Genomic DNA, 47,934 nt, shown 5'->3' with positions numbered 1-47,934 from the left:
GCCCCCGCCGCGGCGCCCGCCGCAGCCCCGGCGGCCGCGCCCGCGGCGGCCACGTCCGAGGCGCCCTCGTCGATCGCCTGGTCGGTCTGCTGGGCGGCCTGCTCGGCCGTCATCTCGCCCTGCTGGCCGGCGTTGTAGTCGGGGGCGTTCTCAAGCTGGTCGCGGGTGGCGTTGATGACGAGGAAGTAGTCGTCCGCGTTGTCCGCCGTCTCCGAGTCCGACAGGAACTGGAGCGCGTCCATCGACACCGCCACCGTGCGCTCGCCGATGCCGAGGAAGCCCCCGATGTCCACGAGAACGGCCTGCACCTGGCCGTCACGGTTGAAGACGACGTCGTTCACCTCGCCCACGTCGTTCCAGCCTTCCTGGACGCCCTGGAATTCCTGGCCCTCGGGGGCGGTCTCGGTGGCGTAGAGGCGCATTCCCATGAAGTCGGAGGCGCGGATGTCCAGGGCCTCGGGGGCTTCGCGGAAGATGGACTGGTCCTGCGCCAGGGCCGGGACGGCCATGGCTCCCATGAGGGCAGTGGACAGCAGCAGCTTTTTCACGAGCGTTCTCCCAATGTGGCAATGATGATCCGGCTCGGAGAGCCTGGGCGCGCTAGTCGCGCTCGGCCCCCCAACGCCGAAGCGCACCGCCGGTTCCGCCGGCCTTCGGGGCCCGCGCCCGGGCGCCATTCGGCGCCCCTTCAGCTCGCCACCGGCATCCCGCCGTTGACGTGGATCGTCTGTCCCGTGACGTAGGTTGCGTCGTCCGAGGCGAGGAACAGGTAGGCGGGGGCCAGCTCATGGGCCTGCGCGGGCCGGCCCAGCGGCACGTCCTTCCCGAAGCTCCTGATCTTCTCCTCGTCCATGGTCTCCTTGATGAAGGGCGTCCAGACCGGCCCCGGCGCCACCGCGTTCACCCGGATCCCCTTGGGCGCGAGCTGCGCGGCCAGCGAGCGCAGCAGCGCGAGCTCCGCCCCCTTTCCCATGGCATAATCCACGAGCTGCTCGTTCCCCTTGTAGGCCACCACGGACACGGTGCCGACGATGCAGCTCCCCGCCCGCATGGAGGGCAGCGCCGCCTGGATGGTCCAGAGATAGCCCAGCGCGTTCACGAGGAGCGTGTCCCGCGCCTGCTCGGGCGAGACGTCCAGAACGTCCTCCTGCACGATCTGCATGGAGGCGTTGCAGACCAGGATGTCGAGGCTCCCGCCCAGCCTCTCGATGGCCTCGCGGGTGGCGCGGGTGTTCTCCCCGTGGACGCCGGCGTCCATGCCGACCGACACGCCCTCGACCCCGAACTCGCGCATCCGGCGCAGCGTCTCCTCGGCATCCTGGGGGTCCGAGTAGTAGGAGATCGCGACCCGCGCGCCCTCTCGCGCGAAGAGCAGGGCCGTCGCGCGCCCGATCCCCGAGGAGGCGCCGGTCACGAAGGCGGTCTTGCCCCTGAGCTTGCCGCATCCGGGGCCTCGGGGGGCTTCGTCGAAGGGATCGTCGGGGTCGGGCATGGGCACGCTCTCCGTGTGGGGACTGGCCGGGCTCGGAGGAACGATGCGCCCCTGCCACCGGGTCCCGGAACTTCGCCGCGCGGATGTTGTTCCAAGAGGGCGAACGGTTCGGGGGAACCGTCCGGGAGGCGGCAACCGCTTCCATCGAAAGGAGAGGGACATGCTCGACGCTGGGACCGCCAACGCGCGGCGGATGACGGCCGCTCGGCCCTATGCGCTCCACCACCCCAAGGCCTGGGGCGCCGAGCCGCTGGGGCAGGGGCGCTGGCGCTTCGCCCTCTGGGCGCCGCAGGCCGGGACCGTGGATCTCGACCTGGGCGGCGCGAGGCAGCCGATGGCGAGGGACGCGGAGGGCTTCTGGCGCGCGACGGCCGAGGCCCGGGCCGATGCGCCCTACGCCTTCGTGGTGGACGGGCAGGCCACGCCCGACCCCCTCGCGCGGGCGCAGATGGGCACGGACGTCATGGGGCCCTCGCGTCTCCTCGACCCGCGCCGCCACGCCTGGACCTCCGAATGGCGCGGCCGCCCCTGGGAGGAGGCGGTGCTCTACGAGCTCCACGTCGGGACCTTCACCCCCGAGGGCACCTGGGAGGCCGCCACCCGCCGTCTCCCCGGCCTCGCCGCGCTCGGGATCACCGCGCTCGAGCTCATGCCCGTCCCGCACGGGCCGGGGATGCGCGGCTGGGGCTACGACGGCGCGCTCCTCCTCGCGCCGCATCCGGCCTACGGCAGCCCGGAGGACATGAAGCGCTTCGTGGAGGAGGCGCAGCGGCATGGGATCATGGTTCTCCTCGACCTCGTCATGAACCACTTCGCGCCGCAGGATTCGGACATGCACCGCATCGCGCCCGGCTTCTTCGATCCCGAGCAATCGAGCCCCTGGGGCGCCGCCATCGACTTCGGCCAGCCCGCCGTGCGGCGGTTCTTCCTCGACCTCTGCCTCGGCTGGATCACCGAGTACCGCCTCGACGGCCTCCGCTTCGACGCCGTCCACGAGATCCGGGACCCCGACTCGCCGGTGCACTTCATGGAGGAACTGGGACACGAGGTTCGCGCCCGCGACTTCGGCCGCCCGATCCACCTCGTCAACGAGGACGCCCGCAACGCGCCGACGCTGATCCGGGACGGCGCCTCGACCGCGCAGTGGGCCGACGACTTCCACCATTCCATGCACCCCCTCCTGACCGGCGAGGGCGGCGGCTACATGGCCGAATACGCCGAGAACCCCGTTGAGAAGCTCCGCCATGTCCTGGGCGAGGGCTTCGCCAAGCCTGGGGACGAGGCGCCCGAGCCCGAGGAGGGCCTGCCGGTCTTCGGCCTGCCCTGGACGGCCTTCGTCTGCCACAACCAGAACCACGACCAGATCGGCAACCGCCCGGACGGCGCGCGCCTCATCAACCTCGTCAGGGACGAGAGGGGCCTGGAGGTCGCCCATGCGCTCCTCCTGACCTCGCCCTTCGTCCCGATGCTCTGGATGGGCGAGGAGGAGGGCGAGCGCGGCCCGTTCCACTACTTCTGCGACGTGGACGAGGAACTGGCCGAGGCCATCCGCGAGGGCCGCAAGGAGCAGTTCGGCAAGATGTTCGGCTCCGACGACTTCCCCGACCCGAACGACCGCCGGACCATGGAGGAGTCGCGCCCCTTCACCGACTCGGGCAGCGAGCACGCCCGCCACTGGCGCGACCTCACCCGGCGGCTCCTGGCGCTCCGGCACGAAAGGATCGTCCCGCTCCTCAAGTCCGGCCGCGCCGGGCCCGCGCGGATCGAGCGACGTGGCCCCGCCGCGCTCTCGGCCACCTGGCCCTTCCACGACGGCTTCGTCGTCGCCCACGCCAACCTGGGCACGCCGCCCGACGAGCCGCCGACCAGGACCGAGCCCCACGACATCGCGCTTGGCGACATCGCCCGCGATCCCTACGCCTTCGCCCTGCTCGTGAGCCGCCCATGACCCTTCCCCGCGCCACCTACCGCCTGCAGCTCCGCGAGGGGATGACCTTCGCCAAGGCCCGGGAGCGCCTGGGCCCCCTCAAGGCGCTGGGGATCACCCATCTCTACCTCTCCCCGATCTTCACCGCCGCCACCGGATCGAGCCACGGCTACGACGTGACCGACCCCACCGAGGTCGAGCCTTGCCTCGGCGGCCGCGAGGGCTTCGAGGCGCTGTCCCGGGCCGCGCAGGACCATGGGCTCGGCATCGTCATCGACATCGTCCCGAACCACACGGCCTTCTCGCTCGACAACCCCTGGCTCCGCGACGTGCTCCGCCACGGCGAGCGAAGCCGCTGGGCGCGCCACTTCGACATCGACTGGGGCGCGGGGCGGCTGGTGCTCCCCTTCCTTCCCGAGCCCTTCGAGGCCATGCTGGAGGCGGGCCGCATCGAGGCCAGAGAGGGCGAGGACGGCCCGATCCTCTGCGCCGGCGACCTCGAGATCCCGCTCACCCCGCACCCGCTCACCGACGAGGAGCGGGCGGGCGAGCCCGGGGCGCTGAGGGACCTCCATGCGCGCCAGGCTTGGCGGCTCGCCCATTGGGAGCTGGAGCGCGACGGCGTCACCCACCGGCGCTTCTTCAACGTGACCGGCCTGATCGGGATGCGGGTCGAGGACGAGCAGGTCTTCGAGGACACCCACGCCCTGATCCTCGACCTCGTGCGCGGGGGTTGGATCCAGGGCCTGCGGGTGGATCATGTGGACGGCCTGGCGGACCCGGCGAATATCTGGGGCGGCTCCGCGCGGCGGTGGGCGACCTCCCCATCTGGGTCGAGAAGATCCTCGTGGGCGAGGAGCGCCTGCCGACATGGCCGGTCGAGGGCACCACCGGCTACGAGGCCTGCGCGGCCATCGCCCGCGTCCTGACCGACCCGGAGGGCCTTCGGCGCATCGACGCCCTGTGGCGCGAGGAGACCGGCGAGGAGCGCGACTGGCCCGAGGTGCTGGCCGAGGCCAAGGCCCAGGTGATCCGCCAGGACCTCGCGGCCGAGCTGGCGCAGCTCAAGAACCTCGCGCTGGCCGCCGTGCAGGCCTCGGGCGAGATCGAGGCCGGCGAGGAGGCCATCCGCGAGGCGGTGCTCGCGCTCCTCGTCGAGATCCCGCGCTATCGCACCTACCTCGAATCCGACGACCCCGAACGCCGGGCGGAGGACGCCCGCCTCCTCGACGAGGCCGCCGACCGCGCGGCCGAGGGGCTCGTCAGCGACATGGCGCTCCGCTTCGTCGCCCGCGCCATCCGCGACGGCGACACAGAGGAGGCGCGGCGTCTGCGCACCCGCTTCCAGCAGGTCACCGGCGCGCTCATGGCCAAGTCGCAGGAGGACACGGCCTTCTACCGCTTCACCCGCTGCCTCGCCCATTGCGAGGTGGGCGGCGAGCCCGGCGACCCCGTTTGGACGCCCGCCCGCTTCGGCGAGTGGCTCTCCGAGCGGACGGGGCGCGACCTGACGCTGACCTCCTCCCACGACACCAAGCGGGCCGAGGACGCGCGGATGCGGCTCGTCGCCATGACGCATCTCCCCGACGCCTTCGCCCATGTCTGGCAGGCGTCGAAGGCGGTGGACGGCGCCCCGAAGGTGGACCCTCGCATCCGCTGGTACGCCGTCCAGAGCCTCCTCGCCCTCTGGGAGGACGGCCGCCAGGATCTGGAGGACCGCCTCGCCGGCCACCTAGAGAAGGCGCTGCGCGAGGCGCGCGAGGTCACCAACTGGACCCACCCGCGCGAGGAGGCCGAGGCGCGGCCCGAGGACTTCGCCCGCGCGCTCGCGCGAGAATGGGGCAGGGGCCTCCCCGACGGCGCCCCGAGATGATCGCCCGCGCGGACGAGCTGTCCCTTGCGCAGCTCGCCCTCAAGGGCCTGATGCCGGGCATCCCCGACTTCTACCAGGGCGCCGAGGGGCCGCTCCACCACCTGACCGACCCCGACAACCGTCTCGCGGTGGACTGGGACCGGCTCGGCTGCCCGGAATCGTCTCCCGGGCCCGGCGGCTTCGCGCGACGCAAGGACGCGCTCACCCGCCGCCTCCTCGCGCTGCGGGCCGAGCACCCGGACCTCTTCGCGGCGGGGTCGCTAGCCGTCGAGGGCGCCGACGGCTCCTGGCGGCTCCTGCGGGAGGGTCCCGAGGGGCGGCTGTCCCTGACGCTGGCCTGGGGCCTGGGCGAGCCGGTCGCGCTCGAGTGGTCGCCGGCGGGAGCGGCGCAGGCGGCGGAGTGAGTCGCCCGCCCCGAGGCCCGCGCGCCACGACGTGACGGGTCCCGCGCGGAACCGGTGGAACCCGCCGTCCCCGGCGATGTTGACCCCGGTCTCCCCTGCCTCCTCGGAGCTTCCGCTTGGCCCGACCCGACGTGCCCAACCTGTCGCGAACCCTGGCCGTCCTCCTGGCCGGCGGAGAGGGCACGCGCCTCCACGAGCTCGGCGCCCTGGAGGCGAAGCCCGCGCTGCCCTTCGCCGGGCGTCGCCTCGTGGACTTCGCCGTCGCCTCCGCCGTGGCGGCGGGCGTCACGCGGATGGCCGTGGCGCTCCAGCATCGCCCCGCGACCCTGGATCGCCACCTGCCCGGGCAATGGGGCCGGGACATCGAGCTCCTCCTGCGCGACGGGCCCCGGCTGGGCGGCTTCGCCGGCACGGCCGAGGCGCTGGCCCGCTGCCTGGAGACCTGCGGCGGCCCACCCCCGCGCGAGGTGCTGGTCCTGCCGGCCGACCAGGCGCAGGCCCTCGACCTCCGGGCGCTGATCGCCGCCCACCGCGAGTCCGGCGCCCCCGTCACCCTGGCCGAGCCGCCCTTCACGGGCTCCAGCGAGATTCTGGGGCCCTGCGTCTTCGAGGCCGGCTTCCTGGCCGAGGCGCTCCGCCGCGACGCCGAGGACGAGGCCTCCACGCGCGACCTCTGGAACGACCTCCTGCCCCTCGCGGCCGGACGGGGCGACATCGCGACCTGGCAGGTGCCCGAGGGGACCTACTGGCGCGACATCGACACGCTGGACGCCTTCCGCGACGCCTCGCTCGACTTCACGAGAGGGGCGCCGCCCTGCCCCCTGCCCCCGGCCGAGAGAGCGGGCCCGATCGACGAGGACCGCCAGGCCATCGCTATCGCCGCCGGGGGCCTGACCTTGACGGCGCCGCGCTTCGGCGCGAGGACCCCCGGGCGCTGGACTCTTCTGGAGGACACCATCATCATGCCCGGCGCCCGCGTGGCGTCCGGCGCCCGCCTGTCGCGCGCCATCGTGGCGCCCGGCGCGATCGTCCCCGCCGGCCTCGTGGTCGGCGACGACCCCGCCGAGGACGCCCGCTGGTTCCGCGTGACCTCCGGCGGCACCACGCTCATCACCGCGCCCATGCTGGCCGCCCGCGCGGCGGAACGGATGCGCGCCCAATTCGGAGGCCGGCTCGCCGGACTCGCCACACCAGGACACCAATAGATGCTGAAACGACCCTCGCCCGATCTCTCCTTCGACCGGGAGTCGGCGCATGCCGACGCATTGGGCGCCGAGTTCGACGGGCAAGGCACGAACTTCGCCCTTTTCTCCGAGAACGCCACCCGCGTGGAACTCTGCCTCTTCGACGACGCGGGCAGGACCGAGACGCACCGGCTCGACCTTCCCGCCATGGAGGGCGGCATCTGGCACGGCTTCCTCCCCGGCATCGGCCCGGGCCAGGTCTACGGCTACCGCGTCCACGGCCCCTACGACCCCGCGAACGGGCACCGCTTCAACCCGAACAAGCTGCTCCTCGACCCCTATGCCCGCGAGCTCCGGGGCGAGATCGCCTGGGACAACGCGCTCCATGGCTACGTGGTCGAGACCGGCGACGACGACACGCCCGACCCCCGCGACTCGGCGCCCTTCATGCCCAAGGGCGTCGTCGTGGACCCGGACTTCGACTGGGAGGCGGACAGCGCCCTGCACACCCGCTGGCAGGACAGCCTGATCTACGAGGCCCATGTCCGCGGCCTGACCATGGCCCATCCCAAGGTGCCCAAGGCGGACCGCGGCACCTTCCAGGGGCTCGCCTCGCGCCCCGTCATCGACCACCTCGAGGCGCTGGGCGTCACCGCCATCGAGCTCCTGCCGGTCCACGCCTTCGCCAACGACCGCTTCCTCCAGGAGAAGGGCCTGTCGAACTACTGGGGCTACAACACGCTCTCGTTCTTCGCGCCCCACGCCCGCTACCTGAAGTCGGGCCATATCCGCGAGGTGAAGGAGGCCGTGCGCCGCTTCCATGCGGCGGGCATCGAGGTGATCCTGGACGTGGTCTACAACCACACCTGCGAGGGCAACGAGAAGGGCACGACCCTCTCCTTCCGGGGCATCGACAACGCCAGCTACTACCTCCTGTCGCCCGAGTCCCGGCGCCACGGCTTCGACACCACGGGGACGGGGAACACGCTCAACGTGGCCCACCCGATGGTGCTGCGGATGGTGCTCGACTCCCTGCGCTACTGGGTGCAGGTCATGCACGTCGACGGCTTCCGCTTCGACCTCGCCTCCACCCTCGGCCGCGAGGCCACGGGCTTCGAGCGCGAGGGCGCCTTCTTCGCCGCCATGCGCCAGGACCCGATCCTGAACCGCGTGAAGCTCATCGCCGAGCCCTGGGACGTGGGCGAGGGCGGCTACCAGGTCGGCGGCTTCCCCTGGCCCTTCCGCGAATGGAACGACAAGTTCCGCGACGACACCCGAGGCTTCTGGCGCAAGGACGCGGGCAAGATCCCGGCCATGTCCGAGCGCCTGCTGGGCAGCCCCGTGCAGTTCCGCCACTCGCAGCGCCCGGCGACCTCCTCGGTCAACTTCGTGGCGGCGCATGACGGCTTCACGCTCTGGGATACGGTGAGCTTCAACGACAAGCACAACGAGGCGAACGGCGAGGGCAACCGCGACGGCCACGGCAACAACCTGTCCGACAACATGGGCGTGGAGGGACCCTCGGACGATCCTCGCGTGGTCGAATCGCGCGAGCGGCGGGCGCGCGCCATGCTCGCCACCCTGCTCCTGAGCCAGGGCGTCCCGATGATGCTGGCCGGCGACGAGATGGGCCAGTCGCAGGACGGCAACAACAACGCCTACGCCCAGGACAACGAGATCGCCTGGATCGACTGGTCCGCCCCGCGCGAGGGGCTCCTCTCGGCGGTGCGCGACCTCGCCGCCTTCCGCAGGGAGGCGCGCCTCGCGCGGCTGCGCTTCGCCTCGGCGCCCGGCGAGGGGGTGGGCGACGGCCCGATCGCGCGCTGGCTCCACCCGGAGGGGCGCGAGATGACGGAAGGCGACTGGAAGGACGCCGGGCTCCGCCTCTTCGGCGCGGACCTGGCGCTCCCGGGCGGGCCGCGCCTGCTGATCCTGCTGAACGCCGGCGACGCGGCCGAATTCGCCCTGCCCGAAGGCCTCTGGCGTCTTCGCATCGACACCGCGCGGGAGGGCGTGGCCTGCGACGAGCCGGCCGAGCCCAGCACGTCGGTGGACTGGCAGAGCGTTCAGGTCTTCTGGTGCGAGGAGGCGCCAGGGGACGACATGGCCGAGGGCGCGAGCCCTCTCTGAGCCAGCAGGTCCCGCACGTCGAGGAAGGCCACGCCCGCCCGCCGCGCGGCCTCCCGGTCCACCTCGGCGTCACCCACGAACAAGGCGGCGCCGGGGGGCACGCCATAGAACGCCATCGCCTCGCGCAGCAGCCCCGGCTCGGGCTTCCGGCAGGCGCAGCCCGCGTCCATCGCATGGGCGCAGAAGCGCACCGCGCCCTCGGGCGGCCGGTAGCCCGTCGCCACCTCTGCAGCGTCCATCAGGAGCCTGCGGGCCATCGCCTCCGTGAGGTGCCCGTAGAAGACGTGGTCCTGGTTCGACGCCAGGCCCATCCTGAGCCCGCCCTCACCCCAGCGCAGCCCGGCCAGCGCCTCGCGGATGCCGGGCAGCGGCTCCCACTCCCCGGGCCCGTGCGGGCAGGGCTTCCCCGGCACCGTGACCCGCCGCAGCGTGCCGTCGGCGTCGAAGATCACGACGCGGATGTGCGGCGGGAACGGCGAGGTCACGCCGCCTCCCGCTCCAGCGCACCTCGCAGGAGCGCCGCGTAGCGGTCCCGGGCGCGCCCCATGCGAAGGCCGTCGTCGCTCCCGCCCAGGGTCTCGGCCGCGAGCGTCGTGTAGCCCAGCCGCCAGGCGAGGTAGGCCACCTCGTAGAAGGGCAGCACCTCGCGGGCGCCTCCGTCTCCGCTGCGGGCCCGGAACCCGGCCAGGAGCCGCTCCCGCGCCTCCGCCCCCATGCCGAACTCCACCACCGCCCCGGCGAGGTCCCAGGCGATGTCCTGCGCCCCCGGCCAGAAGTGGTCGTCGTGATGGTCGATCCCGTCGCACTTCAGGACGCCGGCCCCGGTCCGCAGCCACTCGTAGGGCAGCATACGCCCGTCCCCGGCGAGGGCGGGTCGGGCGAGCACCGGCCCCCGCAGCCCCTCCATCCAGCCGGTCCGGCCGGCCGCCGCCGGCCCGAGCCCCTCGGCCACGTTGAGGCGCGTCATGGCGAGGAGGTCGTCGAAGCGCGCCGGCCCCGATGCGGGCCCGGCGGCCAGTTGCGCGAGGTATCCCGTCATCGCCCCGAGGAGCTCCGCGTCGAGCGCCTCGGCCGGGCGCCCGTCCTCGAAGCGATGGGCCAGGAACCCGTTCGCCAGTCCCACGACCTCCGGCGCGAGACCCGCCTCCGCCTGCGCCTCGGCCCGCACGAGCGCCCGCGCCCCCCGCGCCCCAAGCCCGGCGAACTTGAGGAGCAGCGGTCCGTCGTCCCGCTCCACGAGATACTTCCGACGCTCGTGCTGGGGCTGCACCGCAGGAAACCGTCCCGGCGAGCACAGCCGCTCCCGCCATAGACCCCCCGACAGGTCGCGCGTGGATCCGCCGCCCCAGGGCGCCGCCAGCCGGCCGCCGTCGATGAAGGTCTCCTCGAACCCCGCCGTCCAACGGCCCAGGCGCGGCCAGAGCGCCCGCGCCCTCTCGGACCGCAGGCCCGCCCCGTCCGAATCCCAGCTCGGGAACAGCGCGATCCGGTGCTCCGGGACGCCCGCCCGGATGGCCGCCTCCGCCGCGCAGGCGAAGGAGGAGCCGCTGATGCCCGGCCCCTCGTCCACGACCAGGACGTGCCCGGCCGCACCTTCCTCCAGCGCGGCCAAGAGGCGCGGCCCAAGATGCAGCTCCCGCTCGAAGGGATGCCCGCGCGGACGCACCGTGAGGCTTCGCACCGGCACTCCCCCGGCCTCCAGCTCCGCCGCGACGACGGCCGAGAGCGTGGTGCCGATGCTGCGGAGGCCGACCACCGTGGCCCGCTCGGGCCTGGCGGCGCGCAGGAAGCGCCGCGCGGCCTCGGCATAGGTCTCGGGATAGAGCGCGTAGAACGCGAAGCCCTCGGGTTCCGTGACGCTCGCGAGGCCGGGCAGGGGCCCCCGCTCCACGTCCTCGATGCCCCGCAGGGCCGAGTCGAGCCGCGCCTCCGCCCCGGCGTGCCCGCGCGCGGCATGGGCCAGGTCCAGCGTGACGGCCCGGAGCGCCCGCGCCAGAGGCGGCTCGTCGTCCTCCCCGGGCGAGAGCGCGTCCACGAGGGCCGCCTCCAGCACCCCGGCCTCGATCAGCATCGCGACAGGGTCCGGTGCCGCATCGGACAACCGCCGCCGCAGGGAGGCGAGGAGCCCGCGCGGGTCCTCGCTCCGCTTGCGGTCGGAATAGACGATCATGCCCGGCGCGGGCGCGCGGGGCCCGATCCCGTCACTGGCTCTCGGCCTCGGCCCCTTCCTCCGCGTCGTCCGAATCGGCCTCGCCTTCCTCCCCGCCGGTCGCGCCTTCGGCCGAGAAGGTCGCGAGGAAGGCCCAGAGATCGTGCGCCTCCTGCTCGTCCCGCACCTGGAAGGCCATCTTGCTGCGACCCGAGGTCTCGCCGGTGGCCTCGCGCAGGAAGCCGGTCGGGTCCTGGACGTAGGGCACGAAGTTCTCCTCGGCCCAGACCGCGCCGGTCGCGCCATAGGCCTTCATCAGGTCGCTGTAGGCGAAGTCGTCCCAGCTCCCCGCCTGCCGGCCCGCCACGCCGTAGAGGTTGGGGCCGACATGCCCGCTGCGCCCGGCCAGGACCTCGCCCGCCTCGTTCTGCACCACATGGCAGGCGATGCATTGCCGGTTGAAGTGCTCCTCGCCCGCGGCGGCATCGCCCGCGGCCGCCTGCGCGAAGGCGGCAGCCGGAGCGAGCAGGACCAGGGTGGCCAACAGCGTGGTTCTCATGTCGAAAGTTCCCTCCTGAGGGCCGCCCTCCCGCGGCCCGTTCCCATCCCGGGAAGGTAACTCGTCGGGAGGGCGGGTCCATAGCGCGACCATTGGCGGATTTCCGCGCAACCTAAAGGGGAAAATCGCAACCGTGGTGGAACCCCTCCGGAGGCTCCGGGTTGATGGATCACACCGGCGCTGATTTCCGATGCCTGTCCCAAGCAAGGCGCCGTGTTCCAAACGACCGCGAATTCCCTGTCGTGGTCATCCCCGCCGGAGAGTGCTCCCCTCGCTCTCCGGCGGATGCTTTTCGGGGCAGGGCATCGGCGGGCCTCCGCCGGCCAGGGGTTCCATCGTGGCGGACGATGCTGCCTCCCACGGCGAGGTGCGGCGGCTGTCCGCCGCCGCCGAGGTCGTCGCCGATCCAGGCGTCCAGCCGCGACCGCGAAGGCCGCGTCCCGCCGGGGGCGCGCAGAGAGGGGTGATTTCCGCGGCGCCGCGCCCTATCTTGGGGGCCCAGAGACGGGAGATGTCCCATGACCCGACACATCGCCGACCATCCCTCGCCCGAGAACGCGGGCCTGCGGCTCAAGCACTTCCTCCGCCTCGCCCGCGAGGAAGGGCCGCATCCCGCGATTCGCGCGCTGCACGCCCGCCGGCCGGCCACCTCGGCCGAGTCGCGGCTCAAGCCCCTCCTGAAGATGCTGCGCGAGCGCGATCACTGACCGCTTGCGCCTGACGCCCCGTCGGGCGAGGTAAGGGGCCTCCCGTCCCGGAGCCCCCATGACCTCCACGTCGCGCCATCCCCTCCGGGGGATCGCCCTGAAGCTTGCATCGCTGGTCGTCTTCTCGGCCATGTCCGCGCTCATCAAGGCCGCCTCGGGGCACGTGCCGCCGGGCGAGGCGGTGTTCTTCCGCTCGTTCTTCGCCTGCCCGGTGATCGTGGCCTGGCTCGTCTGGCAGGGGAACCTCGCGCAGGGGCTCCGCACCGGCGACCCCCTGGGCCAGGTCTGGCGCGGGCTCGTCGGCACCATGGGGATGGGCCTGGGCTTCGCCGGCCTGGGCCTCCTGCCCCTGCCCGAGGTCACGGCCCTGGGCTACGCCGCCCCGCTCCTCGTCGTGATCTTCGGCTCCATGTTCCTGGGCGAGACGGTCCGCAAGATCCGCCTCCTCGCGGTCGCCCTCGGCCTCGTGGGGGTGCTCGTGGTCCTCTCGCCGCGCCTCACCGTGAGCGACGAGATCTCGGCGCGCGAGACGCTGGGCGCGGTGGTCACGCTGGGCGGCGCCGTCTTCGCGGCCCTCGCGCAGATCTTCATCCGCCGCCTCACCATGACCGAGGGGACGGCCTCCATCGTCTTCTGGTTCTCGGTGACCGCGACGGTCCTGAGCCTCGTGACCCTCCCCTTCGGCTGGGTCGTCCCGACCCCGGGCGAGGCCGCGCTCCTCGTGTCCGCGGGGCTCCTGGGCGGCGTGGCCCAGATCTTCCTGACCTCGGCCTACCGCCACGCCGAGGCGGGCCTCGTGGCCCCCTTCGACTACGCCTCGATGCTGCTGGCGGTCCTGATCGGCTACGCGGTCTTCTCCGAGGTCCCGACGCGCAGCACCCTGATCGGCGCGGCGATCATCATCTCGGCCGGCATCCTCATCATCTGGCGCGAGCGCCGGCTCGGCCTCGAGCGCGCGCGGGAGCGCGAGGCCGGGCGGGGCGGCGCCTGAGAGCCGCCCTCCGACGAGCCCGTCAGGCCCGCACGAGCTTCTCGTAGGACTGCGCGACGTCGCGGGTCATCTCGCCCACCTCGAAGCTGTAGTCGCCGATCTGCCCCACCGGCGTGACCTCGGCCGCCGTCCCGGTCAGCCAGCACTGCTCGAAGCCCTCGAGCTCCGAGGGCATGATGTGGCGCTGGTGGACCTTGATCTGCTTGTCCTCCAGCATCCCGATCACGGTCTGGCGCGTCAGCCCGTTCAGGAAGCAGTCCGCGAGGGGCGTGTGCACCTCCCCGTCCTTGACGAAGAAGATGTTGGCGCCGGTCGCCTCGGCGACGTAGCCCCGGTAGTCCATCATCATCGCGTCCGAGCAGCCCTTGGCCTCGGCCGCGTGCTTGCTCATCGTGCAGATCATGTAGAGCCCCGCCGCCTTGGCCTCGGACGGGATCGTCTCGGGCGAGGGCCGCTTCCACTTGGAGATGTCGAGCTTGGCGCCCTTCATCTTGGCGTCGCCGTAGTAGGCGCCCCATTCCCATCCCGCGACCGCCAGCCGCACGGGGTTCCGGCGCGCCGACACGCCCATGTCCTCGCCCGAGCCGCGCCAGGCGATCGCGCGGACATAGGCGTCGGTCCAGCCGTTCGCCTTGAGCATCGCATCCTTGGCCGCGTCGATCTCCTCGGCGGAGAAGGGGATCTCCATGTCCAGGAGCTCCGCCGACTTCCGCAGGCGCAGCGAATGCTCGTGCCCCTTGAAGATCCTGCCGTTGTAGCAGCGCTCGCCCTCGAAGACGGCCGAGGCGTAATGGAGCGCGTGGGTCAGGACATGCACGTTCGCGTCGCGCCACGGCACGAGCTTGCCGTCCATCCAGATCCATCCATCGCGGTCATCATAGGCTCCAGCCATGTCAGTCTCCTTGCCATTCCTGTCGCGTTTTGGTCCATAGCGGACACAAAGTTGCGCGTGCCGGCCCCGGGGCTACCAGTGGGGGGTTGGAATGTCAACAAGGCTGACGTATCTTGCCCGCGCGGCATCTCAGGGAGGACCCATGGCCGAGCGACCGGGACCGCAGGGAGGGCAGGGGCTCCTCTTCCTCACGGACGAGCAGCTCCGGAAAGGCATAGAGGCGATGTTCTTCGCCTACCGGGGCTTCACGGCCGATCCCGACCGCATCCTGGCCGAGCAGGACTACGGCCGCGCCCATCACCGCGCGCTCCATTTCATCCAGCGCAGTCCCGGCACCACCGTGGGCAACCTCCTCGACATCCTGGGCGTCACCAAGCAGTCCCTGAACCGCGTCCTCCGCCGCCTCATGGAGGACGGCCTCGTCGAGGCTCGCGTCGGGCGCGAGGACCGGCGCGAGCGGCACCTCCACCTCACCGACAAGGGGCGCGCGCTGGAGAAGGCGCTGTCCGACGCCCAGCGCGACCGGATGCGCGCGGCCTATCGCGCGGCTGGGCCGCAGGCCGTCCAGGGCTTCCGGCAGGTGCTCGAGGCGATGATGGACCCCGAGATGCGCCGCCACTTCGAGGCCTCCGACAAGGCCGGGGGCCGCTGACATGGCCTATGAGACGGACGCCGTCCATCTCCTGATCGTCGACGACGACGAGCGCATCCGGCAGCTTCTCAAGAAGTTCCTGCAGCGGAACGGCTTCCTGGTCACCACCGCCGCCGACGCGGCCCGGGCCCGGCGGCTCCTGGCGGGCCTCGCCTTCGACCTGATCGTCCTCGACGTGATGATGCCGGGCGAGGATGGCATCTCGCTCTGCCGCGAGCTGCGCGCCAAGCTCGGCGCGCCGATCCTGCTCCTCACCGCCCGGGGCGAGACCTCGGACCGCATCCTGGGGCTGGAGGCCGGGGCGGACGACTACCTGTCGAAGCCCTTCGACCCGAAGGAGCTGCTGCTCCGCATCAACGCGATCCTGCGCCGCTCCGCGCCCGAGCCCATGCCCGCCCCGGCGGCCAAGCAGGTCCTCCGCCTCGGCGCCATGAGCTACGACGTGGAGCGGGGGGAGTTGCGCCGCGAGGAGGGCGAGCCCCTGCGCCTCACCGCGACCGAGGCGGGGCTCATGCGCATCCTCGCCGCCGATCCCGGCGCCACGGTGACGCGCACCCGCCTCATCGAGGAGGCCGGCCCCCGCGGCGCCCCCACCCCCGCGCAGGAGAGGGCGGTGGACGTCCAGATCACCCGCCTGCGTCGCAAGATCGAACCCGACCCTCGCCAGCCCCGCTACCTCCAGACGGTGCGCGGCGCGGGGTATCGGCTGGCGCCGGACTGAGGCCGGCGTGACCCCGTAGGGTGGACTTCGGATCGCGCGCCGACCCAGATCGGCAGGCAGGCCCGTCGCGATCCCAGCCGAACGCGCAGCTTCCCCTACCCCGCCGGGCGGCGACCCAGGGACGGGATCACCTTGGCAGGGAGAGGTTAAGAAACCGTCAACAGCCGAGACGGAAATCCGTAGGGTGCGCTTCAGCGCACCATGTCACCGTCCAGAAGTGGTGCGCTGAAGCGCACCCTACAGGGCGCCACCGCGACGTGATCGGAATCGGCCCTACCCGAAGCACTCCGCCGGCAGCACCTCGGTCAGGTCGCTCTCCTGCCAGTCGGACAGGCGCGGCGCCGGGCCGGGAACCGCGATCTCCTGCCTGCCGCCCGGCCCCTCGATCACGCCGCGCCCGCTCAGGAGGTTGAGGTCGCAGGTGCCCCAGCCCATCTCGGGGTCCAGCGTGTCGCGGCGCTCGTAGGTGATCCCCGCGACCTTCAGCGCGCCGTCCCGCTGCGCGATGGTCAGCACCAGCGTCCAGCGGTCCCGCCCCACCGAGTCGTTGCGCGACGCCAGCAGCACCGACCCCGCCGGGCTCAGCGACAGGTCAGGCTCCTGTCCCGCCATCCCGCCCGTCCAGGCGACGCCGGGGAAGGTCGTGGTCCCCGAGGCCGACTCGACCGTGAGGTCCACCGTCCCCGTCCCGTTGTCGAGGAGCGAGTAGGTCTCCGGCGCCCCATCCTTGTCGAGGTCGGCCGTGACGCTCTGGCCTCCCTCCTGCGCGAGGGCGGGGCCGGCAAGGACGGCGAGGGCAAGGAAGAGGGACCGCATGGGCTGGGACTCCGGGACGCTTGTGTCGCCCGCAAAAATCCTTTTCCTGCCCCCATGTCCATGCCGGTTCTCCTGACCCACCCCGACTGCGCCCGCCACCGCCCGCCCAAGGGCCACCCCGAGCGGCCCGAGCGCCTCGCCGCCGCCCTCGCGGGGCTCGACGGCCTCTCCCTTCGACGCGAGGAGCCGCCCGAGGCCACGGACGAGGAGCTGTCCGTCCTCCATCCCCGCGCCTACCTCGCCGCCCTGGCCCTGCGGGAGCAGGAGGCGGAGCAGGTCGCGCTCGACCCCGACACCTGGCTCTCGCCCGGCTCGCTCCGCGCCGCCCGCCTCGCCGCCGGGGGCGCGCTCCGGGCCGTGGACCTCGTGATGGCGGGCGAGGCCTCCAAGGCCTTCGTCGCCGCCCGTCCGCCCGGCCACCATGCCCTCGCCGCGACGCCCATGGGCTTCTGCCTGTTCGGCAACGTGGCCCTCGCCGCCCGCCGCGCCCTCGACCGGCACGGGGCCGAGCGGGTCGCCATCGTCGACTTCGACGTCCATCACGGCAACGGCACGCAGGCCCTGGTCGAGGAGGACCCCCGCATCCTCTTCGTCTCCACCCACCAGTCCCCCTTCTGGCCGGGCACCGGGGACGCAGACGACGCGGGCCCCCACGGGACCGTCATGAACCTGCCGCTCCGCGCGGGCACCGGGGGCGCCGCCTACCGAAAGCTCCTGACGGACGTGATCCTCCCGCGCCTTGAGGAGCACCGCCCCGACCTCCTCCTGATCTCGGCCGGCTTCGACGCCCACGTGGACGACCCTCTGGGCGGCCTCGCGCTGACCGCCGGGGACTTCGGCTGGATCACCGCCCGCCTCTGCGAGGTCGCGGAACGTCACGCGAACGGGCGTGTGGCGTCCGTCCTCGAAGGCGGCTATGACCTCCAGGCCCTGCGCGACAGCGCGGCGGCGCATGTGGCAGCCCTGGGAGGTGCGGCGTGACCGGGAAAGAAGTCGATCAGATGACCTTCGAGGAGGCGCTGGCCGAGCTCGAGGGCGTGGTCACGCGCCTCGAACGCGGCGACGTCGCGCTGGACGAATCCATCTCGCTCTACGAGCGGGGCGCCAAGCTCCGCGCCCGCTGCCAGCAGAAGCTTGCCGAGGCCGAGGAGAAGGTTTCGCGCATCACCCTTGGCGACGGCGGCCAGCCCACGGGGCTCCAGCCCTTCGACGCGGGCTGACATCCCATGGAGGCCGGCGCCCTCCAGCCCGCCGCCGTGGGCACCATGTCCTTTGAGGCCGCCCTGTCCCGCGCGCGGGACGTGGTCGAGGCCGAGCTTCGCCGCGCCCTCGCCGGCGAGGACGGCCCCGTCGCCCGGGCGATGCTCTACGCCTGCGAGGGCGGCAAGGGCCTGCGCGGCTTCCTCGTGCTGGAGGGCGCCCGCCTCCACGGGCTTTCCGAATCCCGGGCCGCGCCTGTCGCCGCCGCCATCGAGGCGCTCCACGCCTATTCGCTGATCCACGACGACCTCCCCTGCATGGACGACGACGACCTCCGCCGGGGCCGTCCCACCGTCCACCGCCAGTGGGACGAGGCCACCGCCGTCCTCGCCGGCGACGCGCTGCAAAGCCTCGCCTTCGAGCTGGTGGCCCGGGCCCCCCTCCCGCCCGAGGCGCGCGCGACCCTGGTCCTGACCCTCGCCCAGGCGGCCGGGGTGCGCGGCATGGTCGGCGGTCAGGCACTCGACATCGCCGCCGAGACCGCGCCCGCGCCGCTGACGCTGGACCAGATCACCGCGTTGCAGGCCCGGAAGACCGGCGCCCTCATCACCTGGTCCGCCGCCGCCGGGGCGCGGATGGCCGGGGCCGACACAGCGCCGCTCCTCGCCTATGGCGACGCGCTCGGCCTCGCCTTCCAGATCGCCGACGACCTCCTCGACATGGAGGGCGACGCGGCCACGGTCGGCAAGGCGACCCACAAGGATGCCGCCGCCGGCAAGGCCACCTTCGTCTCGCTCCTCGGCCTCGACGCCGCCCGTTCGCGCGCCAACTCCCTCGTCCAGCAGGCCTGCGACGCCCTCGCCCTCTATGGCGCCGAGGCCGACACCCTTCGCGAGGCCGCCCGCTTCGTCACCTCCCGCCGGAAGTGAGTCCCCCATGACCGACCGCCCCCGCACCCCGCTCCTCGACCGCGTCCGCGACCCCCGCGACCTCAAGCGCCTCACCGACGCGCAGCTTCGCCAGGTCGCCGACGAGCTTCGGGCCGAGACGATCTCGGCGGTCTCCGTCACCGGCGGGCATCTCGGCGCGGGCTTGGGCGTGGTGGAGCTGACCGTCGCGCTCCACGCCGTCTTCGACACGCCGCGCGACCGCCTGATCTGGGACGTGGGCCACCAGGCCTATCCCCACAAGATCCTGACGGGCCGCCGCGACCGCATCCGCACGCTCCGCCAGAAGGACGGCCTCTCCGGCTTCACCAAGCGCAGCGAGTCCCCCTACGACCCCTTCGGCGCCGCGCATTCCTCGACCTCGATTTCCGCCGCCCTCGGCCTCGCCGTCGCCCGCGACCTCGGTGGGGAGCCCCCGGACGGCCAGGGCATCGGCGACTGCATCGCGGTGATCGGCGACGGCTCGATCAGCGCCGGCATGGCCTACGAGGCGCTGAACAACGCGGGCCACCTCGGCACGCGGATGTTCGTCATCCTCAACGACAACGAGATGTCCATCGCGCCCCCCGTGGGCGCCATGTCCGCCTACCTCTCGCGCCTCTACGCCGGGGAGCCTTTCCAGGACCTCCGCGCCGCCGCCAAGGCCGCCGCGCATCTCCTCCCCCCGCCGCTGCGCGAGGGGGCCAAGCGCGCCAAGGATGCGTTGAAGCACCTCGCCGTGGGCCACGGCACGCTCTTCGACGAACTGGGCTTCTCCTACGTGGGCCCCATCGACGGGCATGACATGGACCAGCTCCTCGCCGTCCTCCGCACCGCGCAGGCCCGCGCCGACGGGCCGGTGCTGATCCATGTGCTGACGAAGAAGGGCAAGGGCTACGCCCCCGCTGAATCCGCCCGCGACAAGGGCCACGCCACCAACAAGTTCGACGTGGTCACCGGCGCGCAGGCCAAGACCCCCTCGAACGCGCCGTCCTACACCGCCGTCTTCGCCGACGCCCTGATCCGGCAGGCCGAGCGGGACCGCAGCATCGTCGCCGTCACCGCCGCCATGCCGGACGGCACCGGCCTCTCCAAGTTCGCCGACCGCTTCGCCGACCGCTGCTTCGACGTCGGCATCGCCGAGCAGCACGCCGTCACCTTCTCTGCCGGCATGGCCGCCGGGGGCCTGAGGCCCTTCTGCGCGATCTACTCGACCTTCCTGCAGCGCGGCTATGACCAGGTGGTGCACGACGTGGCGATCCAGCGCCTCCCCGTGCGCTTCGCCATCGACCGCGCGGGCCTCGTGGGCGCCGACGGCGCGACCCACGCGGGCAGCTTCGACGTGGCCTTCCTGGCGAACCTCCCCGGCTTCGTCGTCATGGCGGCGGCCGACGAATCCGATCTCGCCCGCATGGTCGTCACCGCCGCGGCCCATGACGAGGGTCCCATCGCCTTCCGCTTCCCGCGCGGCGAGGGGGTCGGCGTGGAGATCGACTGGGATGCCCCGCCGCTCGAGATCGGCAAGGGCCGCGTGGTCCGCGAAGGCTCCGGCGTCGCGCTCCTCTCCCTCGGCACCCGCCTGCAGGAGGCGCTCCAGGCCGCCGAGGCCCTGGAGGCGCGCGGCATCCGTGCCACCGTCGCCGACGCCCGCTTCGCCAAGCCGCTCGACCGCGACCTGATCCTGCGTCTCGCCCGCGACCACGAGCTCCTCCTCACGATCGAGGAGGGCGCCGTCGGCGGCTTCGGCAGCCACGTGGCCCAGCTCCTCGCCGAGGAGGGCGCCTTCGACCGGGGCCTCAAGTTCCGCAGCCTGACCCTCCCCGACACCTTCATCGACCAGGCCTCCCCGCGCGACATGTACGCCACGGCGGGCCTCAATGCCGAGCACATCGAGCGGAAGGTGCTGGAGGTGCTGGGGGCGAAGGTGATGGGGAAGAGGGCCTAGGCCGGGAGCCCGCGTCGCCGCGGTCGTCCCATGCCGGATCGGGCTCGGCAGGGAGGCGCATCATGTCGCTCCGGGCCTGCACTCCAGACCGGACCCGCGCCATCCGTGGGCCGCGCCCGCCGGACGACTCGCGCCAGAGCGCGACGCGGCCGGTGGCGCAGCCGGTCCAGCGCGCGACCTGCCTGCGGGACCTCGCCACCGCGTTCCACGCCGGCCATGGCCTTCGTGGCGCGTGTCCGCGCATGGGGCCGCCGCGCGGCTCGGGACCGGAGCCCCGCCGGGGCCCTAGTTCGGGCGCTGGCCCCGCCAGGGGGTCAGGTTCCGCAGGTCGTCCCCTGCCAGGTGGCCCCACGAGTCGCTCGACACCACCTCCACCCCGGCCGGCATGCCATCCAGGGTGAAGTAGAAGATGACGTCGGATTGGCGGGACTCCTGTCTCACGATGTTCGTGCAGCGGAGGTCGAATCCCTTGACCACCTCCGAGTCGACGCCGCCCTGCTCCCGCTCTCTCAGCCAGGCCATGCCGTCGTAGGACCAGTCGAACTGCTTCATGAGAGTCCCGGCGAAGGAGCTGGGCATGACGAGGGTCCTTTCCTGTTGGCACTCGTTGCGGCCTGCGGTCGCTGGACCGGGTGGGGACGCTGACAGGACGATCACTGGTACATGGCCCATGGCCGTGCTTTGGCGGCGCGAGAATACCACCGACGGACCTTGGCTCAAAGCGAGCAGTTCCGTGCCGAGGGTCCCGACGGGACGCCTGGCGAGCCCAAGGGGCCCATGCTCCCGGCACGAGCCTCGGCGGCCCCGCGATCCACCGGCTTGCGGGCCTGCGGGGTACGGGAACCCGCCAACGGCGCCTTCGTCACCAACCCCGACGTCAATGGCGTCGGCCGGTCCTGACGGGCGTCATCCGGCGGCACGCTGGCCCACTGACGAGCGGGATGCCGCCCGCCGGATCACCCGCGACGGCACCGGAATACGTGCCGGCCTCGCCTTCGTGGCGATCGGCCTTTGCGAGGATCGCGTCCCGGTGCCCGACTCAGTTGTTCTTCGCCTGCGGGGCCTGCGCGCTGACCTCGACCTGCACCATGTTCCCCTCGGCCTCCTCGACCGTGTAGGAGACCGACGTGAGGTTCGGCTCGACCATCGTCTCGGCCAGGCCCTTCTCCGCCAGCGCGGCCTCGAAGCCCGCCGCGTCCTGCGTCTTCATCCCGGCCAGCGCGTCGCTCCAGTCGAGCTGCGCCGTCAGCGTGGCCGAGCAGCGGACGCCGCCCTCGGTCTCGGCGTCCTGCTTGATGTCGCTCAGCACGAAGGTGGAGCGGTCGGCGCTGAAGGCCTCGGCGCTCGCCGCGTCGTTGCGGATGTTGTCCTGCCCGATCTGCTGGACCAACTGCCGGGCGGTGTCCGAGTCGCAGGCCACCTCGTTGCCGGTGAAGGCCGAGACGACCTTGAGGCCCCCCGCGACCGCGACGACGATGCCCGAGATGATGGACCAGACCTTCTTCACGTTCCTGACTCGCTCTTCCTGACGTGGAACGGCCCGGCCAACAGGGCCGGGCCCCGGCATCCTCCGATGCCGTGCCTCAGGTGTCGGAGCGGAATGCGCCGGAACTTGGGCCTGGACGCGGCACCGGCGGGCCATCCGCCGCCAATGCCGCCCGATCCGTCACTCCACGGTCGCGTTCGGCCGCTCGTCCCCGCGCGTCTTCCACAGCGACACCGCCAGCCCCGCGCCCAGGATCGCGAAGGTGACCCCCAGCGACCAGGCGGCGGGGAACTTCTCCCAGCCCATCAGGTCGGCCACGAAGATCTTGGAGCCGATGAACACCAGCAGCACCGCCAGCGCATACTTCAGGTAGTGGAAGCGGTGGATGATCGCGGCGAGGGCGAAGTAGAGCGCCCTGAGGCCCAGGATCGCGAAGATGTTCGACGTGTAGACGATGAACGGGTCCGAGGTGATGGCGAACACGGCGGGCACCGAGTCGACCGCGAAGATCACGTCCGCGATCTCGATCAGGACGAGCGCCAGGAACAGCGGCGTGGCGTAGCGCACCACCTTGCCGGCCGCGTCGGGCTTCCTCACGAAGAAGTCCGACCCGTGCAGCTCGTCCGTGACGTTCATGCGCTTCTTCAGGAACCGCAGCACCGGGTTCGAGGCGATGTCCATCTCGTGGTCGCCCGCGAACAGCATCTTCACGCCGGTGAAGATCAGGAACACCGCGAAGATGTAGAGCACCCAGTGATACTGCGCGACCAGCGTCGCGCCGAGCCCGATCATGATGCCCCGAAGGACGATCACCCCCAGGATGCCCCAGAACAGCACGCGGTGCTGGTAGGCCCGGGGGATCGCGAAGAACGAGAAGATCATCGCGATGATGAAGACGTTGTCCATCGCCAGCGTCTTCTCGACCACGAAGGCGGTCAGGTACTGGCCCGCCGGCTCGGCGCCGAGCTGCCAGGCCACGAAGGCGGCGAAGCCCAGCCCCATCGCGATGTAGAGGCCCGAGAGCTTCAGGCTCTCGGCCACGCCGATCTCGTGGTCGTCCTTGTGCAGGACGCCCAGGTCGAAGACCAGCAGGGCCGCCACGAGCCCCACGAAGAGGAGCCACATCCAGAGCGGCGTCCCCAGCCAGAGAAGAGTCAGGAATTCCATTGTCGCGACCTCACGCATTGCATCTGCCGCGCTGGAGGTCAGGCGAAGGGGGCCACGACATCGAGCGCGCTCGATGCGGTCCGACATCACGACGCGAGGTCGTCAGAGGGGCCCGGTCCGCAAAGGCCGATATGGCCAGCCCCGCCTTCGGTTCAACCCCGCAGCCGCGAAAAAGATCACGACGTGCCGAACGCCCTCACTCGCCCGCGTCGAGCAGCGCCCGCAGGCCCGTCCGGTAGTCCGGGTAGAGGAGCCGCACGCCCAGCTCCTCCTTGATGCGGTCGTTCCGCACGCGCTTGCTCTCGGCGTAGAAGCTCCGCGCCATGGGGGTCATCTCGGCGCTCGCGAAATCCTCCGCGGGCGGCACGGGCAGGCCCAGAAGCTCCGCCGCAAGGCCGATCACGTCCTCGGGCGGGGCGGGATCGTCGTCGCAGACGTTGTAGATCGCGCCCGGGTTCGGCCTCTCGATGGAGGCGAGCAGCACCCGCGCGACGTCCTCGACGTGGATGCGCGAGAACATCTGCCCCGGCTTCACGATCCGCCGCGCCGTCCCCTGCCGCACCTTCTCGAAGGGCCCGCGCCCCGGCCCGTAGATGCCTGCGAGCCGGAAGACATGCAGCGGCAGCCCCGGGATCGCCCGCCACGCCGCCTCCGCCTCCACTCGCAGCCGCCCGCGCTTGGTGGCGGGAGTCAGTGCGCTTCCCTCGTCCACCCAGTCGCCCTGCCGGTCGCCATAGACGCCCGTGGTGGAGAGATATCCCACCCACTCGAACCGCCCGGCCCGCACCGCGATCTCCGGCCCCAGCGCCCGCAGCACCGGGTCGCCTGCGTCGTCCGGCGCGACCGAGGTCAGCAGGTGCGTCGCCTCGTCGAGCAGCGGCACGAGGTCCGCCCCCGGCCAGATCACGCCTTCGACGCCCTCGGCCGCGATCTCGCGCAGGCGATCCTCGCTGCGGACGGTCCCGATCACCCGCCAGCCGCGCGGGACGAGCAGGCGGCTGAGCGCGCGGGCGGAGTAGCCATGGCCGAAGGAGAGGAGAGTGGGCATGGCACGCAGGATGGTTTGGGCGAACGACAGCCGCAACCCCGTAGGGCGGGCTTCAGCCCGCCATGCCCCGGTTGGAACAGGCAGCGACGTGGCGGGGTGAACCCCGCCCTACGACAACTCCGCCTCCGTCAGCGGGTCCGCCTCGCCCCCATAGAACGTCTCCAGCACCTCGCGGAACACGGCATCCGCCCCCGGCACCGCCGCGAACAGCGTCGCGCTGCTCCGCAGCTTCAGGGCGTCGATCCCGCCCAGGACCGCTATGGGCGACTGCCCCCGGTGCATCAGCATCGCCCGCGCCGCCTCCACGAGTCGCGGCCCCAGCACCGGATGCGCCAGATACGCCTCCGCCTCGGCAAGGTCCGCGATCCCGTAGGCCTTGGCCGTCCCCGACCGCCCCAGCGAGGCCAGTTGCGGAAAGATCCACCACATCCAGTGGCTCTCCTTCCGTCCGCGCCCGAGCTCCTCCAGCGCGGTCGCATAGCTCCCCTCCTGCGCGGCGACGAACCTCTCCAGATCGGCCATGCCCAACCCTCCATCCTACGCCCGGAGCTAGGGGCGTTGCGTCGCCCCTCCACCCACCGTTCGTTGGTCACACAAATCGTTAACCTCTCTCTGGCACTCTGATTCGCAGGAACACCATTCAGGGGACAGGCACATGGACAGGACAGGACGCAGCGACGGCAGGGCCACCGGCCCTTGCGCCTCCGCGCGCGCCGGGGCCAAATGGGCCATGCAGACCCCCATCCTGACATCCTGGGCCGACTGCGCCCCCCGCCTCGTCGCCGTGGCCGCGGGCCGCGCCCCCGCCGACCTCGTCATCCGGGGTGGCACCCTCGTCAACGTCCAGAGCCGCGAGGTTCTCCCCGGCTGGCAGGTCGCCATCGCCGACGGCCGCTTCGCCTACGTGGGCCCCGACGCGAGCCACTGCATCGGCGAGGGCACCGAGGTCGTGGACGCCAAGGGCCGCTACCTGATCCCCGGCCTCTGCGACGGCCACATGCACATCGAATCCGGGATGCTCACGCCCGCCGAGTTCGCCGCCGCCGTGATCCCCCACGGCACGACGACGATGTTCACCGACCCGCACGAGATCGCCAACGTCCTCGGGCTCAAGGGCGTCCGCATGATGCACGACGAGGCCCTCATGCAGCCCGTCAACATCCTCACCCAGATGCCCTCCTGCGCGCCCTCCGCCCCGGGCCTGGAGACGACGGGCTTCGAGATCACCGCCGAGGACGTGACCGAGGCCATGTCCTGGCCCGGCATCATCGGCTTGGGCGAGATGATGAACTACCCCGGCGTCATCGCCGGCGACCCGCAGATGCTGGCCGAGATGGCCGCCACCATGCGCGCGGGCAAGACGGTCGGCGGCCACTACGCCTCGCCGGATCGCGGCATCCCCTTCCACGCCTACGCCGCCGGGGGCGCCGCCGACGACCACGAGGGGACGCAGGAATCCGACGCCATCGCCCGCGCCCGCCAGGGGATGCGCTCCATGCTCCGCCTCGGCAGCGCGTGGTATGACGTGGAGAGCCAGATCACCGCGATCACCGAGAAGGGCCTCGACCCGCGCAACTTCATCCTCTGCACCGACGACTGCCATTCGGGGACGCTGGTCAACGACGGCCACATGGACCGCGTCGTCCGCCACGCCATCGCCTGCGGCTGCGATCCCCTCGTCGCGCTCCAGATGGCCACGATCAACACCGCCACCCACTTCGGCCTCGAACGCGAGCTGGGCAGCATCGCCCCCGGCCGCCGCGCCGACCTGATCCTGACCTCCAGCCTGACCGAGCTCCCCATCGAGAAGGTCTTCGCGCGGGGCCAACTCGTCGCGGAGAACGGCCAGCTTCTCGTCGAGTGCCCCCATTACGACTGGCCCGCCGAGGCCCGCCAGACCGTCCACCTCGGCAAGCGCCTCGCCGCCGCCGACTTCGCCGTCCCCGCTCCCGACGCCCGCGACCGCATCCGCGTCAAGGTCATCGGCGTCGTGGAGAACCAGGCCCCCACCAAGGCCCTCTCCGCCGACCTCCCCATCCGCGACGGGCTGGTGGAGCCCGAGGGCGAGGTCGCCCACATCGCCCTCGTGGAGCGGCACCGCGCCACGGGCGGCGTCACCAACGCCTTCGTCTCGGGCTTCGGCTACGGCCCCGGCATGGCGCTGGCCTCCACCGTCGCCCACGACTCCCATCACATGATCGTCGTCGGCACCGACCGCGCGATGATGGCCGCCGCCGCCAACCGCCTCGCCGAGGTCGGGGGCGGCGCAACCATCTGGAAGGACGGGAAGGAGCTGGCCCTCGTCCCCCTCCCCATCGCCGGCCTCATGTCCGACGCCCCGGCGCGGGAAGTGGCGCAAAAGGCACAGGCCCTCGTCGAGGCCATGGCCGCCTGCGGCTGCCGCCTCAACAACGCCTACATGCAACATTCGCTCCTCGCGCTGGTTGTGATCCCCGAGCTCCGCCTCTCCGACAAGGGCCTCGTGGACGTCCGCCGCTTCGAGGTCGTCAGCCTCTTCGAGGGGAGCCAATGAACGCCCCCAGCTCGACACCGCCGCCTTCGACACCCCCAGCTCCCCGCGCCCGAGGCCTTCGACGACGCGGTGGCCGCCGTGGAGCGGCTCACCGCCATCCACGACGCCTCCACGGCCTTCCTCTGCGACCGCTTCGCCGCCGCGCTGCGCCACGGCCGCCCCCAGCGCCCCGTCCGCGCCGTCTATCCGGAGATCCGCCTCTCCACGACGAGCTTCGCCCTCGCGGACTCGCGGCTCTCCTTCGGCCACGTCCCCGGCCCGGGCACCTACTCCACGACCGTGACGCGCCCACGCCTGTTCCGGAACTACCTGGAGCAGCAGATCGGCCTCCTGATCCGCAACCACGGGGTCCGGGTCGTGGTGGGGCCGTCGCGCACGCCCATCCCGGTCCACTTCGCCGTGGCGAACGACGCCCGCCTCGCCGTCCCGCAGGAGGGGGCTCTCGACTTCCCGCTCCGCGACGTCTTCGACGTGCCCGACCTCGCCACGATGCACGACGACATCGTCAACGGCGACGGCTTCCACTACCCGGATGGCTCGATCCCGCTCGCGCCCTTCACGGCGCAGCGCGTGGACTACTCGCTCGCCCGCCTCGCCCACTACACGGCGACCGACCCCGAGCACTTCCAGAACCATGTGCTCTTCACGAACTACCAGTTCTACGTCGAGGAGTTCGAGGCCTACGCCCGCAGCCAGCTCGCCCGGCCCGAGAGCGGCTACACCGCCTTCGTGGGCCCCGGGAACGCCGAGATCACGCAGGCCGAGGCGCCGCTGCCCGCGCAGCCCAAGCTCCCGCAGATGCCGACCTACCACCTCAAGCGCGCGGACGGGCAGGGGATCACGCTGGTCAACATCGGCGTCGGCCCCTCCAACGCCAAGACGGCGACCGACCACATCGCGGTCCTGCGCCCGCACGCCTGGCTCATGGTCGGCCACTGCGCGGGGCTGCGGAACTCCCAGCGGCTCGGCGACTTCGTCCTCGCCCACGCCTACCTGCGCGAGGATCACGTCCTCGACGACGACCTCCCCATCTGGGTGCCGATCCCCGCGCTGGCCGAGATCCAGATCGCCCTCGAGGACGCGGTGGAGGAGGTGACGGGCCTCGACGGCTACGAGCTCAAGCGCATCATGCGGACGGGCACCGTCGCCACCATCGACAACCGCAACTGGGAGCTCCGCGACCAGTCCGGCCCCGTGGCCCGCCTGAGCCAGTCCCGCGCCATCGCGCTCGACATGGAATCGGCCACCATCGCGGCCAACGGCTTCCGCTTCCGCGTGCCCTACGGGACGCTCCTCTGCGTCTCCGACAAGCCCCTCCACGGGGAGCTGAAGCTGCCCGGCATGGCCTCGGATTTCTACCGCACGCAGGTCGCGCGGCACCTGATGATCGGGGTCCGCGCCATGGAGCGGCTGCGCGAGGAGCCCCTCGAACGCATCCACAGCCGCAAATTGCGTAGCTTCATGGAGACGGCCTTCCTGTGAATCGGCGGATTTCCTCAGGAAACCCCTGTTTCTTCTGGACAAGCGAGCCAAATCCCTGTGCAGCATGAAACCGGACGGCCACCCGGCCGCACAACAGGAGAGTTCACGATGGCCAACCAGATGACCAAGGCGCAGCTCGTCGCCGCCCTCGCCGAGCGCACGGGGGGCGACAAGAAGGCCGCGAGCGGGATGCTCGACGCCCTCACCGGCATCATCACCGAGACGGTGTCGCAGGGCGGCGCGGTCACCCTGCCCGGCGTCGGCAAGATCTACTGCCGCGAGCGGCCCGAGCGCATGGTCCGCAACCCCTCGACCGGCGACCAGATCAAGAAGGACGCCGACAAGGTGGTGAAGATCACCGTCGCCAAGGCGCTCAAGGACAGCATCAACGCCTGAGCCTTCGGGAACGCCCCTCCGTCCCGCACGTTTCCCCTGCGGAAGAACGGCGACGGAGGGGTCCCATGCCCGGCCACGACAGCTCCCCCAGCCCCGTCATCTCCTCCGACCGCGTCAAGGGCACGGCGGTGTTCGGCGCCGAGGGGCGGCAGGTCGGCACCATCGACCATCTCGTCATCGAGAAGGCCTCGGGCCGCATCGTCTATGCGGTGATGTCCTTCGGCGGCCCGCTGGGCCTGGGTCGGGACAGCTATCCGATTCCCTGGGCCGCCCTGGCCTACGACACGACGGTCGGCGGCTACGTCACCTCCATCACCGAGGAGCAGCTCCGCGCCGCCCCCGCCCATCCCGAGGACTGGGCGCAGGACCGGGAGTGGGAGGAGGCGACCCACACCCATTACGGCCTGCCCTACTACTGGGTCTGACCGCCGGGCTCCCCCACCGTGAGGCGGGGGATGTAGTCTGGCAGGCGACAGGGCCGCGCGCGGCGTCCCGCGTCAGGCCGCCAGCGCCCGTTCGTCCCTCTCCAGCGCCGCCGCCCGCGCCGGATGCGCCGCGCAACGCGCCACCCAGTCGCGGATGCGCTCGCAGCCGGGGTCCAGGTCCCGGAACCACAGGTAAGGCGAGGAGCAGAGCAGGTCCGCTGCCGTGTAGCGGTCCCCGACGAGCCAGGGACCTTCGGCCAGAGCCGTGGAGAGCCGGTCGCGCATCTCCGCCATGCCCCGGAAGGTGGCCGAGAGGAAGGGATGGGCGAGCCCCGCCGCGTCGTGGATCATCACCGGCTCCATGACCCCGGCATACCAGGCGAGCCAGGACAAGTAGCGGCCCCGCAGCCGGTCGCCCGCCGGCACGCCCAGGCCGGACTCGGGGAAGAGGTCGGTGAGGTAGAGCAGGATCGCCGCCCTCTCCCAGATGGCGACCCCGTCGTGGACGAGGAGGGGGACCTTCCCCTCCGGGTGCGGGTTCCGCGGATCGGGCGCGCCCTGCCCGTCGAAGCGGGTGATCGAGACCTCGCGCACCTCCACCCGGTCGAGGGCGTCCATGGCCGCGAGGAGCGTCAGGATGGCGGTCGAGCGGCTGCGGGGCGAGTGATACAGGGTGAGCATGGGGTCGTCTCCTTGGGGTTGCGGGTTCGGTCGCTGCCGTTATCGTCCTGACCTGCTGACAGCCTGCGTCAGGAGGAGCCATGCCCCGCAGCGACCGCCTGTTCCGCCTGCTCCATGCGCTCCGCAGCCTTCCGGCCCCGGTGACGGCGGCGCGGCTCGCGGAGGCGACCGAGGTCTCGGTGCGCTCCATCTACCGCGACATCGCGGCGCTGCGGGCCGCCGGCGCCCGGATCGACGGCGAGGCGGGCTATGGCTACGCCTTGGAGGAGGACCCGGCGCTGCCGCCCCAGAGCTTCACCCGCATGGAGATCGAGGCCCTTCTCCTGGGACTGGGGGAGGTGCGCCAGTCCGGCGACGCCGAGCTCGCGCAGGCCGCCGAATCGGTGGCCGCCAAGGTCATCGCCCGCCTCCCCGAACGGCAGGCGCGCGAGGCCGCCCATGCCGTCCTGCGCGTCTACCGCCACAGCCCGCGCGCGGTGCCGCAGGCCGCGCTCTCGCTCTTGCGCGAATCGGCGTGGGAGGAGCGCGCCGTGGACCTCGCCTATCGTGACGAGGCTGGGCAGGTGACGCGCCGCCGCGTCTGGCCGCTGGCCGTGGCCTACCTCGACGAGGTGCTGCTGATGGTCGCCTGGTGCTGCCTGCGGCAGGGCTTCCGGCGCTTCCGGCTCGACCGGATCGAGTCGGCCGAGCCCACGGAGGAGAGCTTCCGTCCGCGCCGCGTGAGCCTCCTGCGCGACTACGTGGTCTCGCTGCGGTAGGGGAGGCTCGTAGGGTGCGCTTCAGCGCACCGGAACGCCGCCAGATTTGTGCGATGCGGTGCGCTGAAGCGCACCCTACGGCCTATGCTTCCTGCCGCGACCGCTGCGATTTCTCGCGGCCACTAACAGTTCCTCAACCTTTCCCTGCCAAGGTGATCCCGTCCCCGGGTCGCCGCCCGGCGGGGTAGGGGAAGTTGCGCCCGCCCCTCGGACCGCCTCAGCCGATCCGCCCCCGGACCCCGCCCGTCTGCCCCCGGTCGAGCAGCAGGTGGTCCGCCAGCACCAGCGCCATCATCGCCTCGCCCACCGGCACCGCCCGGATGCCCACGCAGGGATCGTGCCGTCCCTTGGTCACGACCTCGGCCGGGCTCCCGTCCATGCGGATCGACCGGCGGGGCGACAGGATCGAGGAGGTGGGCTTCACCGCGAAGCGCACGACGATGTCCTGCCCCGAGGAGATGCCGCCCAGGATGCCGCCCGCGCGGTTCGACCCGAAGGCGAGCTCCCCGCCATCGAGGAAGATCTCGTCCGCGTTCTCGCGCCCCGTCAGCGCCGCCGCCGCCATGCCCTCGCCGATCTCCACGCCCTTGACGGCGTTGATCGACATCATGGCCGAGGCGAGGTCCGAGTCGAGCTTGCCGTAGATCGGCGCGCCGAGGCCGGCGGGGACGCCCGACGCGACGACCTCGACCATGGCGCCCACCGAGTTGTGGTCGTCCTTTCGGAGCCAGTTCAGGTAGTCCTCCCACTCCGGTGCAGCGACCGGATCGGGGCACCAGAAGTCGTTCCGCCCGATCTCCTCGGGGTCGAAGCGCGAGCGGTCGATCCTCTTCGGCCCCATCTGCACCATGTAGCCGGTGATCCGCACCTCCGGGGCGAGCGCGGCGAGCACCTGACGCGCCACGCCCCCGGCCGCGACCCGCGCCGCGGTCTCGCGCGCCGAGGAGCGGCCGCCGCCCCGGTAGTCGCGGACGCCGTATTTCAGGTGATAGGTCAGGTCGGCGTGCCCCGGCCGGAAGGTCCGGGCGATCTCGCCGTAGTCCTTGGAGCGCTGGTCGGTGTTCTCGATCATGAGGCTGATCGGCGTGCCGGTCGTGACCCCCTCGAAGGTGCCGGACAGGATGCGGACGGCGTCGGCCTCCTGCCGCTGGGTGGTGTGGCGGCTCGCGCCGGGCCGGCGCCGGTCGAGCCAGGGCTGGATCAGCTCCTCGGACAGCGGCACGCCCGGGGGGGCAGCCGTCCACCACCGCGCCCAAGGCGGGGCCGTGGCTCTCGCCCCCAGGTCGTGAAGCGCAGCAGGTGACCGAAGGTGTTGAGGCTCATGGGGCGGGCTCCGTGGTTCCCGTGCCCTTACCCCAAGCCCCCGCCGCCCGGAAGCCCGTGACAGGCCGGGCCCGCCTTGCTAGAGCCGGTGCGGGACAGGCAAGGGACAGGCCCTGTGCAGATCGACGACACCGCCCTTCCGGGCGTGATGATCCTGACGCCCCGGCGGTTCTCGGACGCCCGGGGCTGGTTCATGGAAAGCTGGAACCGCGAGACGCTCCGCGCGAGGGGGATCGACCTCGACTTCGTGCAGGACAACCACTCGCTGAGCCTGGAGCCCGGCACGGTCAGGGGCCTCCACTACCAGCGACCGCCGCACGCGCAGGCCAAGCTCGTGCGCGTAGTGGCGGGCCGCATCCTCGACGTGGCCGTGGACGCGCGGAAGGGCTCCCCGACCTACGGCCGCTGGGTGGGCGTGGAGCTCTCGGCCGCGAACGGGCGGCAGCTCCTCGTCCCGGTCGGCTTCCTGCACGGCTTCGTGACGCGCGAGCCCGACACGCAGGTCGCCTACAAGTGCACGGACGTCTATGCGCCCGACTGCGACGGCTCGGTCGCCTGGGACGACCCGGACCTCGCGGTCGACTGGGGCCTCGGCGCGGATGCGGCGGTGCTCTCCGACAAGGACCGCGCGGCGCCGCGCTTCGCGGATTGGGACAGCCCCTTCGCCTGGGATGGCCGCGAATGACCGGCCGGAAGGGCATCATCCTCGCGGGGGATCGGGGACGCGGCTCTATCCGATCACCATCGGGCTCTCCAAGCAGCTCCTGCCCGTCTACGACAAGCCGATGATCTACTACCCGCTGTCGGTGCTGATGCTGGCGGGCATCCGCGAGATCGCGGTCATCACCACGCCGGCCGACCAGGACCAGTTCCGGCGCACCCTCGGCGACGGCAGCCAGTGGGGCCTGAGCCTCGCCTACATCGCCCAGCCCTCGCCGGACGGGCTCGCGCAGGCCTACCTGCTGGCCGGGGAGTTCCTCTCGGGGGCGCCCTCGGCCATGGTGCTGGGCGACAACATCTTCTTCGGCCACGGCCTGCCGGACCTGATGGCCGAGGCCGACGCGCAGGAACGGGGCGGGACCATCTTCGGCTACCATGTCGCCGACCCGGAGCGGTACGGCGTCGTGGAGTTCGGCCCCGACGGCCAGGCCCGCGCCCTCGTCGAGAAACCCGAGGTCCCGCCGTCCAGCTACGCCGTCACCGGCCTCTACTTCCTGGACGGCTCGGCGCCCGAGCGGGCGCGGGCCGTGACGCCCTCCGCGCGGGGCGAGCTCGAGATCACCACGCTGCTCGAGAGCTACCTCCACGAGGGCCGGCTCACGGTGAAGACCATGGGCCGGGGCTATGCCTGGCTCGACACCGGGACGCACGGCTCGCTCCTCGACGCGGGCAACTTCGTCCGCACGCTGGAGGAGCGGCAAGGCCTCCAGACCGGCAGCCCGGACGAGGTCGCCTGGCGGCAGGGCTGGATCACCCGGGACGCGCTCGCAGCACGGGCCGGCCTCTTCGGCAAGAACGCCTATGGGCGCTACCTCATGTCGCTCGCCAACGACCGGGACCCTCGCGGGACGACGCGCTGATCGGGGTGGCCGCGATCGGGGGCAGGTCGTCCTCGATCTCGTCGAAGGGCCGAAGGCCCATCTCGCGCATCAGGGACAGGGCGCCGCGGCTCGCGTCGAAGTCGGCCTCCACGCGGGCACGGGCCGCCCGGGAGACCGTCGTCGCCCGGGCGGGGCTCCGGGCAAGGCCTTCGAGGGCGCCCGCCAGCGCCACGGGATCGCGCGGCGGGACCAGGATCCCGTCCACGCCATGCGTCACCAGCTCCCGCGCGCCGCCGGTCGCGGTGCCGACGACGGGAAGGCCGCAGGCCATGGCCTCCATCAGGGCCACGCCCAGGGGCTCGCGGTGGCTGGGCAGGGCGAAGGCATGGGCGGCGCGGAGCTCCTCCAGCACCCGCCCCTCGCCCAGCGTGCCGAGGAGCGCGACCCGGCCGTCGAGCCGCAGCTCGCGGATGCGCGCCTCCAGGACCTGGCGGAAGCCCCTGCCGCCCGCGTCGTCCTCGCCCGCGATGCGCAGGGTGGCCGGGGTGCCCCGGTCGGTCAGGCGGCGCAGGGCGGCGAGCAGGTCCTGGAAGCCGCGCGCCTCCTCCAGCCGGCCGCACGCGAAGATGCGGAACGGCCCGCCCGAGGCGGCAGGGGCGTAGGGGTCCTGACGGCTGAAGGCGAGGGTATCCACGCCCATGGGCTGCACGACCACGCGGGCGGGACGATCCTCGCGCAGGACGGTCTTCACCTCGGCGAGGAGGCGCCGCGTCACCACGGTCGCGAAGCGGGCGCCGCGCCACTTGAAGTTCTGCCCCGGCCCGTCCTCGGACAGGGGGCCGTGGAGCGTCAGGCTGTAGGACGGGCCTCCCAGCCTCTCGGAGAGGGCGGCGATCGTCGCCACGAGGCCCGTCGAGTGGACATGGACGTGCCGCAGCGAATGGCGCGCGGCGCTCTCGGCCAGCGCCAGGGCGGGGCCGAGCGCCCGGACGAGGTCGGCCCCGAAGCCGCGCTCGGCGCCCCGGATCTCGCCCCAGGGCAGGGCGGGCAGGGCGCGAAGGCCCGTGGCGGCCCGGCGGGCCAGATATTCGGTGCGGGCGGCGGCCTCGGCCGACCAGGGATGAACGAGATGGTCGGGTGCCGGGGGGCGAGTGGAGTAGGTCACCACCTCCACGCCCTGCGCCTCGAGGGCGCGGATCTCGCGCCAGAAGGCGGGGTGGCTCGGCCCCGGAAAGCACGGGACGAGATAGCCGATCCGCGGTCGTATCGCCATGTCCAAGAGCCCTGGCCCCTTCCCCCCGGGGCAACGGGAGCCTGCCCCAGGTTCGGCGGTCCGTCAAAGGCTAAGCAGCGTCAGAGCCCCAGCGCCCAGCGCCGCCCGTCATGGAAGGCGAGCGCCGCCATGCGCGGCGCGGCGGCGTCCCCGAGCGAGGCCGCCCCCAGGCCCCGTCCGGCCAGCTCCGCCGCCAGCGTCCCGTCCGAGCGGTTGGTCGTGGCCATCACGAGGTCGTCCGCCGGGACCCGCGTCACGGCGCCGGTCAGGAGGTCCACCACCTCGGCCCCGCCGCCGTTGCCCAGCCATTCGGCGACCGCCGACTCGAGCACGAAGCGCACCCCGAGCGCGGCGAGGCGGCGGCGCAGCGGCAGGTCGGCCGCGCTGCGCTGGAGCTCCTTGCCGACCAGCGGATCGGGCGTGACCACCGTCACCGCGTGCCCCGCCTCGGCGAGCGCCCAGGCCGTGCCGCCGCCGCGCCAGTTGCCGCCCTCGTCGAGGACGATCACGGAGGACCCGAGCCGGGCGCGGCGGGACAGCACGTCCTCGGGCGACCAGACCCGGCCCCGCTCGATCCCGGGCAGGCGCGGAAGGTGGGCCAGGGCGCGCTGGAAGCCGTCGGGATCGGGCAGCGACCCGATGGCCAGCGCCACGTGGTCGGCCCCATGCGCGACGATGTCGTCCGCATCGAGGAAGGCGTTCAGCCGCAGCTCCACGCCGAGCTTGCCGAACTGCCGCTCGTACCATTGGAGGAGCTCGCCGATCTGGCCCCGGCGCGGCTGCAGCCCGGCCAGGCGGAACTGCCCGCCGATCTCGGGCCCCGCCTCGGCGAGGGTGACCTCGAAGCCGCGCTCCGCCGCGGCCCGCGCGGCCTCGAGCCCGGCCGGACCGGCGCCGACGACGAGCACCCAGGCGGGACGGGAGGCCGGGGCGAAGCGGTCGCCGCCCCAGTCCCACTCGCGTCCCGCCGAGGGATTGACGAGGCAGGAGATCCAGTAGTCGCGGCTCCGCCGGCCCCAGCACATCTGGTTGCAGGAGATGCAGCCCCGCACGTCCTCGGGCCGCCCCTCCATCGCCTTGCGCGCAAGGTGCGGGTCCGCGATCTGGCCGCGCACGATGGACACGAGGTCGGCCGCGCCGCTGCCGATCACCTCCTCGGCGTTGTCGGGGTGCGGATATGGGCCTCGGCCGTGACCTTGGCCTGGGTCAGGGCGCCCTTCAGCACCCGCGCGAGGTCCGCGCCCAGCTTCTCGGGGTAGAGGAAGGTGGGCATGAGCTTGTGGAAGTCGAAGTAGCTCCCCACGCCGCAGGTGACGTAGTCCATGGCCCCCTCGCGGTCGTGGAGCGCCAGGATCTCGGCCAGGGATTCACGGCCCAGCGCGGCGGGGACGTCGGGCTCGTCGCTCACCGCCAGGCCGACGATGAAGTCCTCGCCGCAGGTCTTGCGGATGCGGTGCAGGATCTCGCGCGAGAGGCGGGTGCGGTTCTCCAGGCTGCCGCCCCAGCGGTCGTCCCGGGTGTTGGAGAAGGGCGTCCAGAACTGGTCGAGGAGGGCGTGGTAGGCCGCCCAGACCTCCACCCCGTCGAAGCCCGCCTCGCGGCAGCGCCGCGCCGCCTGGACGAAGGACTCGATGGTCTCCTCGATCTCGGCCTCGGTCATCGCGTGCGAGCCGTCCGAGTCGTGCCAGGACGGTGCGCCCGAGGGCGACCAGCTCGGGTGCCAGGAGTTGTCCGCGTCGCCGTGCGCGCCGACGTGGTAGAGCTGCTGGAGGAGCACGGCGCCCTCGGCCCTGACCGCCTCGGTCAGGCGGCGGAAGGCGGGGACCACGGCGTCGTCGCCCGGGCGGAAGTTCCCGCGCGTCAGCACCGCCGCCTGGTGGACCGGCATGGGCTCCATGACGATCATGCCCGCGCCGCCCAGGGCCCGCTCGCGCAGGTAGCCGATCTGGCGGTCGGAGGGCAGCCCGCCCTCGGCCATGTTGTTGGTATGGGCGCCGAAGACGATGCGGTTGCGCAGGGTCCTGTGGCGGAGCTGGAGCGGTTGCGTGACGTGCTTGTAGGGCATGGGACCTCGGGAGATGCGCCCGCAGTCGAGGCCAGCCCGGGCCGCTCGTCAAGCGCCGGGGCCGTCATCCGGCGGCCCGGCAGCGGCAGGGTGGAAGCAGGGGATCGCCGGACACGGGCGGGTCAGTCGGGGACCCGCCCTTCGATCGGCTCGGCCGCGCCCGGCGTGGGCCGCCGGCCCCGGGTCCTCGGTCTCGCGGTGGGCCCGGGGCACGTGGTCGGGGGCGAGCCGAAGCGTCCTCGTCATGTCGCCGGTCATGTCGCGGGACCTGCCCGACCGGGTAGGGTATTCCGCCTTGGCCGGGGCTCGCGGCTGCGTTACCAAGTCGCACCCTGAACGGAGGTCCCATGGCGCCGATCCTCTCCATCCGCGACCTGCGCAAGACCTACGACTCGGGCTTCGAGGCGCTCAAGGGCGTCTCCCTCGAGATCGAGGAAGGCGAGATCCTGGCGCTGCTCGGCCCCAACGGGGCGGGCAAGACGACGCTCATCTCCGCCGTCTGCGGGATCAACCGGATCACCTCGGGCACCGCCACCGTGGGCGGGCACGACATCGCCCGCGACTGGCGGGCGGCGCGGGACCTCATCGGGCTGGTGCCGCAGGAGATCAGCCTGGAGCCCTTCGAGAAGGTGCATCGCACCGTGGCCTTCTCGCGCGGGCTCTTCGGCAAGCCCAAGGACGACGCCCATGTCGAGAAGGTGCTCCGCCAGCTCTCCCTCTGGGACAAGCGGGACGCCAAGGTGATGGAGCTCTCGGGCGGGATGAAGCGGCGGGTGCTGATCGCCAAGGCCCTGGCCCACGAGCCGCGCGTGCTGTTCCTCGACGAGCCCTCGGCGGGCGTGGACGTGGAGCTGCGCCGCGACATGTGGCGCGTGGTGGCGGAGCTGCGCCGGTCGGGCGTCACCATCATCCTGACGACCCACTACATCGAGGAGGCCGAGGCCATCGCCGACCGCGTGGCGGTGATCTCCAAGGGACGCATCCTGCTGGTCGAGGAGAAGGCCCGGCTCATGCAGCAGATGGGGCAGAAGGTCCTGCACGTGACCCTCCAGCAGCCGCTGAACGCCGTGCCGGAGGGCCTGGCCCAGTTCCACCTCACCCTCGAGGAGGGCGGGCGGCGGCTGACCTACCACTACGACACCAAGGCCGAGCGGACGGGGATCGCCACGCTCCTGTCCGCGCTGGCCGCGGCGGGGATCACGGTCGCCGACCTCGACACCGAGGCCTCGTCGCTGGAGGACATCTTCGTGGGACTCGTGCATGGCGACGAGCGGGAGGCGGCGGAATGAACCTCTTCGCGGTCCGGGCCATCTACGTGCAGGAGATGGGGCGCTTCTTCCGCACGGTGACGCAGTCGCTGATCGCGCCGGTGCTGTCGACCTCGCTCTACTTCGTGGTCTTCGGCGCGGCCATCGGCGGACGCATCCAGGAGGTCGAGGGGGTCTCCTACGGGGCCTTCATCGTCCCCGGCCTCATAATGCTGTCGGTCATCACGCAGGGCATCTCGAACGCGAGCTTCGGCATCTACTTCCCCAAGTTCATCGGCACGATCTTCGAGATCCTCTCGGCCCCCGTGAGCTTCTTCGAGGCGGTGCTGGGCTACGTCGGCGCGGCGGCCAGCAAGTCCTTCATCATCGGGATCATCATCCTCGTCACGAGCTGGTTCTTCGTGGACATCCAGATCGCGCATCCCTTCGCGATGCTGGCCTTCCTGGTGCTGACCTGCGTGAGCTTCGCGCTCCTCGGCTTCATCATCGGCATCTGGGCCTCGAACTTCGAGCAGCTCCAGCTCATCCCGCTCCTCGTCATCTCGCCGCTCGTGTTCCTGGGGGGTAGGCTTCTACTCCATCTCCATGCTGCCGGGGGTCTGGCAGAAGGTGGCGCTCATCAATCCGGTGGTCTACCTGATCTCGGGCTTCCGCTGGTCGTTCTTCGGCATGGCGGACGTGCCGGTGGGGGTCTCGCTCCTCGCCATCGCGGCCTTCACCGCGATCTGCCTGAGCGTGGTCTGGTGGATCTTCCGCACGGGCTGGCGGCTCCGGCGCTGAGCCTTGCGCGGGCGGGGGCCGGGGCTTAGGTGCGGACCATGCAGTCCCTTCCCGACCTCCTCCGCCTGAAGCGACGTCCCACGGTCTCGGTGCTGCGCCTGCAGGGCGCCATCGGCATGGGGGCGCGGTCTCTGACCGACGCGGGACTCGCGCCCGCCATCGAGGCGGCGTTCAAGGCCAAGCCGGTGGCCGTCGCGCTCCAGATCAATTCGCCCGGCGGCTCGCCCGTGCAGTCCTCCCTGATCGCCGGACGCATCCGGCGGCTTGCGGAGGAGAAGCGGGTGCCGGTGCTGGCCTTCGTCGAGGATGTGGCGGCCTCGGGGGGCTACTGGCTCGCCACCGCCGCGGACGAGATCTGGTGCGATCCGGGGTCCATGCTGGGCTCCATCGGGGTCATCAGCGCGGGCTTCGGCTTCCAGGACCTGATCGCGCGGCTGGGGGTGGAGCGGCGGGTCCACACGGCGGGGCGGTCGAAGTCGCTGCTCGACCCGTTCCGGCCCGAGAAGCCGGAGGACGTGGAGAGGCTCGACCGGTGGCTCTCGCAACTGCATGACGTGTTCATCGCGCAGGTGCGGGGGCGACGGGGTTCGAAGCTCAAGGACGACCCGGACCTGTTCACCGGCGAGGTCTGGATCGGCGAGCGGGCGGTGAGCCAGGGCCTCGCGGACGGGATCGGGCATATCGGCCCGGTGCTCCGGTCCCGCTTCGGCGAGAAGGTGCGCGTGCGCCGCTACGGGCAGCGGCGGTCGCTGCTGTCGCGGTTCGGGCTGTCGCTGGCCGAGGAGGCGGCGGGCCTCGTGGAGGAGCGGGCGGCCTTCGCCCGGTTCGGGCTGTGATCCTCATCAAGTCGGCGATCCTGTTCCTGCTGTTCATGGTGGCCATCGCCATCTGGGGCCGCTTCCGGGGGCCGAAGCGCCGGACCTTGGCCCGTCGCGCCTCGCCCGAGATCACGCCGCCGCGCCCCTCGGCCAAGCGCGACCCCTACTGCCCCGGCTGCGGCCGTCGCCGCATCGGCCCGGGACCCTGCGCCTGCGGTCGGCCATGAGGGCGCTCGTCACCGGGGCGGGGGCGCGGCTCGGGCGGGCCATGGCGCTCAAGCTCGCGGAGCGCGGGCACGACGTGGCGGTGCACTACAACGGCTCGCGCGAGGGCGCCGAGGAGGTGGTGCGCGAGATCGAGGGGATGGGCCGGCGCGCGGTGGCGCTGCAGGCGGACCTCCTCGACGAAGGGGCGACGGCGGCGCTGCTGCCGAAGGCCGCAGAGGCGCTGGGGGGGCCGATCACCGTCCTCGTCAACAGCGCCTCGATCTTCGAGTACGACAACATTTCGACCGCCACGCGGGAGAAGTGGGATCGGCACTTCGGCTCCAACCTCCGCGCGCCGTTCCTGCTGATCCAGGCGCTCGCCAAGCAGGTGCCGGAGCCGGTGAAGGACGGGAACGGCGAGCCGGTGGCGCAGGGTCTCGTGGTCAACATGATCGACCAGCGGGTGCGGAAGCTGACGCCGGAGTTCATGACCTACACCCTGGCCAAAGCGGGGCTCTGGACGCTGACGCAGACGGCGGCGCAGGCGCTGGCGCCCCGGGTGCGGGTCAACGGGATCGGGCCGGGGCCGACGGTCCGGGGGCATCGGCAGAGCGAGAGCCACTTCGCCCGCCAGCGCGCCGCGACGGTGCTGGGGCGGGGCTCCAACCCCGAGGACATCGTGGCGGCGCTGGGCTACCTCCTCGACGCCAAGGCGGTGACGGGAGAGCTGCTGCTCGTGGACGGCGGGCAGCACCTGGGGTGGAGGACGCCGGACATCCTGGGGCCGGGCTGAAAGTTATCCACAGCTTCTCCACCGGGGGTTGGGAAAAGTCCGCGGCAGCCTCGGGATGCTGCGCTGCCGCAGGAAAAACCGAATCCCGACAGGGCCGTAGCTTCGGGGGCGACTCTCACGCTGCGGCTGCGAAGGCTCGAACGTCCGACCTGAGTCGCGGCGTTCCGTCCCCCGAGTTATCCACAGCCGGGGCTGTTTCGTCCCCGCGACCCGCATTAGATTGCCCTTCCACACCATCGACAGCGCCATGCCCGACGACCTGATCCCCCAGACGCCCGAGATGCCCGCCCTCACGGGGCACGAACGCATCGCGGCCTACCTGCGCCAGCTCGACTCCTCCCCCGGCGTCTACCGGATGCTCGATGCGGAGAACCGCGTCCTCTATGTCGGCAAGGCCAAGAACCTGAAGGCGCGGGTGTCGAACTACGCCCGGCCCTCGGGGCACAGCCATCGCATCGCCCGGATGATCCGGGAGACGGCGTCGATGATGTTCCTGACCACGAGGACCGAGACGGAGGCGCTGCTCCTGGAGCAGAACCTCATCAAGCAGCTCAAGCCGCGCTACAACGTGCTGCTGCGGGACGACAAGTCGTTTCCGAACATCATCATCAGCGCGCACCGCTTTCCCCAGATCCGCAAGCACCGGGGGGCGCGGACGGACAAGGGCGACTACTTCGGGCCCTTCGCGAGCGCCGGGGCGGTGAACCGGACGCTGAACCAGCTCCAGAAGGCGTTCCTGCTGCGGAGCTGCACGGATTCGGTGTTCTCGTCGCGCACGCGGCCCTGCCTGCTGCACCAGATCAAGCGGTGCAGCGCGCCTTGCGTGGGCCTGATCTCCGAGGACGACTACGCGGATTCGGTCTTCGACGCCGCGAGGTTCCTGTCGGGCAGGACGACCAAGGTGCAGGAGACCTTGGCCCGCCAGATGCAGGAGGCCTCCGAGGCCATGGAGTTCGAGCGCGCGGCGGCGCTGCGCGACCGGATCAAGGCGCTGACGCAGGTGCAGACCGCGCAGGGGATCAACCCGAGGACGGTCGCGGAGGCCGACATCGTCGCGCTCCACATGGAGGGCGGGCAGGCCTGCGTGCAGGTCTTCTTCATCCGCGCCCACCAGAACTGGGGCAACCACGACTTCTATCCGCGCCTTGCCGGCGACGACGATCCGGCCGAGGTCATGCAGGCCTTCCTGGGGCAGTTCTACTCGGACCGGGACCCGCCGCCGCTGATCCTCGCGTCGAACGGCGTGGACGAGCCCGAGGTGCTGATGGCCGCTCTCTCGGAGAAGGCGCGGCGGCGGATCGACCTCGTGGTGCCCCAGCGGGGCGAGAAGGCCGAATTGGTCGAGGGCGCGCTGCGGAACGCCCGCGAGAGCCTCGCCCGCCGCATGAGCGAGTCGGCGGCGCAGGCGAAGCTCTTGGAGGGCCTCGCGGAGAAGTTCGAGCTGCCGGGCGTCCCGCGCCGGATCGAGATCTACGACAACTCCCACATCATGGGGACGAACGCGATCGGCGCCTTCGTGGTCTCGGGGCCGAACGGCTTCGACAAGGGCCAGTACCGCAAGTTCAACATCGAGACCGCCAAGCCCGGCGACGACTTCGGCATGATGAAGGAGGTGCTGACGCGCCGCTTCACGCGCCTCCTCAAGGAGGACCCGGACCGCGAGTCGCCCGCCTGGCCCGACCTCCTGCTCATCGACGGCGGGCAGGGGCAGGTCTCGGCGGTCTACGAGGTGCTGGCCGAGCTGGGGGTCCACGACATCCCGATGGTGGGCGTCGCCAAGGGCATCGACCGCGACCTCGGCAAGGAGGAGTTCCACCGGATCGGCAAGCGGCCCATGGCGCTGCCCCACAACGACCCGGTGCTCTACTTCGTCCAGCGGCTGCGGGACGAGGCGCACCGCTTCGCCATCGGCACGCACCGGGCCAAGCGGGCCAAGAGCCTGCTCGCGAACCCGCTCGACGAGATCCCGGGCGTGGGGGCGACGCGGAAGCGGGCGCTGCTCCAGCATTTCGGCAGCGCCAAGGCGGTGAGCCGCGCGGCGCTGGTGGACCTCAAGGCGGTGCCCGGGGTGTCGGACACGCTGGCCGAGACGATCTACGGGTATTTCCACGAGAAGGGGTGAGAACGAAGCACCCACATTCTGCTCATTGTCCTACAGTTTGAACTTCTTCTTTTTGGGCCTCTTCTTGGCGGCTCTGGCTGCGAAACCTGCTTCCTGAACGCTTTGACGACGAATAGCCGTAGCCAAGTAGATTCCTTTCTTCCTGCTAGTCTTTGCAGAGGCAGTAGGTCCTGAATTTCCGCGCTGTGTGCCCATCCCAACGGCACCAACGCCCTCAAGCTCGAAATGGCCTTTGTTTCCCATGAGGCTGGCTCATCCAAGTTACGCAACAAATGCTACCGATCTGCTCGTTCAAAGGGCAAGCTCATTTTGTGAAATCCGACTCTGGGCCGGCTCTCAAAGATTACGCAAGCAGCCACACCGCCAGGATCACGAGGACCAGGACAGCGCCCGCGACCGAAATCCCCGACCGGCCGGCGACGCGCTGGCGGTAGGACAGGCCCGTCCCGGGGAGGCCCGCGCTGCCCTCGACGCCGCGCCGGCTGAGGTTCACCGAGGCGCCGGGGCGGCCCAGCGTGGCGCTGACGCCGCTCTTGCTCAGGTTCAGGCGGAGGCCGGGGGCGAGGCGGAGCGATCTCTGGAAGCGGAAGCCCATGGCGGCCTTTCGGTTGGAGGTGACCCCGCCAGCATAGCCGGGCCGGGACCGCGCGGAAGGCGGCGCTCCTTCAGGGCCGGTCGGATGAGGCACCGCCGCCGCAACGCTCCGTCAGGGGCGGGGTGGCTTCCCCCCAACGGGCCAAGGCGCTACATCGCTCCGCATGATCGTCTGGACCATCCCGAACATCCTCACCGTCCTGCGGCTCTGCGCGGCCCCGGGGGTCCCGGTCATGTTCCTCTACTTCAGCCGGCCCTGGGCCGACTTCCTGGCGCTGACGCTGTTCGTGGGCGCGGCGATCACCGACTGGTTCGACGGCCACCTCGCCCGGCTCTGGAAGCAGGAGAGCCGCTTCGGCGCCATGCTCGACCCCATCGCCGACAAGGCCATGGTGGTGATCGCGATCTTCGTCATCACCGGCTATTCGGGGATGAACCCCTGGCTCATCCTGCCCGCCACGGTGATCGTGTTCCGCGAGATCTTCGTGGGGGGGCTGCGCGAATACCTCGGCAACAAGGCCGGGACGCTGAAGGTCACGAAGCTCGCCAAGTGGAAGACGACGGCGCAGATGGTGGCCATCGGGGTGCTGTTCCTGGGGCTGGGCCTCGCCACGCTCGACGTGCCGCTGCCGCCGCGCGTGGGGCGCGTGGGCCTGCCGCCGGGGACGACCTGGGCGGGGATCGCGACCTGGCTGGGGCTGTTCCTGATCTGGGTCGCGGCGGGGCTGACCGCCGTCACCGGCTGGGACTACTTCCGGAAGTCGCTCCCCTATCTGAAGGACGCGCCATGATCGAGGTGCTCTACTTCGCCTGGCTGCGCGAGAGGGCCGGGACCTCGCGCGAGAGCGTGGAGACCCGGGCCCCCAACGTGGCCGCCCTCGTCGAGGAGCTGAAGGGCCGGAGCGAGGGCCATGCGCTCGCCTTCTCGGACCTCCGCGCGGTGCGGGTGGCGGTGGACCAGAAGCTCGCCGGGCTCGACGCGCCGCTCGGGGGCGCGCGGGAGGTGGCCTTCTTCCCGCCGATGACGGGGGGCTGAGATGGAGGTCCGGGTGGACGCCGCGCCCTTCGACCCCGGGGCGGAGCTCACGGGCTTCTCGGCCGGGGTGGGCGAGGCGGGCGCGGTGGTCAGCTTCACGGGCGTGGCGCGGTCCGACGGCGGGATGGGGACGCTGGAGATCGAGCACTATCCCGGCATGACCGAATCGGCCATCGCCGCCATGATCGAGGAGGCCCGGGGGCGCTTCGGGCTCTCGGCCGTCCGGGTGATCCACCGGCACGGGCGCATCGCGGCCGGGGAGCCGATCATGATGGTGCTGACGGCGTCCCGGCATCGCCGAGAGGCCTTCGAGGCGGCGGAGTTCCTGATGGACTGGCTCAAGTCCCGCGCGCCCTTCTGGAAGAAGGAGCACCGGGCCGAGGGCGCCGCCTGGGTTGCGTCCAGGGACGAGGACGAGGCGGCGCTGCACCGATGGGCCGGACCTTAACCCGGCCTTAATCCGCGTCGGCCATGCTGCCCCCGGGACCCAGAGGGAGGCAGGCATGACGCCCCAGACCATGACCGCGATCCAGGACTCCATGGCGGAGACGGTGGAGCCGCGCGTCGTCCCCCACCGGGCGGACCTGTCGCGCCTCATCCGCGAGGCGCTGGCCCAGGACCGCGTCCAGCTCGCCTTCCAGCCGGTGGTGACGGCCGGCGTGCCGCCCGAGACGGTGCTGCACGAGGGCTTCATCCGCATCCTCGACGAGGTGGGCCGCATCCTCCCCGCCCAGAGCTTCATGGCCGCGGTGGAGGAGTCGCCGCTGGGCCGGGACCTCGACGGCGCGGCGCTGCGGCTCGGGCTGCAGGCGTTGCGGCGGCATCCCCGGATGCGGCTCGCCATCAACATGTCGGCGCGGTCGGTCGGCAACGCCACCTGGCGCCAGATCCTCGAGGAGGGCGTGGCGGGGCTGGGCCACCGCCTGACGCTGGAGATCGGGGAGGCCTCGGCCATGCTGCTGCCCGACCGGGTCACGCGCTTCATGGCCGAGATGCGGCCCAAGGGGGTGAGCTTCGCGCTCGACGACTTCGGCGCCGGGGCGGTGTCGTTCTGGCGGCTCAAGGACTTCCGCTTCGACTGCGTGAAGATCGACCGCTCGCTGGTGGCCCGGATCGAGGCCTCGCCCGACAACCAGGTCGTCGCGCGGGCGCTGATCGCGGTGGCGCACCAGTTCGGCATGTCCGCCATCGCCGAGGGGGTGGAGAGCGAGGCCGAGGCGGCGCGGATGCGGGCGCTGGGGGTGGACTTCCTGCAGGGCTACCTCTTCGGGCGGCCCCGGGCCCGGCTCTAGGCGGACCCTGCGTCAGGTTTGCCGGTTGCTCGCTGCGCCTGCACGGTCTAGGACAGGCCAGAGGGGCCGGGGCGCGTCTCCGGCCGGTTCCACATAAGGACGCACGCCCATGACCAACGTCGTTATCGCCTCGGCCGCCCGCACGGCGGTCGGCTCCTTCTCCGGCGCCTTCTCCAACACCCCCGCCCATGACCTCGGCGCCGCGGTGCTCGAGGCCGTGGTGAGCCGCGCCGGCGTCGAGAAGGGCGAGGTGAGCGAGACGATCCTGGGCCAGGTGCTGACGGCGGCGCAGGGCCAGAACCCGGCGCGGCAGGCGCACATCAAGGCCGGGCTGCCGAAGGAGAGCGCCGCCTGGAGCATCAACCAGGTCTGCGGCTCGGGCCTGCGGGCCGTCGCCTTGGGCGCGCAGCACATCATGCTGGGCGACGCCAGCATCATCTGCGCGGGCGGGCAGGAGAACATGACGCTGTCGCCCCACGCCGCGCCGCTGCGGGCCGGGCACAAGATGGGCGACGTGGGCTTCATCGACACGATGATCAAGGACGGGCTCTGGGACGCCTTCAACGGCTACCACATGGGCCAGACGGCCGAGAACGTGGCCCAGCAGTGGCAGATCTCGCGCGATGAGCAGGACCAGTTCGCGGTCGCCTCGCAGAACAAGGCGGAGGCGGCGCAGAAGGCCGGGAAGTTCGCCGACGAGATTATTCCCTTCGTCATCAAGGGCCGGAAGGGTGACACGGTCGTCGACCAGGACGAGTACATCCGCCACGGCGCGACCATCGACGCGGTGGCGAAGCTGCGTCCGGCCTTCGCCAAGGACGGCAGCGTCACGGCGGGGAACGCCTCGGGGCTGAACGACGGGGCGGCGGCGGTGCTGCTGATGTCCGAGGAGGAGGCGCAGCGTCGCGGGATCGAGCCGCTGGCGCGGATCGCCTCCTACGCGACCGCCGGGCTTGATCCGTCGATCATGGGCGTGGGCCCGATCTACGCAAGCCGCAAGGCGCTGGAGAAGGCGGGCTGGAAGGTCTCGGACCTCGACCTCGTGGAGGCCAACGAGGCCTTCGCGGCGCAGGCCTGCGCGGTGAACAAGGACATGGGCTGGGACCCGTCCATCGTGAACGTCAACGGCGGCGCCATCGCCATCGGCCACCCCATCGGGGCCTCGGGCGCGCGGGTGCTGAACACGCTGCTCTACGAGATGAAGCGCCGGTACGCGAAGAAGGGCCTCGCCACGCTCTGCATCGGCGGCGGCATGGGCGTCGCGCTCTGCGTCGAGCGGCCGTAAGGGCCTGAGCGGGCGCCTTCGGGACCGAGGACGCCCCGTTTTCCAGGGAAATCGGACGGGAGGAGTTTGTCATGGCGAGAGTCGCCCTTGTCACCGGAGGCTCGCGCGGGATCGGCGCGGCGATCTCCAAGGCGCTGAAGGACGAAGGCTACGCGGTCGCCGCGAGCTACGCGGGGAACGACGCGGCGGCGCAGGCCTTCACGCAGGAGACCGGCATCAGGACCTACAAGTGGAACGTCGGCGACTACGAGGCCTGCAAGGCCGGCGTCGCGCAGGTCGAGGCGGAGCTGGGCCCGGTCGAGGTGCTGGTGAACAACGCCGGGATCACGCGGGACGCGCCGTTCCACCGGATGACGCCCCAGCAATGGCACGAGGTGATCGACACCAACCTCACCGGCCTCTTCAACATGACCCATGTGGTCTGGGGCGGGATGCGCGACCGCAAGTTCGGGCGGGTCATCAGCATCTCCTCGATCAACGGGCAGAAGGGGCAGTTCGCCCAGGCCAACTACGCGGCGGCCAAGGCCGGGGACATCGGCTTCACCAAGGCGCTGGCGCAGGAGGGGGCGCGGGCGGGGATCACCGTCAACGTCGTGGCGCCGGGCTACATCAACACGGACATGATGGCCGGCATCAAGCCGGAGGTGATGAAGGACGTGATCCTGCCGGCGATCCCGGTGGGCCGCCTGGGCGAGCCCGAGGAGATCGCGCGTTGCGTGGTGTTCCTCGCCTCGGACGCGGCGGGGTTCATCACCGGCTCCACGCTGTCGGCGAACGGCGGGCAGTACCTGGCCTGAGGCCGCCGGGATGGGTCGCTGCGGGAGGGCCGGGGCGATGCCTCGGCCCGTTTTCGTTGCGGCGCAACGGGCTGGGCTTCGGCGCGTGTGGAGGGTGGCGGCGTCGCCAAGCGCCGGACGGCCGGGGTTGGGGGAAATGGGGGCGCGGACCGGCCCGGAGGTCCGCGCCCCTGTCGTCATGGGAAAGGGGTCTCGG

47 protein-coding genes and 4 pseudogenes are annotated in these 47,934 nt (G+C 71.8%); 33 read left to right on the top strand and 18 right to left on the bottom strand.

The annotated features are described in order from the left end of the window. Together RUMESO_RS03405 and RUMESO_RS03400 are read right to left on the bottom strand one after the other, a co-directional pair. Positions 1–548: PRC-barrel domain-containing protein (locus tag RUMESO_RS03405; RefSeq protein WP_037278080.1), on the bottom strand; the 548-nt coding region annotated here is incomplete at its 3' end. 140 nt (positions 549–688) lie between these two features. Then, positions 689–1,492 (bottom strand): SDR family oxidoreductase, encoded by an 804-nt coding sequence (locus RUMESO_RS03400; RefSeq protein ID WP_051520970.1) that lies wholly within the window; start codon positions 1,490–1,492, stop codon positions 689–691. 160 nt (positions 1,493–1,652) lie between these two features. Here RUMESO_RS03400 and treZ point away from each other — a divergent pair, with 160 nt between their 5' ends. The 6 genes from treZ (at position 1,653) to glgX (ending at position 9,010) form a co-directional block, all read left to right on the top strand. Continuing rightward, positions 1,653–3,440, top strand: a complete 1,788-nt coding sequence (gene treZ, locus RUMESO_RS03395; protein WP_245639123.1) for a malto-oligosyltrehalose trehalohydrolase — start codon at positions 1,653–1,655, stop codon at positions 3,438–3,440. Continuing rightward, positions 3,437–4,348, top strand: coding sequence for an alpha-amylase family glycosyl hydrolase (locus tag RUMESO_RS23820; RefSeq protein WP_082483322.1), 912 nt, complete (start codon positions 3,437–3,439; stop codon positions 4,346–4,348). The genes treZ and RUMESO_RS23820 overlap by 4 nt, the downstream gene beginning before the upstream one ends. Next, on the top strand, positions 4,231–5,292 hold the full coding sequence (locus RUMESO_RS24885) for a malto-oligosyltrehalose synthase (RefSeq protein ID WP_051520969.1): 1,062 nt from the start codon (positions 4,231–4,233) through the stop codon (positions 5,290–5,292). Before RUMESO_RS23820 ends, RUMESO_RS24885 begins: the two co-directional genes overlap by 118 nt. Further along, positions 5,289–5,696, top strand: a complete 408-nt coding sequence (locus RUMESO_RS03385; RefSeq protein ID WP_156362645.1) for a DUF3459 domain-containing protein — start codon at positions 5,289–5,291, stop codon at positions 5,694–5,696. The genes RUMESO_RS24885 and RUMESO_RS03385 overlap by 4 nt, the downstream gene beginning before the upstream one ends. A 116-nt stretch (positions 5,697–5,812) precedes the next feature. Beyond that, positions 5,813–6,901 (top strand): sugar phosphate nucleotidyltransferase, encoded by a 1,089-nt coding sequence (locus tag RUMESO_RS03380; protein WP_051520968.1) that lies wholly within the window; start codon positions 5,813–5,815, stop codon positions 6,899–6,901. After that, entirely contained in the window at positions 6,902–9,010 is a 2,109-nt protein-coding gene (gene glgX / locus RUMESO_RS03375; protein WP_037278078.1) for a glycogen debranching protein GlgX, read from the top strand. Here the strand turns inward: glgX and RUMESO_RS25615 are convergent. From RUMESO_RS25615 to RUMESO_RS03360, 3 genes are read right to left on the bottom strand one after another with little or no spacing between them, the layout of a single operon-like run. Continuing rightward, positions 8,947–9,495, bottom strand: a complete 549-nt coding sequence (locus RUMESO_RS25615) for an HAD-IIIA family hydrolase (protein ID WP_051520967.1) — start codon at positions 9,493–9,495, stop codon at positions 8,947–8,949. The two genes, glgX and RUMESO_RS25615, sit on opposite strands and share 64 nt — an antisense overlap. Next, positions 9,492–11,180, bottom strand: coding sequence for a hypothetical protein (locus RUMESO_RS25610; protein WP_037278077.1), 1,689 nt, complete (start codon positions 11,178–11,180; stop codon positions 9,492–9,494). Before RUMESO_RS25610 ends, RUMESO_RS25615 begins: the two co-directional genes overlap by 4 nt. A 31-nt stretch (positions 11,181–11,211) precedes the next feature. Continuing rightward, positions 11,212–11,718 (bottom strand): c-type cytochrome, encoded by a 507-nt coding sequence (locus RUMESO_RS03360; protein ID WP_051520966.1) that lies wholly within the window; start codon positions 11,716–11,718, stop codon positions 11,212–11,214. Between the two features lie 518 nt (positions 11,719–12,236). Here RUMESO_RS03360 and RUMESO_RS03355 point away from each other — a divergent pair. Both RUMESO_RS03355 and RUMESO_RS03350 read left to right on the top strand, forming a co-directional pair. Then, a complete protein-coding gene (locus RUMESO_RS03355) occupies positions 12,237–12,425 on the top strand; it encodes a hypothetical protein (protein ID WP_037278076.1) in 189 nt (62 codons plus the stop codon). Positions 12,426–12,483: 58 nt separating this feature from the next. After that, positions 12,484–13,416, top strand: a complete 933-nt coding sequence (locus RUMESO_RS03350; protein WP_037278075.1) for a DMT family transporter — start codon at positions 12,484–12,486, stop codon at positions 13,414–13,416. Between the two features lie 22 nt (positions 13,417–13,438). Here RUMESO_RS03350 and RUMESO_RS03345 read toward each other — a convergent pair whose 3' ends face one another. Then, complete coding sequence (locus tag RUMESO_RS03345) at positions 13,439–14,308, bottom strand: branched-chain amino acid aminotransferase (protein WP_037278074.1); 870 nt, start codon at positions 14,306–14,308, stop codon at positions 13,439–13,441. A gap of 142 nt (positions 14,309–14,450) precedes the next feature. Here RUMESO_RS03345 and RUMESO_RS03340 point away from each other — a divergent pair, with 142 nt between their 5' ends. Together RUMESO_RS03340 and RUMESO_RS03335 are read left to right on the top strand one after the other, a co-directional pair. Further along, positions 14,451–14,960 (top strand): MarR family winged helix-turn-helix transcriptional regulator, encoded by a 510-nt coding sequence (locus RUMESO_RS03340; protein ID WP_037278073.1) that lies wholly within the window; start codon positions 14,451–14,453, stop codon positions 14,958–14,960. A gap of 1 nt (position 14,961) precedes the next feature. Continuing rightward, positions 14,962–15,681, top strand: a complete 720-nt coding sequence (locus RUMESO_RS03335; protein ID WP_037278072.1) for a response regulator — start codon at positions 14,962–14,964, stop codon at positions 15,679–15,681. A gap of 273 nt (positions 15,682–15,954) precedes the next feature. On the opposite strand, the gene RUMESO_RS03330 is transcribed toward RUMESO_RS03335, so the two are convergent. Beyond that, a complete protein-coding gene (locus tag RUMESO_RS03330) occupies positions 15,955–16,497 on the bottom strand; it encodes a hypothetical protein (RefSeq protein WP_051520965.1) in 543 nt (180 codons plus the stop codon). A gap of 60 nt (positions 16,498–16,557) precedes the next feature. Between RUMESO_RS03330 and RUMESO_RS03325 the strand changes: the two genes are divergently transcribed. The 4 genes from RUMESO_RS03325 to dxs are packed head-to-tail and all read left to right on the top strand — an operon-like array spanning position 16,558 to position 20,568. Continuing rightward, positions 16,558–17,478 carry a histone deacetylase family protein gene (locus tag RUMESO_RS03325; protein ID WP_037278099.1) on the top strand — a complete coding sequence of 307 codons (921 nt, stop codon included), beginning with the start codon at positions 16,558–16,560 and terminating at the stop codon, positions 17,476–17,478. Then, the gene (locus RUMESO_RS03320; RefSeq protein WP_055725552.1) at positions 17,475–17,717 is read left to right on the top strand and encodes an exodeoxyribonuclease VII small subunit; all 243 of its coding nucleotides are present in this window, start codon (positions 17,475–17,477) and stop codon (positions 17,715–17,717) included. The genes RUMESO_RS03325 and RUMESO_RS03320 overlap by 4 nt, the downstream gene beginning before the upstream one ends. Positions 17,718–17,723: 6 nt before the next feature. After that, complete coding sequence (locus tag RUMESO_RS03315) at positions 17,724–18,626, top strand: polyprenyl synthetase family protein (RefSeq protein WP_245639122.1); 903 nt, start codon at positions 17,724–17,726, stop codon at positions 18,624–18,626. A gap of 7 nt (positions 18,627–18,633) precedes the next feature. Next, complete coding sequence (dxs, locus tag RUMESO_RS03310) at positions 18,634–20,568, top strand: 1-deoxy-D-xylulose-5-phosphate synthase (RefSeq protein WP_037278070.1); 1,935 nt, start codon at positions 18,634–18,636, stop codon at positions 20,566–20,568. A gap of 285 nt (positions 20,569–20,853) precedes the next feature. On the opposite strand, the gene RUMESO_RS03305 is transcribed toward dxs, so the two are convergent. The 5 genes from RUMESO_RS03305 to RUMESO_RS03285 form a co-directional block, all read right to left on the bottom strand. Continuing rightward, the gene (locus tag RUMESO_RS03305; protein ID WP_037278069.1) at positions 20,854–21,147 is read right to left on the bottom strand and encodes a hypothetical protein; all 294 of its coding nucleotides are present in this window, start codon (positions 21,145–21,147) and stop codon (positions 20,854–20,856) included. 460 nt (positions 21,148–21,607) lie between these two features. Beyond that, positions 21,608–22,075: a hypothetical protein gene (locus RUMESO_RS03300; protein WP_037278068.1), complete on the bottom strand. Its 468-nt coding sequence runs from the start codon at positions 22,073–22,075 to the stop codon at positions 21,608–21,610. A gap of 159 nt (positions 22,076–22,234) precedes the next feature. Continuing rightward, on the bottom strand, positions 22,235–23,221 hold the full coding sequence (locus RUMESO_RS03295; protein ID WP_037278067.1) for a TerC family protein: 987 nt from the start codon (positions 23,219–23,221) through the stop codon (positions 22,235–22,237). Between the two features lie 196 nt (positions 23,222–23,417). Beyond that, positions 23,418–24,269: an SDR family oxidoreductase gene (locus tag RUMESO_RS03290; RefSeq protein ID WP_037278097.1), complete on the bottom strand. Its 852-nt coding sequence runs from the start codon at positions 24,267–24,269 to the stop codon at positions 23,418–23,420. A gap of 108 nt (positions 24,270–24,377) precedes the next feature. Then, entirely contained in the window at positions 24,378–24,791 is a 414-nt protein-coding gene (locus RUMESO_RS03285; protein WP_037278066.1) for a DUF1810 domain-containing protein, read from the bottom strand. Between the two features lie 208 nt (positions 24,792–24,999). Here RUMESO_RS03285 and ade point away from each other — a divergent pair, with 208 nt between their 5' ends. From ade to RUMESO_RS03265, 4 genes and pseudogenes are all read left to right on the top strand, one after another. Further along, the gene (ade, locus tag RUMESO_RS03280; protein ID WP_037278096.1) at positions 25,000–26,802 is read left to right on the top strand and encodes an adenine deaminase; all 1,803 of its coding nucleotides are present in this window, start codon (positions 25,000–25,002) and stop codon (positions 26,800–26,802) included. 48 nt (positions 26,803–26,850) lie between these two features. Next, positions 26,851–28,284: pseudogene (locus RUMESO_RS03275) on the top strand (AMP nucleosidase); the annotation flags it as partial. A 108-nt stretch (positions 28,285–28,392) separates the two neighbouring features. Continuing rightward, the gene (locus RUMESO_RS03270; RefSeq protein ID WP_037278065.1) at positions 28,393–28,680 is read left to right on the top strand and encodes an HU family DNA-binding protein; all 288 of its coding nucleotides are present in this window, start codon (positions 28,393–28,395) and stop codon (positions 28,678–28,680) included. A gap of 65 nt (positions 28,681–28,745) precedes the next feature. Further along, positions 28,746–29,105: a PRC-barrel domain-containing protein gene (locus RUMESO_RS03265; RefSeq protein WP_037278064.1), complete on the top strand. Its 360-nt coding sequence runs from the start codon at positions 28,746–28,748 to the stop codon at positions 29,103–29,105. Positions 29,106–29,177: 72 nt separating this feature from the next. On the opposite strand, the gene RUMESO_RS03260 is transcribed toward RUMESO_RS03265, so the two are convergent. Beyond that, entirely contained in the window at positions 29,178–29,786 is a 609-nt protein-coding gene (locus RUMESO_RS03260; RefSeq protein WP_037278063.1) for a glutathione S-transferase family protein, read from the bottom strand. 80 nt (positions 29,787–29,866) lie between these two features. Between RUMESO_RS03260 and RUMESO_RS03255 the strand changes: the two genes are divergently transcribed. After that, positions 29,867–30,544, top strand: coding sequence for a helix-turn-helix transcriptional regulator (locus RUMESO_RS03255; RefSeq protein ID WP_037278062.1), 678 nt, complete (start codon positions 29,867–29,869; stop codon positions 30,542–30,544). Between the two features lie 217 nt (positions 30,545–30,761). On the opposite strand, the pseudogene aroC reads toward RUMESO_RS03255, so the two are convergent. Further along, positions 30,762–31,867, bottom strand: a pseudogene (gene aroC, locus RUMESO_RS03250) (chorismate synthase). A 115-nt stretch (positions 31,868–31,982) separates the two neighbouring features. Between aroC and rfbC the strand changes: the two are divergent. Both rfbC and rfbA read left to right on the top strand, forming a co-directional pair. Further along, positions 31,983–32,552, top strand: a complete 570-nt coding sequence (rfbC, locus tag RUMESO_RS03245; protein WP_037278061.1) for a dTDP-4-dehydrorhamnose 3,5-epimerase — start codon at positions 31,983–31,985, stop codon at positions 32,550–32,552. Beyond that, a pseudogene (rfbA, locus tag RUMESO_RS03240) lies at positions 32,549–33,447 on the top strand (glucose-1-phosphate thymidylyltransferase RfbA). Before rfbC ends, rfbA begins: the two are co-directional and overlap by 4 nt. Here the strand turns inward: rfbA and epsE are convergent. The 3 genes from epsE to RUMESO_RS26760 form a co-directional block, all read right to left on the bottom strand. Next, positions 33,401–34,681 (bottom strand): exopolysaccharide biosynthesis GT4 family glycosyltransferase EpsE, encoded by a 1,281-nt coding sequence (gene epsE, locus RUMESO_RS03235; RefSeq protein ID WP_082483324.1) that lies wholly within the window; start codon positions 34,679–34,681, stop codon positions 33,401–33,403. The pseudogene rfbA and the gene epsE sit on opposite strands and share 47 nt — an antisense overlap. 80 nt (positions 34,682–34,761) lie before the next feature. Continuing rightward, a complete protein-coding gene (locus RUMESO_RS26765) occupies positions 34,762–35,832 on the bottom strand; it encodes an FAD-dependent oxidoreductase (RefSeq protein ID WP_245639120.1) in 1,071 nt (356 codons plus the stop codon). Further along, entirely contained in the window at positions 35,829–36,746 is a 918-nt protein-coding gene (locus RUMESO_RS26760; protein WP_245639119.1) for an oxidoreductase, read from the bottom strand. Before RUMESO_RS26760 ends, RUMESO_RS26765 begins: the two co-directional genes overlap by 4 nt. A gap of 347 nt (positions 36,747–37,093) precedes the next feature. Here RUMESO_RS26760 and RUMESO_RS03225 point away from each other — a divergent pair, with 347 nt between their 5' ends. The 6 genes and pseudogenes from RUMESO_RS03225 to uvrC all read left to right on the top strand — a co-directional run bounded on the left by RUMESO_RS03225 (position 37,094) and on the right by uvrC (position 42,734). Further along, positions 37,094–38,035, top strand: a complete 942-nt coding sequence (locus RUMESO_RS03225; protein WP_037278060.1) for an ABC transporter ATP-binding protein — start codon at positions 37,094–37,096, stop codon at positions 38,033–38,035. Continuing rightward, positions 38,032–38,794, top strand: a pseudogene (locus RUMESO_RS03220) (ABC transporter permease). The gene RUMESO_RS03225 and the pseudogene RUMESO_RS03220 overlap by 4 nt, the downstream one beginning before the upstream one ends. Before the next feature lie 38 nt (positions 38,795–38,832). Beyond that, the gene (locus RUMESO_RS03215) at positions 38,833–39,630 is read left to right on the top strand and encodes a S49 family peptidase (RefSeq protein ID WP_037278059.1); all 798 of its coding nucleotides are present in this window, start codon (positions 38,833–38,835) and stop codon (positions 39,628–39,630) included. After that, entirely contained in the window at positions 39,627–39,839 is a 213-nt protein-coding gene (locus tag RUMESO_RS03210; protein WP_051520962.1) for a hypothetical protein, read from the top strand. Before RUMESO_RS03215 ends, RUMESO_RS03210 begins: the two co-directional genes overlap by 4 nt. Beyond that, positions 39,836–40,612, top strand: coding sequence for an SDR family oxidoreductase (locus RUMESO_RS03205; RefSeq protein WP_037278058.1), 777 nt, complete (start codon positions 39,836–39,838; stop codon positions 40,610–40,612). Before RUMESO_RS03210 ends, RUMESO_RS03205 begins: the two co-directional genes overlap by 4 nt. 247 nt (positions 40,613–40,859) lie before the next feature. Further along, positions 40,860–42,734, top strand: a complete 1,875-nt coding sequence (gene uvrC / locus RUMESO_RS03200; RefSeq protein ID WP_051520974.1) for an excinuclease ABC subunit UvrC — start codon at positions 40,860–40,862, stop codon at positions 42,732–42,734. Positions 42,735–43,077: 343 nt separating this feature from the next. Here the strand turns inward: uvrC and RUMESO_RS03195 are convergent, their stop codons facing one another. Next, the gene (locus RUMESO_RS03195; RefSeq protein ID WP_037278057.1) at positions 43,078–43,329 is read right to left on the bottom strand and encodes a DUF4236 domain-containing protein; all 252 of its coding nucleotides are present in this window, start codon (positions 43,327–43,329) and stop codon (positions 43,078–43,080) included. Between the two features lie 166 nt (positions 43,330–43,495). Here RUMESO_RS03195 and pgsA point away from each other — a divergent pair, with 166 nt between their 5' ends. The 6 genes from pgsA to phbB all read left to right on the top strand — a co-directional run bounded on the left by pgsA (position 43,496) and on the right by phbB (position 47,738). After that, the gene (gene pgsA / locus RUMESO_RS03190; protein ID WP_037278088.1) at positions 43,496–44,119 is read left to right on the top strand and encodes a CDP-diacylglycerol--glycerol-3-phosphate 3-phosphatidyltransferase; all 624 of its coding nucleotides are present in this window, start codon (positions 43,496–43,498) and stop codon (positions 44,117–44,119) included. After that, complete coding sequence (moaD, locus tag RUMESO_RS03185) at positions 44,116–44,364, top strand: molybdopterin converting factor subunit 1 (protein ID WP_037278056.1); 249 nt, start codon at positions 44,116–44,118, stop codon at positions 44,362–44,364. Before pgsA ends, moaD begins: the two co-directional genes overlap by 4 nt. 1 nt (position 44,365) lies before the next feature. Next, complete coding sequence (locus RUMESO_RS03180) at positions 44,366–44,812, top strand: molybdenum cofactor biosynthesis protein MoaE (protein WP_037278055.1); 447 nt, start codon at positions 44,366–44,368, stop codon at positions 44,810–44,812. 55 nt (positions 44,813–44,867) lie between these two features. Continuing rightward, positions 44,868–45,656, top strand: coding sequence for an EAL domain-containing protein (locus tag RUMESO_RS03175; RefSeq protein ID WP_037278054.1), 789 nt, complete (start codon positions 44,868–44,870; stop codon positions 45,654–45,656). 109 nt (positions 45,657–45,765) lie between these two features. Further along, on the top strand, positions 45,766–46,941 hold the full coding sequence (locus tag RUMESO_RS03170; protein ID WP_037278052.1) for an acetyl-CoA C-acetyltransferase: 1,176 nt from the start codon (positions 45,766–45,768) through the stop codon (positions 46,939–46,941). 71 nt (positions 46,942–47,012) lie between these two features. Then, positions 47,013–47,738, top strand: coding sequence for an acetoacetyl-CoA reductase (phbB, locus tag RUMESO_RS03165; protein WP_037278051.1), 726 nt, complete (start codon positions 47,013–47,015; stop codon positions 47,736–47,738). The last annotated feature ends 196 nt before the right edge of the window (positions 47,739–47,934 follow it).

Origin of the sequence: Rubellimicrobium mesophilum DSM 19309, from assembly GCF_000600335.2 — a bacterium.
Taxonomy (GTDB): domain Bacteria; phylum Pseudomonadota; class Alphaproteobacteria; order Rhodobacterales; family Rhodobacteraceae; genus Rubellimicrobium; species Rubellimicrobium mesophilum.
Note: the sequence above shows the minus strand (reverse complement) of the source record. Positions and strands in the feature narration are given on the sequence as shown.

What these genes read in the sequence shown, in the direction of transcription:
- glgX (WP_037278078.1), top strand. Translation starts at nt 6,902, where the DNA reads ATGCTGAAACGACCCTCGCCCGATCTCTCCTTCGACCGGGAGTCGGCG.
- RUMESO_RS03195 (WP_037278057.1), bottom strand. Translation starts at nt 43,329, where the DNA reads ATGGGCTTCCGCTTCCAGAGATCGCTCCGCCTCGCCCCCGGCCTCCGC.
- RUMESO_RS03340 (WP_037278073.1), top strand. Translation starts at nt 14,451, where the DNA reads ATGGCCGAGCGACCGGGACCGCAGGGAGGGCAGGGGCTCCTCTTCCTC.
- RUMESO_RS03335 (WP_037278072.1), top strand. Translation starts at nt 14,962, where the DNA reads ATGGCCTATGAGACGGACGCCGTCCATCTCCTGATCGTCGACGACGAC.
- RUMESO_RS03345 (WP_037278074.1), bottom strand. Translation starts at nt 14,308, where the DNA reads ATGGCTGGAGCCTATGATGACCGCGATGGATGGATCTGGATGGACGGC.
- RUMESO_RS03400 (WP_051520970.1), bottom strand. Translation starts at nt 1,492, where the DNA reads ATGCCCGACCCCGACGATCCCTTCGACGAAGCCCCCCGAGGCCCCGGA.
- RUMESO_RS03175 (WP_037278054.1), top strand. Translation starts at nt 44,868, where the DNA reads ATGACGCCCCAGACCATGACCGCGATCCAGGACTCCATGGCGGAGACG.
- treZ (WP_245639123.1), top strand. Translation starts at nt 1,653, where the DNA reads ATGCTCGACGCTGGGACCGCCAACGCGCGGCGGATGACGGCCGCTCGG.
- RUMESO_RS03215 (WP_037278059.1), top strand. Translation starts at nt 38,833, where the DNA reads ATGCAGTCCCTTCCCGACCTCCTCCGCCTGAAGCGACGTCCCACGGTC.
- RUMESO_RS03255 (WP_037278062.1), top strand. Translation starts at nt 29,867, where the DNA reads ATGCCCCGCAGCGACCGCCTGTTCCGCCTGCTCCATGCGCTCCGCAGC.
- RUMESO_RS03270 (WP_037278065.1), top strand. Translation starts at nt 28,393, where the DNA reads ATGGCCAACCAGATGACCAAGGCGCAGCTCGTCGCCGCCCTCGCCGAG.
- RUMESO_RS25610 (WP_037278077.1), bottom strand. Translation starts at nt 11,180, where the DNA reads ATGATCGTCTATTCCGACCGCAAGCGGAGCGAGGACCCGCGCGGGCTC.
- RUMESO_RS03205 (WP_037278058.1), top strand. Translation starts at nt 39,836, where the DNA reads ATGAGGGCGCTCGTCACCGGGGCGGGGGCGCGGCTCGGGCGGGCCATG.
- RUMESO_RS03225 (WP_037278060.1), top strand. Translation starts at nt 37,094, where the DNA reads ATGGCGCCGATCCTCTCCATCCGCGACCTGCGCAAGACCTACGACTCG.
- RUMESO_RS03285 (WP_037278066.1), bottom strand. Translation starts at nt 24,791, where the DNA reads ATGGCCGATCTGGAGAGGTTCGTCGCCGCGCAGGAGGGGAGCTATGCG.
- moaD (WP_037278056.1), top strand. Translation starts at nt 44,116, where the DNA reads ATGATCGAGGTGCTCTACTTCGCCTGGCTGCGCGAGAGGGCCGGGACC.
- RUMESO_RS03350 (WP_037278075.1), top strand. Translation starts at nt 12,484, where the DNA reads ATGACCTCCACGTCGCGCCATCCCCTCCGGGGGATCGCCCTGAAGCTT.
- RUMESO_RS03330 (WP_051520965.1), bottom strand. Translation starts at nt 16,497, where the DNA reads ATGCGGTCCCTCTTCCTTGCCCTCGCCGTCCTTGCCGGCCCCGCCCTC.
- RUMESO_RS03180 (WP_037278055.1), top strand. Translation starts at nt 44,366, where the DNA reads ATGGAGGTCCGGGTGGACGCCGCGCCCTTCGACCCCGGGGCGGAGCTC.
- RUMESO_RS23820 (WP_082483322.1), top strand. Translation starts at nt 3,437, where the DNA reads ATGACCCTTCCCCGCGCCACCTACCGCCTGCAGCTCCGCGAGGGGATG.
- phbB (WP_037278051.1), top strand. Translation starts at nt 47,013, where the DNA reads ATGGCGAGAGTCGCCCTTGTCACCGGAGGCTCGCGCGGGATCGGCGCG.
- RUMESO_RS03265 (WP_037278064.1), top strand. Translation starts at nt 28,746, where the DNA reads ATGCCCGGCCACGACAGCTCCCCCAGCCCCGTCATCTCCTCCGACCGC.
- ade (WP_037278096.1), top strand. Translation starts at nt 25,000, where the DNA reads ATGCAGACCCCCATCCTGACATCCTGGGCCGACTGCGCCCCCCGCCTC.
- RUMESO_RS03290 (WP_037278097.1), bottom strand. Translation starts at nt 24,269, where the DNA reads ATGCCCACTCTCCTCTCCTTCGGCCATGGCTACTCCGCCCGCGCGCTC.
- RUMESO_RS03360 (WP_051520966.1), bottom strand. Translation starts at nt 11,718, where the DNA reads ATGAGAACCACGCTGTTGGCCACCCTGGTCCTGCTCGCTCCGGCTGCC.
- RUMESO_RS03295 (WP_037278067.1), bottom strand. Translation starts at nt 23,221, where the DNA reads ATGGAATTCCTGACTCTTCTCTGGCTGGGGACGCCGCTCTGGATGTGG.
- dxs (WP_037278070.1), top strand. Translation starts at nt 18,634, where the DNA reads ATGACCGACCGCCCCCGCACCCCGCTCCTCGACCGCGTCCGCGACCCC.
- RUMESO_RS26760 (WP_245639119.1), bottom strand. Translation starts at nt 36,746, where the DNA reads ATGCCCTACAAGCACGTCACGCAACCGCTCCAGCTCCGCCACAGGACC.
- RUMESO_RS03260 (WP_037278063.1), bottom strand. Translation starts at nt 29,786, where the DNA reads ATGCTCACCCTGTATCACTCGCCCCGCAGCCGCTCGACCGCCATCCTG.
- RUMESO_RS03305 (WP_037278069.1), bottom strand. Translation starts at nt 21,147, where the DNA reads ATGCCCAGCTCCTTCGCCGGGACTCTCATGAAGCAGTTCGACTGGTCC.
- RUMESO_RS03385 (WP_156362645.1), top strand. Translation starts at nt 5,289, where the DNA reads ATGATCGCCCGCGCGGACGAGCTGTCCCTTGCGCAGCTCGCCCTCAAG.
- RUMESO_RS03170 (WP_037278052.1), top strand. Translation starts at nt 45,766, where the DNA reads ATGACCAACGTCGTTATCGCCTCGGCCGCCCGCACGGCGGTCGGCTCC.
- uvrC (WP_051520974.1), top strand. Translation starts at nt 40,860, where the DNA reads ATGCCCGACGACCTGATCCCCCAGACGCCCGAGATGCCCGCCCTCACG.
- RUMESO_RS03325 (WP_037278099.1), top strand. Translation starts at nt 16,558, where the DNA reads ATGCCGGTTCTCCTGACCCACCCCGACTGCGCCCGCCACCGCCCGCCC.
- RUMESO_RS03315 (WP_245639122.1), top strand. Translation starts at nt 17,724, where the DNA reads ATGGAGGCCGGCGCCCTCCAGCCCGCCGCCGTGGGCACCATGTCCTTT.
- RUMESO_RS03355 (WP_037278076.1), top strand. Translation starts at nt 12,237, where the DNA reads ATGACCCGACACATCGCCGACCATCCCTCGCCCGAGAACGCGGGCCTG.
- epsE (WP_082483324.1), bottom strand. Translation starts at nt 34,681, where the DNA reads ATGGCGATACGACCGCGGATCGGCTATCTCGTCCCGTGCTTTCCGGGG.